This is a genomic window from Sphingobacterium sp. JB170, from assembly GCF_900163865.1.
In the GTDB taxonomy this organism is placed as follows: domain Bacteria; phylum Bacteroidota; class Bacteroidia; order Sphingobacteriales; family Sphingobacteriaceae; genus Sphingobacterium.
The window spans coordinates 57,672-115,342 of record NZ_FUKU01000026.1 but is presented as its reverse complement, the minus strand read 5'-3'; the positions used below and the strand labels follow the sequence as shown (position 1 = coordinate 115,342).

Genomic DNA, 57,671 nt, shown 5'->3' with positions numbered 1-57,671 from the left:
CGAAAATTTCTTCCTTGAATGCTATATCTTTAATGTTTTCCCAGGTGAAGATTTCGAAATTGGTCGCTAACCCTAGTTTGGTGAATTCACATAAAAAAATCCTCTTGTCACTAATTGTGATGCTATCAGGAAGTAGGGTAACGGCAGGCTTCTTTTGAACGGCGATATATTGTATCTGTTCGCTTGGGCCCAACATATCTAATATTTTAACATGGATCTTTTCGACCACTTTGGTATCCTGTCCATCTTGTAGAAAGTTTGCTATACTCATTTTATGTAAAATGTCAATAAATTAATACCTGTGTTTAGCCGCTAGTCAGGACAACCGGCAACACAAAATACAAATTCTCCTTTAATTGGATTGTTTTCAAAATGATTTTTAAGGTCCGTTAATGTTCCGCGAACATTTTCCTCGTAGAGTTTACTCAACTCACGCGATATTGAAGCGCTCCTGTCCCCTCCAAAATAGAGGATGAATTCATCTATCGTTTTTAAGATTCGGTGCGGAGATTCGTAAAAAATCATCGTACGCGTTTCCGCACTCAGGGTTCTCATTCTAGTTTGCCGTCCCTTCTTTAACGGGAGAAACCCCTCAAAACAAAATCGGTCATTTGGAAGCCCGGAGTTTACCAGTGCAGGGACGAAAGCTGTCGCGCCAGGGAGACACTGTACTTCCAAGCCCTCCTTAATAGATTCGCGGACCAGTAAAAATCCTGGATCGGAAATGGCCGGCGTTCCTGCGTCGGATATCAGCGCAATATTTTGTCCCAATTTCAAAAATTTTATTATTTCCGAAACCGCTTTGTGCTCGTTGTGTTGGTGATGGGCGAAAACTTTGTTTTCTATTCCGAAGTGTTTTAGAAGGGGGGCACTTGTGCGGGTGTCTTCCGCCAAAATCAAATCAGCTTCTTTTAAAATGCGAATAGCTCGAAAGGTCATATCTTCCAGATTTCCAATCGGCGTTGGTACAATATAAAGCATGACCAAAGGTAAGAAATTAAAAGTGTAAAGATTGGTAGAAGAGGGAAGGAGGGAACGGAATTTTAATTAATTATGTAAGCGGTCGAAGCTAATCTTCAATGCTTACATAATCATCACCATCGTAGGCTAATTCTTGTAATTCAAGCTCGGATTCCGGTTCAAAAATTTCTAGATCTTTTAACATAATACTATTATTTTAAATTTTATATAACAAATGTACCTTACTAATGTGAATTGGAAATTATGATTCCATAAATAAATTGTTAATTCACACTCGATTTATCAAAAATATTAAATTTTTATAATAAAACAAATATAATGATATGAGTTTGCTAATGGTTTGCCGATAATATTGTATTGTTCGTTAATTATGCCATTTTCAATTTCACTTCTTATCTTTGTGCATCTAAAATTGTTGTTCATATATGTTACAGATTAATTATATCCGGGAGAATAGGGATGCAGTAATCGAACGATTGGCTGTTAAGAATTTTAAAGATGCAACGTTGGTTGATCATTTGATTCAACTTGATGATTCACGTCGTAAAATTCAAAACGAATCAGATGCGCTTGCTGCAGAGGCGAACGCAGCGTCTAAGCAAATTGGAGATTTCATGCGCCAGGGGAATAAAGCGGAAGCTGACCGGGTGAAATCTGAATCGGCTGGATATAAAGATCAAGTGAAACAGCTTACCGAGAAACTTGCTGAAGTAGAACAGGAGTTGAATAGTAAAATTGTCCTTTTACCTAATCTACCGCACACCTCGGTACCAAAAGGACTCGTTCCAGAGGATAATGAAGTTGTTCTAGAGAATGGAACAGTGCCGAAACTTCAAGAAAATGCTTTATCACATTGGGATTTACTCATGAAATATGATATTGTCGATCTAGAACTTGGAGTGAAAGTTACGGGAGCTGGATTTCCGGTGTATAAAGGCAAGGGTGCACGGTTGCAACGAGCTTTGATAAATTTCTTTCTAGATCAAGCGGCCGATGAAGGGTATAATGAAGTACAGGTTCCAATCATGGTAAATGAAGCGTCCGCATTTGCGACGGGGCAATTGCCGGATAAGGATGGCCAAATGTATTATGTGGCGCAGGATGAATTGTATTTGATTCCTACTGCTGAAGTTCCAGTCACTAACTTATATCGTGATGTAATTGTCAAAGAAGAACAGTTCCCTATAAAGCATGCTGCCTACACACCTTGTTTTCGCCGCGAAGCGGGATCATATGGAGCACATGTGCGTGGTTTGAATAGACTTCATCAATTCGATAAAGTTGAAACCGTGCAGCTTGTTCATCCCGATAAATCGTATGAAGTGCTGGAGGAAATGAGCCTCTATATTCAGGGCTTATTACAGAAGTTAGAACTACCTTATCGAGTTTTACGCTTATGTGGTGGGGATATGGGCTTCACTTCCGCCTTAACCTTTGATATGGAGGTGTATAGCGCAGCACAGGAGCGTTGGTTAGAGGTGTCATCCGTGTCGAATTTTGAGACCTATCAGTCGAATCGATTAAAAGTAAGATTCAAAAATTCGAATGGAAAGATGCAGTTAGCTCACACGTTGAACGGTTCTGCGCTAGCATTACCGAGAATCGTAGCTTCGATATTAGAAAATAATCAAACCGATAAAGGTGTACGCATTCCTAACGTATTGGTTCCCTATACGGGATTTGAATGGATCGATTAGTATGAGGATATGATAGTTAATTAAAAAAGGTGAAAAATCAATTTTCACCTTTTTTAATTAACGCTCGTCTCGACGCGGTTCCATCCGAACCAAATACTGATCTGCATCGTCTTCGTCTAATATTTGTACTACCCAATTCTCCTCTCGGGCAATTTTTATAAGTTCTAGCTGGTCGATGTATAACCAATTAAAGGAATCCCCAAATTCGCCTTTATATTCGTATTGGAAGTTAATTTCGCCCAGATAATGATCCGGTTTGGTAATTCTATATTCCTCATATAAATACGATATGTCCGAGCTGTCGAACAAAAGTTGTCCTACTGGTGTGAGTAGTGTTTTTGCGTGAGCAAGTAATATCCGGAACCCTGCAATAGAACCGGCTAATCCGATGCCATTCATTAAAAAAAGGAGTGTATCATACTTTTTATTCGTGAGCTTGAAAAAGTCCGCACAAGTAACGTTTTTCACACCGCGTGCTTTCATGATACTACATGCTTTTTGGCTATGCTCAATGGCGTCTACTTCGAATCCCCTATTTTGTAGAAACAGTGCGTGACAGCCAACACCCGCACCCACATCGAGCACGTGTCCATCGCACAATGCGAGTGCTATATGCTCCATTTCTGGGAATTCCTCCGGTTCGCGAAAAAAAACCTCGATAGGCATCTCTTCAATATCGCCATAGCTACTATGAAGCAATAACGGCTCGTGGAGTCGTTGTGATCCGTGATAATCGTATAGCGCGTCCCCATATACATCCTTTGCCATTAATCGTTGATATTTAAAACTGACTTCGCGAGGTTGATTTCGTCCTTATTACCGGTGTGCTTGTTCGGCTCATCGGATAGTTTAATGACATCTGTCCATGGTCCACCCTCGGGTTGCGCCTCCACCATCTTTACCACTATATTCATCCGTTCTAGCCCCACGTCATTGGTGAAGTCCGTTCCAATTCCAAATGAGTGTCCGATTTTCCCTTCGCAGAAACGTACAATTGTTTCTACTTTGTCGTAATCAAGCCCGTCGGAGAAAATAATCGATTTGGACCGTGGATCGATACCTTGGCTTTTATAATGATCGATCGTTAACTGCGCAAATTCAATGGGGTCGCCACTATCGTGGCGAACACCGTCAAATAGCTTAGTAAGCTTTTTATCGAACTGTTTGAAAAACACTTCGGTGGTGTACGTGTCCGAGAGCGCAATACCTAAGTCACCACGGTACACCTCGGACCAGTGTTCCAGGCTTAACAAGTTGGCCATCTTATAGCCGTATTTCGCCGCATGGAACATAAACCACTCGTGCGCGTGGGTACCGATCGGAGTGGTATCATATTTCATTGCCAAATGGACATTTGAAGTACCGATAAATGTTTTAGTGGGATGTTGTTTTAATGTTTTGATGACCAGATCATGCACTTGATAGGAATGACGTCTGCGCGTGCCAAAATCTGCAATCGTGATGTTGAGTTTGTCGTATTTATCCATTTTTGACTCGGCGATCACACAAACTTCGTCGTTGGCAACCCGCTGCGCTCCGGTCATTTCGTAATATGTTTCGCAAATTAACGACATGATGGGGACCTCCCATAGAATCGTTCGATACCAATATCCCTGCACCTCAACGGTTAAATTGTGCCCTACCTGTTGGATATTTACTTCCGCGGGGTCGTATCGATAGCCTTGTAAGAAGTCAAAATAAATAGGATCGATGTACGGACACGTATCTTTAAAATATTTTTTTTCTCCTTGGGTCAACTTGAGCTGCGCCATGTCGGAAATCGCTTCTTTTAGCTTATTGTCGAATCCCTCAGGAAATTGATGTTCGCCACGATTGATAAATTGATATTTCGCCAGCGCTTTAGGAAATAGTTTACTTACTGCATATTGCATCGTAAATTTATAGAAATCGTTGTCTAAAATCGAAACTAATTGAGTCATCTGATCTGCTTTGATTGTCTTATAAAGATTGAAGATAGTAAATTGTGAAGGTATTTTACGAAGTTGCTGGCGTATTATTGTTGACTGGCTGGAAGCAGTGAACAAAAAATAGCAACCTTCGAGGGTTGCTATTTAAATGTAAATGTTTTTGTATACCGTTTATCGGCGTGCTCGCGATCCGCTCGATGATCGCGTGGTGCTAGCTTTTGCTCTTGAACTAGACGAACTGCGGCTTACACCGGAGGGGGAGTTACTACGCTGGCTTGCCTTCTGAACCCGAGGGGCAGAGCTACGAGACCGGCTTGGCGCGCTTCTTTGGGTCTTATTCACTTTGGGCGCCGCTTTTTGCACGCTTCCGCGACTAGCTCCCGAACGTTGTTTTGCCGCAGGCGCGCGTCTTTGTGTTTTATTTGCCCTAGGTGCAGCTTTTTGTACACTTCCCCGGTTAGAGTTTGAGCGTTGTTGAACCGAAGGTGTACTACGCTGCGTCCTATTGGAGGTTGCAGGTTGGCGACTTTTCCGTGACACGCTGCTTGTTGATCCTCTTGTTGTTGTCGCTTTCGCGCGCGGCGTATTCTTTTTGTTTACCGTTGTAGGTCTTGCATTTTGTCGCGCTGTTGCGGATCTTGATCTACTACTCGATTTGTTTGCTGCTGATCCGCTGTTTGCCGTGGCATCACGACTAACGCGCGAGCTGTTACGGCTATTTCTGGCAGCTGCGCTGGAAGATCTACCGTTTGTCGTACTCCTAACTCTAGATCCTTTTGCGTTGCTATTTCCGCGCGGTTTATAGATCGATACCGAGCGGTTGTCAGCTCTGGAACGACCCGGTCGATCTGAACTGCGTAGACTTCGGACAGTGACATCTCTACCAAGATGGCGTGATACGTCACGTCTGGACGGGCCTCCGTAGTACCGGTTGTTATTTACAACATACGTGTTGTTTATAATCGTCGTTCTATTGTATACGTTTCTATGTCCGCGGTCCCAGTAACGGTTATGGTAACGATCATAAATTCGACGTGATGGTAGGAATATCCAAAGGTTTAAAGGCAGGCCAACGGAAACTGTCACATTTGGCTGCGAGGGTGCCCATCCGTAATATCCGCCGCCAGAGCGCCAATCAACCCAAGCCGGGCCCCATTCATAGCCCGGGATCCATCCCCAACCGTGATGTGGAGTGCGAACCCAGCGTCCATAGTGAAATGGTGCCCATCCCCAATCGTAATTGGATACCCAAGTGTTGCCGTATTCGGTCATCGCCCAATATCCATTTGATCCATAGGGTTGAAAATTATCGTCGACATTCGGATACCACATGTCGCCATAATTTGCGTCCGTTTCCCAGTATCCATAAGGAGAAAGTTCATTATAGAAAAGATCTAATGAAACTGAAACGTTTCCTTGTGCGGTTACTTCTTTATGTGTGAATATACTTAAAATAGTCGCGACAAAGGCGAGCATGAGTATGGGAGTGTTCTTTCGTTTCATAGCAGTAGTTTTTAGTGAAAATTTATACTGTTTGTTAGGTATGACACCTGAATTTAATCGAAGGTTTAATTTGAGGCATAACTCAAGGGCAGAGTTTTTTGATATCGTTTGTCATTATTCGGAAAATGATCTACCTAAGGGAAAATAAAAGTTTGTACATTTGCGTGATATTATCTTTTGTACAGAAACGCTACACAAAGTATTAATTTCATACTTGAATGGGTCGTAAAATAGAAAATCTACTTATCGAATTTGCTCGGATTCATCGATTTATGATGAGTTTTTTGCGAGAAGCGGTGTCGCCACCGTATGAATTTAAAGAAATTATTCGTCAATGTTATGAGATCGGATGGAAGTCATTTCCCCTTATTAGCTTGACTGGTTTTATCGTCGGATTCGTGTTTACAAAACAATCCCGTCCCTCGCTCGAGGAATTCGGGGCAACTTCGTGGTTGCCAGCGTTGATCTCTATTGCTATTGTTCGGGCGTTAGCGCCCCTAGTTACGGCGCTCATTGCCTCCGGTAAGGTGGGATCACAAATAGGTGCGGAGCTCAGTTCGATGAATGTTACCGAGCAGATTGACGCAATGGAAGTCTCGGGGACTAACCCGACGAAGTTTCTCATCTCTACGCGTATAATTGCTACTACAATTTCGATCCCAATCCTGTGTTTTTATGTAGCAGGAATTGGACTGTTGGGGGGGTATTTGAGTATCACCTCGAAAGATGATCTAAGTTTTCTTGCTTTTTTTACACAGGTATTCGAGTCAATAAATATAAAGGATATTTATGCTATGGTGATTCGTGCTGTCGTCTTTGGATTCACGATTGGTTTCGCCAGTACTTATGTGGGTTATTATTCCTCAAAGGGAACAGAAGGTGTTGGAAAGGCTGCCAACAGTGCAGTAGTTTCCTCGATGTTTTTGGTCTTTATCGAAGAACTCCTTATTGTTCAACTTTTATCGTTAATAAATTAGTATGGAGAAAAGTAACGTAAATATAGATCGTACCGATGTTGTTATCAATGTTGATGCGGTCAGCAAATCATTCGGTGATCTGCACGTGCTTCGCGACGTTGATTTAAAGCTTTATAATGGCGAAAACTTGGTTGTTTTGGGTCGTTCGGGAACTGGTAAATCGGTGCTGATTAAGTTGATATCAGGACTCCTTACACCAGATGATGGGAATATTAATGTGCTTGGGGAGATCGTCAATATGCTAGATGAACGTGGATTGCGTCAGTTGCGGCAACGGATTGGGTTTTCTTTTCAAAATAGTGCGCTTTACGACAGTATGACGGTGCGCGAAAACTTGGAGTTTCCACTGGTTAGAAATAAGCGAAATTTAACGAGAAAGGAAATCAATAGTGAAGTGGAGGAAGTGTTAGATGGTGTGGGCCTGCTTCAAACACTAAACCAAATGCCTTCCGAGTTGTCTGGCGGACAGCGTAAACGTATCGGTATAGCGCGAACTTTAATTTTGCGTCCTGATATTATGTTATACGATGAGCCTACTGCGGGTCTAGATCCGATCACGTGTTTAGATGTTAATACGTTGATTAATGAGGTTCAAGAACGGTATCACACGTCGTCTATAATAATCACCCACGATCTATCCTGTGCGAAGATGGTTGGTGATCGAATGGTCATGTTGCTCGATGGTAAGTTTGAACGGCAGGGGACATTTAAAGAGATTTTTGACACCGACGATGAGCGGGTCAAACCATTTTATGATTATAATTTTATTGTTTAAGAATATATGAGTTCAAACGAAAGGAAGCGCACGCTTACGGTTGGTTTATTTGTGTTAGTCGGTTTGATTATCCTAGTAGCCGGTATTCTTGTTTTGGGTACCCAACAGAATAGATTCAGTAAAACTTTAACGGTTACAACATACTTTCAAGACGTGAAAGGATTAAAGGTCGGGAATAATGTTTGGTTTTCCGGGGTAAAGGTTGGTATCGTTAAAGAAATTACTTTCCAAAGTATCGACGATGTTAAAATCGTCATGCAGATCGAGCAGAAGAACAGTGAATTTATACGGGAGGATGTCGTCAGTAAATTGGGCTCGGATGGCCTTATTGGTAACGCCATTGTCAGCCTCGTTGGGGGTACAGACCACGCCGCGCCGATAAAGGATGGCGATGTGATTAAATCGGTTAGCGGAACCGATACAGACGCCATGTTTGCCACTTTGCAAACTAACAATGAAAACCTTGTAGAAATTACAAAGAATTTTGCCTTGCTTTCCCAAAATATGGTGGAAGGGAAAGGGGTTGTAGGTTCGTTGATGACAGATTCTACATTAACGATATCACTGAAAAGTTCAGTAAACTCGCTAAATAAAGTGATGTCAGATGCAAATAAGGCATCATCCAACTTAGCGGTTTTGATGGAAAAGTTAAACAGTAATCAAGGACTTATTCATGATCTTTCCACCGATACTACCGTTTTTGCAAGCTTACGTGAATCTGCAGCACAGCTTCAGGGAGTCACACAAACGGCGTCGGCATTAATGACCAATTTAGAGGCCACATCTTCGCGCTTAAACGATAAAAATAATGCTATTGGTGTGTTAACGAATGATCCGGAGGCAGCTGACGAGATAAGACAGATTTTGAAAAATTTGAACAGTAGCACCGTTAAGCTTGATGATAACATGAAAGCCCTACAAAGTAATTTTTTATTTAGAGGCTATTTCAGAAAACAGGCAAAAGAGCAAGCAGAAGCAGCAAGCGATTCCACCGCGCAATAAGGTAGTACATCATTAATTGAGCTAGATAAATACATTTATAAGTATGCGTATTACAGAAAAGGATGTTATCTACGAAGATAATCACTACATCGCTATTAATAAACGTGCGGGGGATATCGTGCAAGTAGATATTACTGGAGATAAATCCTTGGAGGAACTCGTGAAAGAGTTTCTTGCGGCGAAATACGCTAAACCTAATGGCGCTTTTTTGGGCGTTATACACCGTTTAGATCGGCCCGTGAGCGGCATGATAATTTTTGCAAAGACGAGTAAGGGCCTTGATCGCATGAATCGGTTATTTCACGATCGTAAAGTTTCAAAGACCTATTTAGCTCTCGTGCGAAATAGGCCGGAGGAAATGTCCGGAACGCTGAAAAACTGGCTGCTACGTGACCGCAAAAAGATGGTTACAAAAGCATATGACAGGGAAATAAAAGGTGGTAGTTTCGCGCAGCTTGATTACCAAGTAATAGGCGAACTCGACGGGTTTTATCTGCTCCGAGTGAATCCGCTTACCGGACGGACGCACCAAATTCGCTGCCAGCTTGCATACATGGGATGTCCCATCGTCGGTGATAACAAATATGGGTATCCGCGGGGTAGTCTGCGGCGATCGATTTGTCTGCATTCTCGTTCTCTTTCCTTTATCCACCCGATTAAAGAAGAACAGACGATGCTTATTGCAGACCTTCCGCAAGATGGCTTTTGGGAAAAGTTTAATGCGCTGCTCTAATTAAAATCTTCACTTTTTAATGTCCAGGCGTGAGTAATCCGCGCGTGATTCAAACAGTTTCATAAAAAAAAATTGTACTTTTGAACTATGAGTTCCAAACAGATTAAAATAGTGGCCATTCTGCTATCTATGTCTATCATTTTGTTGGTTTCGACAAACGCATCCGCACAGTGTGCAATGTGTTCACTGAACGCAGAGAATAGTACCATGAATGGAAATACGCAAGGAAACGGGCTTAATGATGGTATTTTGTTTCTTTTAGCGATTCCATATTTGATTGCTGTGGGAATCGGTATACTTTGGTATACAAAATACCGTAAAAGCAATTCGAATAAGATTTCACCGTTTGAAAAGTAATTTGAGAGATGACTGTATCTAAATTTTCTGCGATGTTGCATTCCAAATGCCCAAGGTGCCGTGAAGGTAATATGTTTGAGGGACCGGTATATGGCTTTAAGAAACAAAAGATGAATGTGCATTGTCCGCATTGTTCATTGCGTTTCGAAATCGAGCCAGGCTATTTTTATGCGGCTATGTACATCAGTTACGCCTTCTCAGTCGCTCAAGTGGTGACCGTGGGTTTGATCACGGCCTTTCTAACGGGAAGTGAATCTCCTTGGCTTTATATTGCAGTGCTCTTTACAGTTATTTTGGCGTTTGCTCCTTTTAATTTGCGGTACTCAAGGCTCGTGTTGCTTCATTATATGACTCCTAAAATAACTTTTAACCCAAACTTGGCAAAATCAAAGTAAACGTAATGTTACTGGCGGTTACTTTATTGGAAAGGCAGGTACTCCATTTTACTCTCGAAAATAAAGGCTTTTCCGTGATGGTGCCTACCAATATAGTCTTGAACCGCTTGGGTGATGTCTTGTTGGACCTTGGTGATTTTGAGTTCGTCCTCGCCCATTACCTGTATACAATACGTCGTTCCTTCGTGGGGGTTGTCAAGCATTTTTAAAAAATGAGCGTCGTGCGGTGTTGCATAGAGGAGTTGTCTTACCCAGACAAGCATTTCATCGTGGCTATCGTCGTCTACAATTATTGAGATGTTATATAAAATCATGCCCAAAATTACGAAATTTTAGAATGATTAGAACCACAACTTATATTTGGTTTTTCCTGTAAAAATAAGGTTGCAACTATGGTTTATTCTTAAAAAATGACAATATTTGAACTACAATCAGATTCAAGGTATGATTAAACATTTTCATTGGGCGTTCATAATTTTAATATGCTGTATATTAGCTTCTTGTCAATCTAAACAGGAAGTTAACGATCTTATCCCTATTGAAGATTTTTTTAGCAAACCCGAAAGAAGTAATTTCCGTATTTCACCAGATGGGTCGAAGATTGCTTATCTAGGCATTGACGCCCATTGTAGAAATATTTTTGTGCTCGACCTTAAAGATGATCAACAGTCAAAGCAGTTGACCTACCAGTCGGATATGAATGTGCAATACTTTTATTGGGTATCCGATTCCACCATTGTTTTCTCCAACAGACACTCGCCCAATGACAGTCTTCGTATTCATGCTATATCGGTTAAAAGTGAGAAATCAATTCCGCTCCTGCCGACGATGAAAGGCCGACTGCGGTGGGTAAAGCCCCAACGTTCGTTTGACGATTATTTGTTGGCAGCAATGAACGACCGTGATTCCAGCGTGTTCGATCTATACAAAATAGCATTGGACGGCTCTGGCAGAGAGTTGATTAGTAGAAATCCCGGGAATATTGCCAATTGGTATTCTTCCGCCGATGGGAAGGTTCGTCTTGCAATTACGAGCGATAGTGTGCAAGAAAACCTTTTGTACCGAGGGCAGGAGAATCAACCATTCAAAACGGTAGCTACTACGGATTATTTAACTTTGATCCGTCCGTTAGGTTTCGTAAAGAATTCCTTAACGAACGTTGTGGCACTCTCCAATCAAAATCGCGATAAATTCGCTTTAGTGGAGTTTAATATAGCGACGGGGAATGAGGATTCGCTGCTTTATGTAAATAGTGAAGTTGATCTTGACCCAGACGGATATTCAGATCGAACGCAACAACCTCTATTTGCGCAATATACCAAGGATAAGACACATAAACACTTTTTTAATAAAGATGTTGAACGCGATTTTCTAGCGCTTTCTAAAAGCTTCCAGGGGCAGACAATTGATATCATCGATTCCGATACAAGTTTAAATCATTGGCTGGTCAATGTGTATACGGATGTCCATGCCGGGGGGATCTATTATTATGATGTCGAAAGGGACAGTGCGAAGCTTCTTGTTGAAGCAAACCCTATGTTAGCCAGTTCAAGACTATCTTCGAAAGAATCGATCGCTTTTCAAAGCCGGGACGGATTGACATTAAATGGCTATTTGACTTATCCCGCTGGAAAGGTGAAAAAGAACTTACCGGTGGTTGTTTTGGTACATGACGGACCCTACCGGCGAGAACGAAGTGACTTTGATGCTGAAGTGCAATTTTTAGCTAACCGTGGTTACTTAGTCTTTCAGCTTAACTACCGCGGTTCCTCGGGGTACGGGAAGCAGTTTTGGACAGCCGGGTTTAAGGAATGGGGTGGCAAGATTCAGGCGGATATCATTGACGGAGTGACTTGGTTAATTCACCAGGGAGTGGTCGATAAAGACCGGGTTGCAATTATGGGCAGTGGTTTCGGAGGGTATTCGGCTTTACATGCTGCTACTTATAACTCATCATTTTATAAATGTGCCATCTCGATGTCAGGATATACAAATTTGTTTACTTATTTTAAAGGAATCCCGCCACATCTTAAGAAATATGTGTCGTTATTTTATAATATAATTGGTGATCCGGATAAAGAGTATGAGATGTTTAAGGCAATGTCACCTGTTTTCCACGCCGATAAAGTTAAAATTCCTATTTTATTTGCCCAAGGAGGGGAGGATCAGTTTAGTTCGTTGACGGATGCCAATCAATTCGTGCAGAAAGTCATGAAGAACAATGTCCCGATTAAATATATTTATAAAGAAGAAGAGGGGCGTCAATTTAGGAGTGACGAGAATGTGATCAACTATTACCAAGAGGTCGAATTGTTCTTAAAGAAGTATCTTTAAACATTCATGGCAGATAATCAACTGAAATATCGCAAAAACTTTGGATTGCTTATCGCTTTTGTGGTACTGGTGACGATCCTGTTTATCGTAGCGATGCTTGCTGCACGTTCGATGATCATAAACCTCATCGAGACAGAATTCAACATTAAAAAGATTGAGGTTTTTGATAAGTCTGTTCAACCATTTAATGAGTTTTTTAACGGTAAGATACCGGAGATTTCCTATTATCAAGGCTATCTTGATTCGGTAAAGGCTGCCGAATATGTTGAGGGAGTGGTGCGAAAGTATCCATTTGTGAAGGAGGTCTATTTTTACGATATAAACATCACCAACTCGGATTCAATCGAAGCGGGGATTCGGTATAACCAGCTCCTTATTTTCCCCAAGAACGTAATTTCTTTTCATCTAAATAAAGACAATAAATTTATTGTTCAGCGTAATCAAAGCGAAGAAGCGCGTGTATTCGTGGACGATTTTAACAGCATGGTGTTGAAATTCGTTGGATTTTTAGAACGTGTCACCGACTCCACTAGGATGTCTGACGACGATATCTACAAGGTCTTTTATACCCTGAATGCCGGGAAGGTCACCTATATGAATATCCCACGGCTAGCCGATCTTATGACATATAAGAAGATGATGTCCTCATCGGATGTTCCAATTGCCGAATATGATCAAGACATGTTCATGTTTTTCTTGGATCCCAGTAAACTGCAGATTCAAAATGTGGTGCCCAATCTCTACGAAAAAATTGAAATATTACCCGTGGTATCTGGAAATATAACGGACCAAAATTATTTTTTCCACACTGAACTTGCATTACCGGGATCATTATCGGACTATAAGTTGCAATATACGAGCTCTGAGAAATTTATTAATACCGAGATCAACAGACGGTTTTTCCCCGTAAGCTTAGGAATTTCGTTGATTTATTTGATCTTAATTCTCATCGCCTATTTGATATACCGGAATGTTACTATCAACGGAAGGCTTTTTCAATTGCAATACGATTTTATTAATAATTTAACGCACGAGTTTAAAACACCGGTGAGCGTAATTAAAATTGCCGGAAACAATATTCAGCACTCGGATAACCTTTCTCGTGGGGAACAACAAATGTATGGCAAGATTCTTGACCAAGAAGCAGACAAGTTGAACAGTTTGATGAACAAACTGCTGTCGTTTGCACAAATCGAAAATAAGTCTATAAAACCGTTAAAAGAGGAGATTGATGTGGAAGAGTTTTGCGCACCTATATTTGAGGCGGTAAAATTGAAATACCCTGATTTAAACTTTTCGTACCAAATCGGAGTCCAAAACAATATGGTGGTCGATCCCACATTGCTGTTAAGTGTATTTCAAAATATGATCGATAACGCGTACAAATACTCGGAGCCACAGCACAAATATCTAAATATAGACGTACAACAAAACAAGAAGAATTTTGTTATTAAATTTAAAGATCAAGGCATTGGCATTAATAAGAAAGAATTTAATAGTATTTTTAAAAAGTTTTATAGGGTTAAGAATCAATTTAATCAACAGGGGAGTATAGGGCTGGGTTTAGCCTTCTGCAAAGAGATTGTTGATTTTATGGGAGGAGATATAAAAGTAGAGAGTGTCCTAAATGAAGGAACAACATTTACATTGTTGCTCCCTATTGGTCCAAAAAAGAATTAGATTTTATTATGAATAAAGATATCACTATTGCGGTCGTTGAGGACGATGAAAATTTACGTTTTCTTGTAACACATCGTTTACTAACCGAAGGATATAAGGTTATCCAAGCTGCGAACGGCACAGAAGCCGAATCGATGATTTTGGAACAAAAGCCTGCAGTCGTTCTTTTGGATTGGATGTTACCAGGCAAAGAGGGGATCGAGGTATGCGAAACGGTTCGTAAAGCGGGTTTCGAAAACATCATTATTATGATGACTGCAAAATCACAGGACGTGGATAAGATTGACGCTTATAGTTATGGTGTTACCGATTATATCACAAAACCATTCAATATGGATGTGTTGGTTGCTATGATTGAGAACAAAGTCCGCTACTTTTTACCAAAGAGTAACGATGTATATACGTTTGGTCAAACAGAACATCACCCGAATATACACTCGCTAATTCGCGACGGCCGTAAGATTGAACTCACAATTCTGGAAAATAGAATCTTATTATATTTCTTACAAAATGTAGGAAAGGAGATTACCCGTGAAGAACTTATGGAGGTCGTTTGGGGCTATAGTTCGAATGTCAATACACGTACGCTTGATATGCATGTTGTGCGGTTGCGTAAGAAAATTGAAACAAATCCAGACAAACCGCACTATTTACAGACCGTTCGTGGCCTAGGGTATAAATTTATCGACTCCGATATAAAGGAAACGAACTAGAAATTTGCATTTGTGGAAGTTGATAGCTATCTTAGCAATCAACGTGCAAGACCATGTTGTCCAAAAGAGGGGCAGTGTGGTCTTGTCTTTTTTTTGAATTTTTTGTAAGAATAAAATAAGTAAATAATATGGCAGAAGTAACCTATTACACACAAGAAGGTCTAGAAAAACTGAAGCAAGAGCTGCAGATGTTGAAGACAGAAGGTAGGGCGAATATCGCTAAGGCGATCGCTGAGGCAAGAGACAAAGGTGATTTGTCGGAAAATGCAGAATATGACGCGGCGAAAGAAGCACAAGGTCTACATGAGGCAAAGATTTCTAAGTTAGAGGGCGTGCTCGCAAGCGCGCGGTTAATTGATGAATCGTTGTTAGATTCCTCTAAAGTTCTCGCTCTATCCTATGTTAAGATAAAGAACAAGAAAAATAATGCCGTGATGACCTATCAGCTCGTCTCTGAAACGGAGGCCGATTTGAAATCGGGAAAAATATCGGTTAAATCACCTATCGCTCAAGGGTTATTAGGTAAATCGGTAGGCGATGTTGCTCAAATTGAAGCGCCGGCAGGCATGATAGAATTTGAGATCGTTGAGATTACACGTTAAAGCGTAGTCAGGTTATGTGCGGTGTTGCCATAACCGCACAAAGCTACTCGAATACTTTAAGCGGTTGCAATAATTATTTTGCAGCCGCTTTCTTTTTTACATCAAAACTAGGTTATCCCTATGTACTATATGCGATCTAAGGGATAATTTTTGTATTATTGCATTGTCAGAAGTTGAGATTACTTGCTGCTAAACGGCGTCGGCAATCAGGCGATATGCGCTGCTTTATTTTGCGCGTATAAATATTACAACTTTGCATGATAGTCAACACTTCCGACGGTTATTATATGTGGTTCTAAATATTAAATAGAGATATGTCAACAATTTTTTCAAAAATAGTGTCTAATGAAATTCCAGCACATAAAGTTGCGGAGAGTATCGATTATTTAGCATTTTTAGATGTTAATCCATTGGCAAAAGGTCACGTTTTGGTGATCCCTAAAAAGGAAACGGATTATATTTTTGACATTAATGATGACGAATATATGGGCATGTGGGTGTTTGCGAAGATTGTCGCCCAAGGTATAAAAAAGGTATTTCCTTGCCCTAAAGTCGGTGTGGCAGTAGTTGGTTTGGAGGTAGCACACGCACATATTCATTTGATTCCTATCAATAAAGTAGACGATATGAATTTTGCGAGAGAGAAACTCCTGTTGGCTGCTGATGAACTGGATTCAATCGCAGAGAAGATTCGGCTCGCGATTTCGGAGGTTACGAATACAACGGACGACTAGTATTCGTATTCGAACTGCAATACCACTCGTAATAGATGCCTAAAATCGGGGAGAAGTTACGCTGTAGCTATAAAAGAGAGAACTTCGACGTGGTTTTTGTAAATTATACGATAAGTTGGTTATTTTTGGGTAGTGAAACTCGTAGAGCGTAATTGATTAACAAAAAAGTATGCAAGATTTTTGGCTGTCGATTCAGCAATTAATGGATCCCGAGTATCTGTTAAGTAGTGGAGGTTTTTATATCGTTGTATTAATAGTCTTCGCGGAAACCGGACTGTTTTTTGGATTTTTCCTACCTGGTGACTATCTTTTGTTTCTAGCGGGTTTATTCTGTGCGCTGGGTAAAATAGATGTAGACATCGTTACCATGTATTTTGGCATCCTTAGCGCCGGGATACTAGGAAATTTTGCCGGTTACTGGTTTGGGTATCGAACGGGGCCAGTACTATTTAAGCGAAAGGATTCGCTTCTATTTAAGCGGAAATATGTGATAATGGCCGAAGAGTTTTATCAAAAATATGGCGGAACAGCACTTGTTATTGGTCGGTTTGTTCCTATTATTCGTACATTTGCACCAATATTTGCGGGCGTTGTGAAATTAAATTTCAAAAAGTTCGTCATCTATAATATCCTGGGAGCAATCCTTTGGGTTAGTTTACTGACCCTTTCTGGTTATTTTCTAGGTATGGAGTTTCCAATGATTATAAACTATGTAGAGTATATCATTGTTATACTCATCGCAGTAGCATTTTTACCAATCGCCATTGCGCTTTTAAAGCGATGGTTGAAAAATAGAAAGAAAGCAAAACAAACAAACAGTAATATTAATTAATGAGTAAACAACATCCTTGGCATCAGATAGCTCCTGGTAGCGATGTGCCAAATTCGGTTAATGCGATTATCGAAATCACGAATGGTTCTAAAGGAAAATATGAACTAGATAAAGAAACAGGGCTTTTGTTACTAGACCGCGTCTTGAGCTCGTCTGTCGTTTATCCGGCAAATTATGGTTTTATACCACAAACTTATTGTGATGACAAAGACCCTCTCGATATTTTAGTTATTTGTTCGGTGGATATTCTTCCGTTGACATTAGTTGAAACCAAAGTAATTGGAGTCATGAATATGATTGATGGCGGTGAACAGGATGATAAAATTATTGCTGTAGCCCTGAATGACCCAATTTATAATTATATTAACGATATTGAGCAGCTAGCTCCTCATGTGATGAAGGAAATTGTTCAATTTTTCGAAAGTTATAAAGCGCTCGAGAAAAAACACGTCATAGTAGACGGTATTCACGGGCCTGCTCGTGCCAAAGAGATACTTTTGGAAAGTATCGACTTGTACGATAAGGAAATCAGAAATAATTAAGCTATACGATGGCTCTAGATGTTTTTTGGACTATTTTTTTGGTTTTGGCTAATGGTTTTTTTGTCGCTGCCGAATTTGCGATAGTAAAAGTTCGTGCTTCGCAAATTGAGCTTTATGCAAAATCGGGAGACAAAGTCGCAAAAATAGCAAAGAATATAACAGAGCATCTTGATGGGTATTTGGCTGCAACACAGCTAGGAATTACACTAGCTTCTCTTGCCTTAGGTTGGGTAGGAGAAGCGGTAATGACCCAAATTGTTCATCAATTTTTTGGTTTATTCAACCTAGAATTAACTGGTACTATAGCAACAAATCTTGGCCACGTACTAGCGTTCAGCATCATCACCTTCTTGCATATCGTTTTTGGCGAACTCGCGCCAAAATCTATCGCAATTCAACGGCCGGTTGCAACCACGATGCGTCTTGCAACAGCACTTCAATTTTTTTACTACATCTTTAAACCGATTATCTGGCTGTTAAACGGCTTCGCTAATTTACTATTGAAGCTACTCGGTTTTGATGTAGCTGGCGGTGAATCAAATCATTCTTCCGAGGAGTTACAGTATTTGCTGGAAAAAGGGAAAGAGAGTGGTGCGCTTAATAATGCGGAGCATGAGTTGATCAAAAATGTCTTCGATTTTAACGAACGTATTGTTAAAAACATCATGGTTCCGCGTACACGAATCGTATCGATTGATATGACTGACTCGGCGGCTAAATTTATTAATACAGTTACCGAGGAAGGGTATTCACGTATTCCCATTTATGACGACAATATCGATCAAATTGTCGGAATCGTACATACCAAAGATATTCTTCCCATTATGGTTAAGGGTAGAGAGGTCGTGTTAAAGGAAATAATGCGGAAACCATATTTTATACCGGAGTCAAAGAAAATAAATGATTTGATGACTGAATTCCAACAAAAGCGCATTCAAATTGCAATTGTGTTGGATGAGTTTGGGGGTACGGCAGGGATGGTGACTTTGGAAGATATTGTGGAAGAGCTTGTCGGAGAGATTCAAGATGAGTATGATGAAGAAACGCCCGTGGTTGAACGTATATCGGAAGTGGAGTATATGGTGGATGCAGGTGCCAGTGTTCATGATGTTAACGGTTATTTGCCGTTAGAGCTTCCTGAAAGCTCAGATTACGACACCGTAGCGGGACTGGTTAGCCATTATTACGAAAAGATTCCTGATGTTGGTGAAGTTCGCAAGATGGGAGGATATGTTTTTACCATTATCAAAAAGACTCAGCAAAATATTGAGTTTGTGAAATTGGAACTGGTAGAGACCGCATTTGATGAACAAGACGAAGACTAGCTTATGCACCTATTTTTTACACCTACAGTTGAAGCCCATCACAGTCAGTTTATACTTAATGAAGAAGAGAGTAAGCATGCTATTCGTGTATTGCGCTTAACGACCGGAGACACCCTCTGTCTTGTGGATGGTAGGGGGGGCTGGTATACAGCAGAAATTTTAGACCCCCATCCCAAGAGGACGACCTTGCATATTTCAAGTGTGCAGCAAAATTATCAGAAGTCTCCGTATTTTTTACATATCGCAGTGGCCCCCACCAAGAGTATAGATCGTCTGGAGTGGTTTATAGAAAAAGCCTGTGAAATTGGGATTCAGGAAATTACACCGATAATTTGTGAGCACTCCGAGCGTAAAGAGGTCAAAGTTGATCGGATGATCAAAGTAGCTGTGGCTGCTATGAAACAGTCTTTAAAAGCTTACATACCGCAGATCAATCCGCCAGTTTCTTTTAGTCAGTTTTTAAAAATTGAACGGCCGTTGGATATTACCCCTTACATCGCACATTGTATAGAGGAAGAAAAGTTCTATTTGAACGATAGCGCAAAACCAGGGGGTAAATATTTGATCATGATTGGTCCTGAAGGAGACTTTTCCAAACGCGAAATACAGCAATGTGTTGAGGCGGGGTACACGCCAATAACTTTGGGGAATAGCCGTCTTCGTACCGAGACAGCGGCCATAACCAGCTGTCTGGAGATTTCGTTGATAAATCGTTAAAATCCGCTTTTATTCGACTATTTTAGCAACACGGCGTCAACTATCTGGATTTCGGCGTTGCCCTTCAATGGTTCGGGGTTGAATACCATTTTACCTTTGACTTTGATTGGCTCCTCGGTAAACTTTATAGCATCATTTTTCATAAAGATCTCCACCATCGGAGGGATACCGTTGGATCCACAGAACATACACTGCATAACAGGTAGTACCGATAACATAAACGTCGTGTGTGTGCGTCCACTGTTCAACGGAACTAAATACCCCGGCAACTCTACTACTTTGTTTTCTAAAGCTTTTAGAACAGCGGGATAGCTTGGCGTATATACTTTTTTATTCCCCTCGTTTGTTACTTTATACATCATCTTATCGATAGCATCCCATGTGCTGTTCATCATTGGGGTGTGATCAGGAACATTCATTTCTGGGAACTGCGTTACCTGAGCTTGGAGGTAACCCAATGAAATGAAGCTTATAAATAAAAGAGCTATATATTTTTTCATCTTGTAATTGTGCATTTTTTTTAATAAAGTGTTATTTATCGCCCAGTATTGTCGAAATAGACGTTTTGTAGGCTTTAATCGCCGGGATTAAGGCTGCTAGCATTCCGATTAGACAAGCTACCAAAATTAACAATAATTCCGCATTATTAATCATGAGAACGTCAACGATATCGATACTCTCACTTGTTTGCTGGTTAATGAAAAACAATGCGATATGCCCTAAAACCAACCCTAAAATACTACCAATTAAAGTAATAACTAACCCTTCGACTAATACAAGGGAGAATAGTTTAGTTTTGGAAGCGCCGATTGATCGCATGACCGCTAAATCATATTTACGTTCTTTAAGCGCGTTGTATAAGCTAATAAATACGCTTAGTCCAGCAATGACCATAATCACGTAGGCTAATATTGCTAGGGAATCAAGACCTACACCTAAAAGCGAGAAAAGCCTGCTACTTTCGATCGCCGGAGAGGCGGCTTGCATTTCTGTTGATTGATTAACCAATCGGGGTATGATTCCTATTGCAGCGGGCGAGGCATATTTTATCAGCAAAGCCGTTACTTCTTCCCCGCGATCTTCTATCATGTCGGCGCCAATGCTTTTTACCATTAGCGAAGGCTTTTCGCTTACAAATACTTCTTGTTCTTGCGTACGGGGCGCTATTTCATTTTCGTCTTTCTGCTCTTCATGAGCATGGTCATGCTCATTTTCATGTGCGTGTTCATTTTCATGTGCGTGTTCAGTTTCGTGATCATGTGCGTGGTTGTGATCAAGATCCTCCTTATTTTTATGCGCGATTCCGTGCACATCCCAAACACTTTCTAAATCACAAAGGATAAGATTGTCAACAATTGATTCCGATGCTTCTAGTATACCGACGATGTGGAAAGGATGTTCGTCATGGACATGACCTTCTGCGGATAATCCGTGCGCCGTATGAAATGTATCACCGATCTTCAATCCTTGTTTGCGCGCAACAGCACTACCAATCACGGCTTCAAACGGTTTGGCCCATACCCCTCCCTTCTCAAAGGTGAGCTCGTAGAGGTCTAAATAGCTAGGCTCCGTACCAATCAGTCGGTGACCTTTATAGTTGTCGCCTAAGGAGATTGGAACGGCAAGTTCAACAAAGGGGTTTTCGCCGAGCATACGCGCATCGCTTAAAGCAATGTTTCCCGTAGGGTTGTCGATATGGTAGAGTGAGCTTAGAATTAGTTGTAGCGGACTTCCTTTAGCACCGACAACCAAATCAATATTCTTACTGTTATTTGAAAGTTGTTTTTCAAAGCTATCTCCAGTGATATAAATTACACAAAGGATCGCTACTCCTAAAGCAGTAAGAAGTATGCTTAAGAACGTAGAGCCTATTTGTTGACTGATATTTTTCCAAACGAGTTGTATCGTGTTCATAGTTAATTACAGTTGATAGGTGTTTTCGAAATGATCCTTGATACGTTTATCGTGAGTTGCGATGAGCAGTGTAGAACCGTAATTATTTGCTAAATCGAAGAGCAATTGCATGACTAGTTCTGTGTTTTTATCGTCGAGTGCTGCTGTCGGCTCATCAGCGAGCAATAGACTGGGACGATTAATAATGGCGCGTGCGATTGCAACACGTTGTTTTTGGCCGCGGCTGAGTTGATTAGGTAAAGATCCCGCTTTGTCACTTATCTGCAACTCTGCTAACAGGTTATAAATGGATATTTCATCAACCGAATTATTAGATAAACTTTGCGCCAGTTTAATATTCTCTTGAACTGTTAAGTTACGTAGTAAATGTGCTTCTTGAAAAATGAAACCCATGTTATTAGCGCGGTAGGCATCGAGCTTGCCACCACGCAATGCACTTAAATTTTGCTCCATCAACTTAACCGTTCCGGAAGTAGGAATTAACAGTCCACTAAGTAAATGTAATAATGTCGTTTTTCCGCTGCCAGATTCTCCAAGAAGTAGAGCATGTTGCCCTTGGATCATCCTGATATCTGGAAACTTGAGTAGAAGGCCCCGTGGGTAGTGGTAACTTAGTTCTGAAGACGAGAGTATGTTATCTGTCATGGTGTGTTTTTTTCTCTTGCAAAGTACCAACAATAATACAAAAGACCGAATATTCAATGCGAACGATTGGTCGATTAACGAAAAAAATACAATTTGATGTTTAGTTTTATTTTAGAAAGGTAATCCATATATGTGTTGTTTGTTGTTTATTATCAATGAGTTAATCGAGCGCTTAACATTTAGATAACAATAATGTGTTTTTATGATAATGTAATTTTAACATTCAAGTAATATCATACACGAATCTTTGTAGCTGTAAAAACTAAGATTTAATACACATGAAAAAGATTCTATTTTCCGTATTTACTATCGCCGCGTTAGGCTTTGTAACAAGTTGTTCTGATGATGACGATCCAATAGTAGGACCAGATGTACCTCAGGGGGAGGATATTGTTAAAACTGGTATCATTGAAGAAAACGAGACATGGACTGCAAACAACATTTACATCCTTGACGGCCGTGTTGTTGTAGACGAAGGTGTTACTCTAACTATTGAGCCAGGAACTATTATCAAAGCAGAAGATGGACAAGCTTCCAATGCGTCAGCTTTGATTGTTGATCGTGGTGCTAAATTAATGGCCAACGGTACTGCCGAGAAGCCTATTATCTTTACTTCTGTTAATGACGAAATTCAAGTAGGGGAAACAGAAAGCGTAGGTTTAGAGGTTGCTGACGCTGGTCAATGGGGAGGTGTAATCGTTCTAGGAAATGCGCCTATTTCTGTTGCCGCAGCGGGCGGTGTTGGTTATATTGAGGGTCTTCCTGCAGGCTTATCATATGGTGAATATGGTGGTACAAATGAAACTGATAATTCTGGTTCATTTAAATACCTTTCAATTCGTTTTAGCGGTGTGGTTCTTGAGCAAGATGCTGAGATTCAAGGCTTGACGTTAGGTGGTGTAGGAAGCGGTACAACTGTTGAAGATATTGAGATATTCTCAAACAAAGACGACGGTATTGAGTTCTTTGGTGGTACTGTAAATGTTAAAAATGTTTTGATCTACGGTCAAGAAGATGATGGTCTTGATGTTGATCAAGCGTACAAAGGTACAATTGATAATGCGATTGTCATCCAGATCGAAAGTAACGTAGGAAGCGCATTGGAAATCGACGGACCTGAAGGTAATTTGGCAGGCGCTTTCACTATGAAAAACATTACGATCAATATGAACAATCAAGGTAAATTTATTGGTGATTTCCGTGATGGAGCAACTGGTAACCTTGAAAATGTATATATCTACAACGTAAACGCGACGGGATCAAGTGTAAACTTAAACGACGTTAAATCGGTAGGTACGTTTAATGCGGATAACATTAAATTCTCTAATATCGAGGTAATATTGCCAGAGGGTAAGTCGGTTGCTGATTTGTTTACCCACAAAGGAGAGGTAGCACCAGTGATTGCGAAATTTACAGATAACGTTTCAGCTGTAGAAGCAGGAAGTGAAACCGTTGGTGCAGATGTTTCTGTATTCGACTGGACTCTTGCAAAAAGCAAAGATTTATTATAAGAAACATAAATGCTAATACTCTAAGCATTTAAATTACAATCCATCTTCCGCTATAGAAACTCTCTTAACGGAAGATGGATTCTGTCTAAGAACAAAAAAATACCATAACACATAACATATTAATGAACAAGCAATATTCTATACTACTACTTATATTCGTAGTGGCTCCCATGTTTCTATTCGCACAGAATAGTCGAATTACAGGGTTGATTAAAGATGAAGGGACTAATGCTCCTTTGGCTGGGGTAAGCATTGCAGTTGTTGGCGGAAGTGCGGCAACGAGTTCAGATTTTGAAGGTGACTATTCTCTTGAGGTGGCTCCCGGTAGTTATACTTTACTTTTCAGCTCTGTTGGTTATCTGGCCAAACAAATAACTGATGTTAAAGTTGAAAGTGGAAAAGCGGTAACGGTTGAAGTTGTATTAACACCAGCAGCTGATGAAATTGAGGAGGTTGTTGTCTCTGTGTCCGCAAGAAAAAATACGGAACAATCTATTTTGAATATGCAGAAAAGTTCCGGAGTGGTAATGGATGGACTATCATCGCAAGCCATTAAACGTTCCGGTGCTAGTACCATCGCTTCGGCAGTAAGTGTCGTTCCTGGGGTGTCGGTACAGGAAGGGAAATATTTGTACGTTCGAGGCTTAGGTGATCGGTATACCAAATCAATTTTAAACGGTGTGGATATTCCAGGGCTAGACCCAGATAAGAATACGGTTCAAATGGATATATTCCCTACCGGAGTACTGGAAAATATCGTCGTAATTAAAACAGCGTCGGCTGATTTACCTGCAGATTTTACTGGAGGTGTGGTTGATATTGTTACCAAAGATATTCCGTCACAAAAGCAAATCGGACTGTCTCTTTCATTAGGGTACAATCCTGATATGCATTTTAAAGATAACTATGTAGGTTACGATGGAAGTGGAACCGATTTTCTTGGATTTGATAACGGAAATCGTAAACTTCCAATTACTTCAAGTTACGATATCCCAACACCAACCAATAGTGCTAATAGAGAGACGTTAGAATCCATAACGCGCTCATTTAATCCACTGATGGGCGCATCTCGTAAATCGAGTTTACCTGATCTTTCGCTAGGGTTTGATTTTAGCAATCAGTACAACGTTTGGGGAAATAAATTGGGGGTAATCGGTTTAGTGAACTACAAGAAAACAACCACTTTCTATGAAGGCTATAAAAATGGTATCTACCAAAAGCCAAATCAAAGCGACCCAAGTTCGGAGTTACGCCCCGACCGTACCTCTACTGGTGATCTAGGTATCGAAAATGTGTTGCTTTCCGGAATGCTCGGATTAAACTACAAAACAGACCGCTCTAAGTATACTCTAAACCTGTTACATATACAAAATGGAGAGTCAAGAGCGGCAATTTTTGATCAAACGACTGTAATTTCTAATTCTAACGAAACTTACCGTCATATGATGGATTACAGCCAACGTTCGATTTCAAATATATTGTTAAGCGGAAAGCATAGTAATGAGAGTGCTGATTTTATTACTGAGTGGAAAATTTCGCCGTCGTTGGCACGCGTCAGAGATAAAGATGTACGTCAGACAACATTTTTGCGTGATGGCTCTGACAACTATGTTATCAGTACTGATGCTGGTCTGCCTATGCGTATATGGAGAGATCTTGATGAAGTAAACGTAGTTTCGAAAGTCGATTTTACCAAAAAAATGCAATGGTTTGAGAGAGACGCATCGTTCAAATTTGGCGGGTTGTATAGTTATAAACAACGTGATTATGCAATCAACAACTATACAGTCAATTATCGAGCTAACGATCTTTCAAAGCCAAACGGTGATCCGAATGCGATCTTGAACGAGGAAAATATATATGATGCCGGATCCAACTCAGGATTCTACATGCAAGGCCAATTTGAAGCAGCCAATACTTTTGATGCCGCTCAGCATCTAGGTGCAGCATATGCCTCAGCAGAATTTAAACCGTTCGACAATTTTAGAACGGTCATTGGTGTTCGAGGGGAGCAGTATACTTCATTTTTTACTGGACAGAATATAGACAGGTTGACTTATGATAATCAAAAAACGATTAATAAATTTGATTTATTTCCGTCGTTAAACTTGATCTATACGCCAAAAGAAAATCATAATATACGTGGATCATATTCACGTACCACTGCTAGACCTTCTTTTAAGGAATTGTCAGTGGTTCAGATCTATGATCCTTTGACGGACACTAGATTCCTAGGTAATATAAATCTTAAACCTACTTATATCAACAATGCGGATCTTCGTTACGAAATTTTTGCTGAGCAGGCGCAAATGATAGCCGTCAGTGGATTTTATAAAAATTTCCAAGATCCAATTGAATTACAAGCATACTCTGATGAAGCTCCCGATAATATCACTCCGAGAAATGCTCCTTCTGCGAACGTTTATGGTCTCGAACTTGAAGCGCGTAAAAACTTTGGGTTTATCGCTGAAGGATTGCGAAACCTAAGCCTTAATGCGAATGTTACGGTAGTGAAGTCTGAAATTGAAATGGGTGAAAATGAATATAATTCTAGGTTATCCTTTGCCCGCGAAGGGGAGGAGGTCTCACGAAAAAGGGAGCTTCAAGGACAATCTCCATATCTTATAAACGCTGGATTTAACTACAATAATCCGGAAAATGGATTAGAAGCAGGTGCGTTCTATAACGTTCAAGGCAAGACTTTAGAAATTATCGGGTTCTCTAAGAATTCTGACGTATATGCGAAGCCATTTAATAGTTTAAATTTAAACCTTTCGAAAAAAATTGGTGCGAACCTACGAGGTGGAACTATCAGTTTGAAAGTGGATAATTTGCTAGATAGTAAACGATTGAGTGTTTATGAAGCGTTTGGTGCAGCAGATCAGATTTATCAACAACGTAACCCGCGCCGTACATTTAGCATTGGCTACAGTTATAATTTCTAATATTTAAGAGTAACTAAAAATATAAAATCCCCAAGTTTGGGGATTTTTTTATACCTTAAATATTTCGGCTAATGCGGCGTATAATGATATACGATCTCAAAATCTTCGGCTTGATGTTTCTTTGCGAGTTGGCCGATACCAAGGTTTTCATTTTGAGGAGTTGCTTCACATATCGAGTAATAATTGCCTTGATAAAGTATGCTTTTGCCTACTGGCTTTTTGAATTGGACCGCAATAGTTACATGGGTTGGATAGCGTAAAGCAATCATTGGAAGATTGTATATTTCTTTAACTAAGTAAAAGAATAAAGCAGCCCTATCGTCACAATCACTAGCTTGGTTTAGTAGTGTTTGTTCTGGGGGCATCCGTTTTTCTTGGCCATATAATGCACGGTCATCTTCGTAGAGGAAGGCATAACGTGTAAAACGCATAATGTAGTCTATACCTTTCTCAGTGGAAAGCTTTTTCGTGTATTTAGCCAATACAGGAATCAACGATTCATACGTTTGCTTACTCAAGGGGATATTAAAGTAAGTTTCGAAATCGACTATCGGGTAATTTTTGAAAATATCATTCACTTCTTCGTTTACCTTGACATTAAAGTGATACCCTTTACCGTTATACTTAAACTCAATTTCTTTTTCAATATATTTTTGTGGGGCGAAATCCGGTAGTCGTGTAACTTTGTAACTAAAACCATTAGTTGCGCCGGGAACCTCAATGTCTACAAGTGTATATTGTTTTTTTCTATCGAAAAGTTCGCCGTAGTCGTGGTAGTTTAAACAAATATAGGTGCCTTTATTAAGCTCGAAGTAGGGGAGATCAGATATGTCATCGTCGCTTTTGACGTAAAATATAAGTTGATCGTCTTTATAAGCTAACCGGGCGTCAAAACCTGATTTGGTCATTAAAAACCATTTATATAATGTGTACCGGGCGTAATTATCAAACTTAGCACTCATTTGCTGGGCAGTCTGTCTAACTAGTTGGTAATAAAGCCAATCATTCATTTGGTGCGTAGCTCGATAATCTAGTAAAGATTGGATAACCGATCGATAGTTTCCATTGTCCATTTGCGTGTAGAATCGGCGAATCGAAGTTGAAGAAAGGCTGTCTGAAAACGGAATGTCTATGCTACTATCTTGATCAAATTGGAATGCGCCGTTGTAGAAATCAATATTCGTCTGTTGCCCGTATGTATGCCCAGGGGTCAACATGACGCTTGATGAAGCGATGATGAAGTAAGAAAGAAATGCGCATAGCGATCTCATTTGTTAACATTTTAATAATCTGTATTTAATATAAATATAACATAAAATTATTGTTTTATACTATTAATTTTTGCACCCGATTTTTCTATCAAATTGATGTTAAGTCTAGCTAGGGTTGAAAGGACATGATATTATTGCGCAAATATGAGTCGAGGGGAGGATGCTGGAAGCAGAATGAAAATGAATTTTACATTATTATTTATGCTGACATCACCATTGAAATAAAAAACTATTTTTATCTCGAGAGAGATACCTTGTTAGTTTAGCGTAATTTGTGGATTGTTCGTCTCTCTTAAAAGTGAGGATAGTGCTTCATCTAAGGATTTAGAGGTACCAATAACAAACATCTTGACAATGGGAACAGCTGTAAGTATATCAATGTTTGACGGGATAATTATCAAATCAGAGATTTTAGCGAGCCTAACCGTAGCAATGACAATGATTCCGGAATCATTGTCATTTGCCATTTTAGCGGGATTGTCACCACTGACAGGTCTTTATGCTGCTTTTTTAATGGCATAGTCACATCGATACTCGGAGGTAGACCGGGGCCGGTGCGACTGTCGTGGTACTTATTGCGCTAGCCGCGGGGCACGGCGTTCAATATCTTTTTGCGGCTGTTGTACTTGCAGGTATCCTTCAATTGTTTGTTGGCTTTTTTAAGCTGGGTAAATTCGTTCGGTTGATTCCTCAGCCGGTGATGTATGGTTTTTTGAACGGGCTATCGATTATAATTTTCATGGCGCAAGTTGAGCAGTTTAAAATACCGGATAGTGCCGACGGATGGTTACAAGGTACTGCTTTATATACGATGGTGGGTCTTACGCTGCTAACCGTATTAATTGTTCTGATCTTACAAAATAACTAAGGCAATTCCAGCATCGCTGGTGGCTATTCTAGTTGTATTTGGAATTGTTGCGATCCTTGGTGTTCAAATCAAAAAAGTTGTTGATATTGCTGTCATTAGTGACTCATTTCCTTCGTTTCATGTTTCCAACATCCCCTTTACCCTGCAGACTTTGCAGATTATTTTTCCGTATGCATTAGTGATGGCTGGGGTAGGGTTGATCGAGTCTTTATTGACATTAAATATGGTCGATGAGATTACAAATTCCAAGTGGAGTTCGAATCGAGAGGCTTTGGCTCAGGGAACAGCAAATATGGTAAATGGATTTTTTGGAGGGATGGGTGGATGCGCCATGGTGGCACAATCATTAGTAAACTTAAATGCAGGAGCACGCTCGCGTTTCTCCGCGTTCATTGCGGCGGTTGCTATACTCGCGGTAATTTTAATTGGCGCGTCTTTCATTGAACAGGTTCCGATGGCTGCATTGGTGGGCGTAATGATGATGGTCGCAATAGGTACGTTTCAATGGGTTAGTATTCGAGTGATAAACAAGTTTCCTAAATCAGATATATTTGTTGGGATGCTTGTGGTCGTTATCACCGTTGTTTTACACAATTTGGCCTTAGCTGTCTTGGTGGGGGGCGTTATATCAGCACCTGTCTTTGCTTGGGATAACGCGAAGCGGATTCGTGCGCGTAAGTATACCGATGATGATGGTGTGAAGTATTACGAAATATACGGCCCACTATTCTTTGGTTCAGGAGCAGTTTTGATGGAAAATTTGACATTAGCGAAGATCCGACGGAAGTTGTAATAGATTTTAAAGATAGTCGTATTGTCGACCATAGATGCATTGCATAAGTTGACAGAGAAATACGCCACTTTAGGCAAAAAAGTCGAACTGATGCATCTAAGTGAAGACTGTCGTTTGTTGCTTCATAATGCGAAAGGCGCTATCGTTGTCAATATCGTCGAAGATCCCACCTATCGTGTGATGCCTAGAGGATAGAATGTTGGTGGGTTGAAAAGCAACTTTGATTTTCTAATTATCATACTATTTTTATTTTTTTATTTTTTAAAGTGTTATCTTCGTGCAATGGATAATTTTATTGTTTCGGCTCGAAAATATCGCCCAGTAACCTTCGATTCTGTCGTTGGTCAACAGCATATCACAAGTACACTCAAGAACGCGATCCACAATAATCAACTGGCGCAAGCTTTTTTATTTTGTGGTCCGCGAGGTGTGGGTAAAACAACTTGTGCCCGGATTTTGGCCAAAACAATAAATTGCGAACGCGTTAGTGAGAACGTCGAAGCTTGTGGAGAATGTGATAGCTGTAAATCTTTTCAACATGGAAATTCTTTTAGCATTCATGAACTTGACGCGGCTTCAAACAACTCGGTCGATGATATTCGTAGTTTAATCGAGCAGGTTCGTATTCCGCCCCAAGTAGGGAAATATAAAATCTACATCATCGATGAGGTTCACATGCTCTCACAGGCTGCATTTAATGCATTTTTAAAGACGTTGGAAGAACCGCCTTCCTATGCGATATTTATACTTGCCACCACCGAGAAGCATAAGATTTTGCCGACAATACTTTCGAGGTGTCAAATTTTTGACTTTAACCGCATCAAGGTGGATGATATGGCAAACCACCTAGCCGGAATTGCAGCTAAAGAGAACATATCTTTTGAACCAGATGGTTTGCATATTATCGCTCAAAAGGCAGATGGAGGGCTTCGGGATGCGTTATCCATGTTCGATCAGATCGTAAGTTTTTCGAATAAGAATATCACTTATCAGTCTGTCATTGATAACTTGAACATACTTGATTACGATTATTATTTTCAATTGTTAGATCATGTGTCGACAGAAAATGCTGCTCAGGCTTTACTCGTTGTCGATAATGTAATTAACAATGGGTTTGATTGCGGCCATTTTATTAGCGGTCTAGCATCCCATATTCGTAATCTTTTGGTCTCCAAAGACCCCTCGACCCTTAAATTATTAGAGGTTAGTGATAATATAAAGCGTAAATATTTAGAGCAGTCGAAAGCCATCAGCGCAAGCTTGCTTTTATCCGCGTTGAACATTGCCAACCAGTGTGAGATCAATTACAAAACGAGTAAAAATCAACGATTACAAGTTGAGCTAGCGCTGTTAAAGATGTGTCATATTGCATCCGCCATTCTACTTAGTAATCAAGGAAATCCAACTACTTCAGCTTCGACTGAAGTAAAAAAAAAACTCTCTGACCAACCTGTAGTTAAATCACGGACGTCGGCCGCTCCAGTAATATCTGACACCGAGCCTAAAAATAGCAACATTTCTGTACCGATACCGGAGGTAAAGCCTGTTGGTAGTCGAGTTATTGAAGAGAAGAACGCTGTTTCGGTAGCGGAAGTTCCGCCGCAAGCAAAAAAAGGCTGGGGTAAGGTTACTTCTTCAGTTCAAGTACCAAATTTGAACCATATATTTGATGAAAAACCTGTTGAAGAGAGTGAAGAGCCTGATCTTCTGGAGGGTACGGAATTTCAAGAGGTTACCTTAGAAACATTATTGGTTAAATGGAATGAATATGCAGAATCTTTAAAGAATACACATCGTATTACTTTATATACGATTATGACTTCCAATGTCCCGCGGCTAAACGGAACGTTAATCGAGGTTGACGTAGAGAACGGCGTGCAAATGGATGAGCTAAAGCTCGGGAAAATTGATATTCTTAACTTTTTGCGCGTGCAGTTGCGTAATTTTTCGTTGAATGTGCATGGCATTCAGGTAGAAGTAACAAGAGTTCGTAAGCCTTATACTTCACAGGAAAAATACCAAGCAATGCTTGCTAAAAACCCTGAATTAGAAACGTTACGAAAAGCATTTAATTTAGGATTGAGTTAACGAATATTCTTTTCGTATCTTTGCACACTATAATTTTGAAGTCTCGTATCACACTGTGTTACAGCTTTAAAGTTTTTACTTTTTAGTTTATAAAATGCAAAATTCCCAACGTAAAGAAAGAGGAGAAAAACGTGAATCGAACCAGATGGTTTTTGGTATCCGTGCCGTTATTGAAGCGATCGATAGTGGTAAAGAAATTGAATCTTTATTTGTTCAGCGTGGACTAAGTGGTAGTTTACTTCTTGAGCTTAAATCACTCATGAAAGAGCACGGTATTGGTTTTCAGCAAGTTCCAGTTGAAAAATTGAACAGAATCACGCGTAAGAACCATCAGGGTGTTATCGCGGTTATTTCGCCTATCGTTTACGAGCGCATTGAAGATTTATTACCTCTCATTTATGAAAAGGGTGAAACTCCCCTGCTGTTGATCTTGGACGGTGTTACCGATGTTCGTAATATGGGCGCGATAGCTCGTACTGCAGAGTGTGCCGGCGTGCATGCTATTATCGTTCCGAGGAAAGGGTCAGCGGAAATTAACCCGGATGCTATAAAAACTTCGGCGGGAGCGCTATATAAGATACCTGTATGCCGTGAGGATTCACTTGGGAAGGTCGGTCGGTTTTTGATTGAATCGGGTGTACAGCTAGTTGTAGGGACAGAGAAGACACAAGACTCTATCTATGATGTAGATTATACGGTTCCAACATGTGTTATAATGGGTGCCGAAGATGTCGGGGTGTCGGATGATCTTATTCGTATTTCTGATAAGCTTGCAAAAATACCGATGTTCGGAGAAATCGGTTCGTTAAACGTATCGGTCTCTGCAGGTATTATGATCTATGAAGCTGTACGTCAGCGAAACAAATAATCTTCAAATTTCTTGAAAAAGCAAATCCATCGACAGGTTCGGCTGTGTCGATATGTATTTTATAAGGAAACACTCGTAGATCCGCGCGAGCATTTTTGGTCCTTTATAGGTGCCTTTTTTGGAATATTATGTATTGCACTTCTGCAGTCAATTAACCTACCTGCTATTGAGAATGTTTTTTTGATAGGTTCTTTTGGGGCGTCTTCGGTATTGGTATACGGGGCAATTGATAGTCCACTGGCGCAGCCTAGAAACTTAATAGGTGGACATGTCGTTTCCGCTTTTGTAGGAGTAACTATTGGGCAGTTCTTTCCAGATCTAATTTGGTTGAAAGCACCAGCTGCAGTTGCATTGTGTATCGTCGCGATGCAGGTAACCCGTACCCTACATCCTCCGGGTGGTGCGACCGCGTTGATTGCTGTGGCCGGAGGTACCAAGATCTTTGAGCTCGGTTATTGGTATGTACTAAGTCCGGTACTGACCGGAACAACGATCTTGTTTCTCGTAGCGCTAATATTCAATAACATTACCAATAAAAGGCATTATCCATCTAAATTGTCCCGGTTGAGGCGTTCACGTCGTAGTAGGATGATGAAAACGGTAGCATGATCTGGTGTTGGGGCCGCCTTCGAAGCGCTCGCGCTACTGGCTGAATTGCATGCGTTTGAGTATCTCCACCTGTACTTTCTGGTAATCACGCTCTTGAGAAAGTGATTTTATCTTTTCGTAACGGCTGGAAATGACCTTGAGAAAGTCTTCTTTTGAGAGGTTTTCCTGCGCAGTTTCCATATTTTAAAGATACGAATTTGCCTGCATTTTAGCATTTAAAAATTGTTTTTCAGGGCAGATAAAATCGTTTTTTTGTGCACTTTTCATCACCGGTATACCTTCCTCTATCAGCACTAGATCGCTCCAATAGAGTTCTCCTTTTTTCTCTTTGCAATGGGTAAAGGTGCCGCGCTCTAAACGTATATAGCACAATACAAACCCACCGTGTTCTCAACGCAAGAGATTGATGTGCGTGCGGTTTCCGTTCAGGAGTACAAATACCTCACCGCTGGTAGGTTGGTTGCCCTATGATTGTAATCACCAGTCCACAAAGCCCATCAAAGGATTTTTGCATATCGCAAAAGCGATCGTATAGATTCGCAACTGGGCGACAAAGTTTATTCCAAAGTATATCACCTTTTTGAAACTAAGTGATTAGTTTTACTCAAGGTTAATCCTTTTATCCAAAATACCCTCAGGTTCTTTATGGATGAATAATCAGTATAATACTGTTAATATCCATTAAAGTAAGTCCATACGATCTACTGTTCCGCTAGTGTAAATTACCCTCCAAATGTGGTTATTTGAGGGTTATGCGATATTTTACAAAAGCAACCCAATCATATTGTTTTGCAAAATTGGGACAATTGTCGCCGAATTTACAAGTAAAATTCAATTCTTATGTTACTTGGGTCATTGAGCCAAATCTTTTCCTTTTTACTTGATTTGTCAATATGAATGCCACTGTTTTGGATGTTATTTACAACCAAAACTTTTTCGACCTCTATCAACTCCTCTAAATTTTTAAGTCCGAATGCAATATGTTCAAGTCCGATGTTTGAAGGGTTAAATTTCGTGCCTATGTGATTTTGTTCTTCTTTCTGTGTAAAAATCAACATAGTTTGCCCCACTTGATACATTGCAGTATTTGCATTTGAGTAAAGGGATTGGCCAAATATTTTAGTGTAGAATTTTTCAGTTTTACTTAAATCCAAAATCGTAAAAACAAAGTGATGAATTGTTATGCTATTTTTTAATTTAGTAGGTATCATTATACTTTATTTAAGGGGTTAACTTGGTTATGTTCTACATTGAACTTCTTACTGTCGCCAGCAAATCGTGCGGATATCCCAATGATATGGCACTTAATTTATCTAATGTTGCAAGGTGTTTCTCGGTTAACCGTATCGTAGTTGCCTTTAAGCTCTCTTCAAAATGCGAAAGTTTACGTGCACCAACCAAAGGGAATGTATTTTTTGATAAAACCCAAGCAAAAGCAACTTGACCAGGTGTTGCATCTACTTCTTTTGAAATTAAAATCAGTTCATCAAGTATTTTCTTTGTTTTTCCATCTTCTTTATAATCAGAATTCTCTCCTATGGTAATACGTCCCGATTCTCCATTTCTATATTTACCAGTTAGCAAACCTCCTGACATTGGCGAATACATCATAATTCCCAATCCAAATTCCTGCGCCATAGGGATTAACTCACGGTCGGCTGTTCGTTGCAAAAGGTTATATTCGATCTGAAGTGCCGTTAATTTTGTCGAGCTTCCAATAGCTGCGGCTTTCCAAGCAGGGAAATTGGTTAAGCCTGTGTAGAAAATTTTCCCTTCTTTTACTAAATCTTCTAAACCTATTATAATTTCATCTAATGGTGTTACTCCATCATCAAAATGAGGCATGTAAATATCGATGTAATCCGTTTTCAATCGCTTCAGACTTGCCTCTACAGCTTGCTTCATAGATTTACGATGATTCCCATAATTACTTATTGCAGGCTTTATTTCACTACTTTTGGTATATTTTGTACAAACGATAAAATTGTTTCGCTGACCTTTTAAAAAATCGCCTACTATTTCTTCTGCTTCGCCAAATTGATACAGATCAGAAATATCGATAAAATTCCCTCCCGCTTGTTTATATGCAGAGAGTATTTGTTTTGATTCCTCAGGACTTGCTCCATATCCTTTACGCGTTCCAAAATTTGCAGCTCCCAAAATAATTTCACTGGAGTACAAACCTGTTTTTGAGCCAAATAATTTATATTTCATACGAACTTTTTATTTTTTCAAAAGTAAAGGTAATGCGCATTTAAGTCAAGTACGGATAAATTTCTCCGTATCATTATTGTTATATTTGTTAGGAAAATGATTTGTTATGTATGAAAGAAAAACACCTGTAACTGTAGAATGCGGGCTCCACTTATTTATGGAGGTTATGAACGGAAAGTGGAAAATTAGCTTGGTTTGGAGTATTTATAGTGGAATTTTTCGACCGAGCGAACTCCAAAGAAAAATACCAAATGCATCAAGAAGAGTATTAGAGACCCAGTTAAATCAACTCGTAAACCACGGAATTCTTACAAAGAAGGTTTATGACGTAAAACCTCCTAAAGTCGAATATGGTTTGACTAAATTAGGCGAGTCTTTAATTCCTATTATAAAATCCACGGCAAAATGGGGCGAAGAACATAGAGAAGAGTTAGAAAAAGCAATTTCCTAAAAAACAATTAATTTTTTAAAACCATCGGCATCGCTACCAAGCAATAAATAGCTTGAAAAACCAATATCCGCCGAGTCTTTACTGACTTTTTCATCACCAATTTCACTATGGGCAATCAGTTTTATCGTTGGATATTGTGTTGTTAATCCTTGAAATTGTGCCAGAATGTGTTACGAGGAATAAGATTTTGCCCATAAAATGAGAATAAACGAACATCGCCAATTTGGAATAGAGCGTATTTTGTCTGTATGCAAGATTCGAAGATTCTAGTTGGTTTATTTATAAATCGAGTTTGTGTTATGTTGTCAAGATTTTGTGCTATTGGCTCCCATGGGTATTGCCACTGTCATATTCGTGGCCGGTATCAATTTGATTAGAATTGGATTTGCTGAAGTATTATATGAAGAAATTAAATACCGATGCTCATGAAATTCATGTTATAGCAAAAGCCAGGTTTTCAACAAAAACCTGGCTTCATTATTTACAAAAAATGATGTTAATATCTAGATTTAGAATATTGCCTTTTTCCCGAAAAATCGCGGAAACCACCGGAATCTTTTCTGTCTCGAGATCCTGAGCCACTACGGCGTTCTCGTCTATCACCACCTCTGTTGTTTCTGTCGCCTCCACGGCTACGACCTCCACGCCCTTCTGAGCGGCCATCGCCTGAAACTTCAATCCGCACTTGACGGCCATTGAAGTCTACATCTTTGAAGTTGTTGAAGATGTTTTCTACTTCTGCATCTTCGACTTCGAAGAATGTGAAGACACCTTTCAAATCAATTTTACCAATGGATTTGCCTGAAATTTTAGCAGTATTACATATGAATCCGAGCATTTCACCTCTGGAGAACTCATCAACAGAACCTAAATTCATAAATAAACGAGTATATCCTTTTGAAGATGATCTATCTCTGCGTTCACCGCGCTCCTCATTTCTGCCTTCGCGCGCTTCCATATTTAAGTCAGGTGCGTTCCGATAGTATTCTAAGAAACGGTTGAATTCTAACGATGCAAAACGAGTAATGATTTCCTCTTTGGAAAGATGTTCCATATTTTCCATGATCGCTGGAAGAAATGGAGAAATCTGTTCTTGGTTAACCTCGACTTTGTTTACTTTATCGATCATGGCTAAAAGTTGTTTCTCACAAACTTCTGGACCTTGAGGGACTTGTTTTCGTTCGAATGATTTACCAATAATCTTTTCGATATGGCGAATCTTACTTTGTTCCTTTACGTTTACTAAGGATAAAGAAATACCTGTTTTGCCAGCACGTGCTGTACGTCCTGAACGGTGGGTGTAGTTCTCAACTTCATCGGGTAGCGAAAAGTTAATAACGTGTGTCACATCGTTCACGTCAATACCGCGTGCAGCAACATCTGTCGCGATTAACAGTTGTAAGTTGCGCTCTCGGTAACGTTTCATCACTTTATCACGTTGTTGTTGCGATAAATCTCCGTGGAGCGAGTCTGCGTTATAACCATCTTTAACTAATGCTTCCGCAATTTCTTGCGTTTCGATTTTTGTACGGCAGAAAACGATACCAAAAATTTCTGGATAGAAGTCTACAATTCGTTTGAACGCCGCGTATTTATCTTTAGCCCTAATTAAATAGTATTGGTGTTCAATGTTCGCATTACCTGCATTTTTTGTTCCTACGGTAAGTTCAACAGGGTTCGTCATGTATTTTTGTGCAATACGACGAACTTCTCTCGGCATTGTGGCGGAAAACAACCAGGTTTTCTTTGTGTCCGGTGTTTCGGAAAGAATATTATTGATATCCTCTTGGAAACCCATGTTCAACATTTCATCAGCTTCGTCCAATACAACGTATTGTACTTTTGTGAAATCGATAGCTTTTCTGTTAATAATGTCTAACATACGTCCTGGGGTAGCGACTACAATTTGTACTCCTCTACGGATTTGACGTAATTGATCGGAAATGTTTGCTCCCCCATACACTGCTACAACGTTAACGTTGTCGAGGTATTTAGTGAATTTTTCTACATCTTTTGAGATCTGTAGACATAATTCGCGAGTGGGGCATAAAATTAACGCTTGTGGGTGTTTTTGAGTAAAGTCAATTAACTCTAATAATGGAAGACCAAATGCCGCGGTCTTTCCTGTGCCGGTTTGGGCTAATCCGACAAAATCGTCGTTACCAGTCAATAAAACAGGAATGGCTTTTTCCTGAATAGGAGAAGGGGTTTCGAAACCCATCTCAGTGATGGCATTAACAACTTCATGACGGATTCCCAGTTCTAAAAATGGGTTCATGAAATAAATTATACAATAGGCATTATTACCTAAGGCGGTGCAAATATATGGATAATTTATTTCTTACGCAAATTATTATAGCTTTGTAATTCAGTGGATTAATCGAATTGTTTGTTTTGTGTAGCAGATATTTGACAGTTTTTCCGCGGAGAGCAGTATTAAATCATAAAAAAGCTGCCAGGACGACTGGCAGCTTTATACGCTTTTGTCTATAGCATTTTTAAAATAATGTAAACTCTACGCGGCGGTTTTGTTGACGTCCTGCGGCAGTTGTGTTAGGTGCGATCGGTTGTGTTGGCCCATATCCTGTCGCTTCGATACGCGATGCATTGGCGCCTTTAGATACGAGATAGGATTTGATAGCTTCTGCCCGCTCTTTGGATAATCGCATATTAGTCTGCATGGATCCGGTATTGTCGGTGTGTCCGGCCAATTTAAGACTGAAGTTTTTCTCAATTAGTAAAGTAGCTACCCGGTTTAACGATGGGAAAGAAGGTGTACGTATGGTCGATTTTCCTAAGTCGAATTCAAGATTGTTGATGGCCTCGGCAACCACTTTTTTATCATCCTCCGTAACGATAATTTTTTCAATTACTTTAGTTTCATTTTTCGCCTCTGGAAGCGGACAACCTGCGCCATCAACCTTAATTCCGGCCGGTGTGTTAGGGCATTTATCAAACTTATTAGCGACACCATCGTTATCATCGTCTTTCAGTTGGCCGTTCAACTCTTCCATCTGTGATACAAGCGCCTGGTTTGCTGCAACGAGCTTGTCACGTTCTGCTAAGAGGTGTTCGTACTTCCCAGTATAATCGTTCACGAGTGTCGCTACCGGGTTAGAGTTGCTTAACGCCGGTTTTGACCTGTTACCTAAGGAAAACTCGATTCCTGCATGTGCGTAGGAGAAAAGGTCGTTTCTGTAAGTCCCTGCTGGACGGCCGTCTAAATTTTGATTCGTCCAATTTAATTGATAGCCTAAATCAAGACTTATACCTTTGGCGACTGCAAATTTAAAACCGAAATCGACGGGAACATATAATTTTGTTTGACTCTCAGCGGTCGCTTTTGTGTCGCCAACCGTTGTCGTTGTTTCAAAATTCATCGCACCTAACCCGACCGCTGCATAGGGTTTGACAATGCTATTGAAGAATCTCCAGTTTATATTGGCCATCGTCCATTCGCCGGACAAAGCGGCGGACCAGGGAAGCTTCGATTCGAAGGTATTGATTTCTCCTGCTTCAGCATTCTCGTTAGTTCCTCCAACTTTACCACCTAAATATTGAACTTTTACCCCAAAGGAAGGTGATATTTGTCTTTTTACGTAGAGGCTATATCCTGCGTTGTGTTCTAATTTGGCAAAACCATCTTGATTGAACCCAAAGATGTTAGATTGATTTAGCACGCCAGCGTTAACGCCTACCGACCATGTTCGGTACTCTGTTACTAGCCCCAAAGGTGTTGTGTTCTCTACGGTCCCCGTGTTTTGCCCCAGGGCAGCCGTGCAAATCAAGGTTGAAAATCCAATAATGGATGTCTTTTTTAAGTTAGTTTTTCTCATAAAATGGAAATTGTTCTGATCGATTATTTATTGTTAAACGCTGTAAATGTATTGCCAGTCTTTTTTGGCAATACATTTACAGCGTTTAGGTTCGAATAGTTGTATCTCGGTGGCAGCAGGAATGAAGATGCGCTGCTGTTTGCCGGTACTATCTTGGGTTATTTCGCAGCGTGTACACGAGCGAAGAACGTCGGCACGGTGATGTTATACGCCATTTTTCGGACTATATTTTCGTCGATAAGTTTTCGGAAGATACTTTTTCTACTTTTTGTGACGAGGATGATGTCAATCTGTTCGTCGATAATGACCTGATTAATTGCATGAGAGACGTTTTCGACGGCCTTATTGTACAGTGCCTGTGATTTTACGTGGAAGGAAATATCAGTGATACCTGCTTGTTCAACAATGTAATCAATCCAGTGCTTAAACTTATCACCGATCACCTTAATATCCAGGTCCTCTGTGTTAACATGGACCAACATAAGTTCGAAATTCCCACCAATCAGCTCCTGAGCCTGCAGGAGTACTTCAATTTCGGACTCCTTAAAGTTTGTAAGCAACCCGACCCGTCTCTTTTTGAATTCAACAGCCTCCTTAGGGATTCCTAAAACGGGTGTTTTAGTGTTTAAAATGACATCATACGTATTACTACCGAGGAAAACGGCTTCTATACCAGAAGATCCTTTTGTCCCCATCACAACGGCGTCGTAAGCGAATGTTGCTGTTTCTTTACTTATCTCCTCAAAAAGATTACCGTTGCGATATAGTGTGTTTATCTTAACTGTAGGGTGTTTGTGTTGTATGAGATTGATCATTTTAGCCATCTCTCGTTCTGAGATTTCAATTTGTGGGTCAATGATGTCGTCGTCCAAATTTCGGTTTACGTATAGATTTGAGTGGTTCGTGTAAACATGAATCAAATCTAACTCTTGTCCAGAACTATTGCTCGTGATTATTTGACATGCATACTCTACTGCTCCGTAGGAGTATTCCGAAAAGTCAACCGGTAGTAATATTTTCTTCATATCGCTGTATTTTATATAGTTTTTCCAAAGAACGCTGGCTTTTGCAGATCGAGCGTCATTGCCTTCGATACTGATGTGGTGAAAAGCCTTTCAAAAAATGTTTTTCTACTTTTAGTTATTAAAATCAAATCGATCGCATTGTCCGCGATTATTTTACTAATGACCTCTGGGATATCGTCGAGATTTTTGTCTTCTCTAACAATCGGAGCGGTCAAGATATTTACATTGCGCACGGCATTAAAAGGTTCAATGTTTGTCAACCACAATGCTAATTTCTCTTCAAGCGAGTTTACGCTCTCCTGTTCTTTATGTGCGTGGATAAGCGTAAGATCGATGTCGCCTTTTATACAGTGTAGGAACTCTTGAAGGGTGATGAGTTCTTCTTGTTTCAAATTTGTAAGCAGTCCTACTCTATTAATAGCAGTATGCACGGGTTTGTTTGGAACAGCAATGACTGGTATTGGCGATTTTGCCGTAATAATCGCCGTATTGCTTCCCCAAAATATGTTTTTCGCTCCAGTTGCCCCCGTGGTTCCCATAACGATGGCGGCATAATTATCTTTTTTAGCTTCCTGTGCGAGCGCCTCCACAAGTAAGCCGCGTTCATTGTGGTAAGTAATATTAACAGTCGGGAATTCCGCTTGAAGTCGCTGCGTCCAGTCCTTGATTGTAATATCTGCTTTTAGCAGGTTGGAGTCTTCATTTAAAACCGCCATCTCTGATTCGTCAAATCCTGATGATGTCGCTGTGTAATAGTGGACCAGGTGTAGGCTATAACCCTGTGTTTTACAAATTGTCGCAGCATATTTAGCGGCTAAAAAGGCGTTTTCTGAAAAGTCAGTCGGTACCAAAAGTTTCTTCATACAAATTCGAGCAGGAATCGCACGATCAGACCAAATATATTTCGAGCGTGCGTGGAATGCGCCTGCGTATCGCAATTTCCTGTTTTATTTTTTTATTATTCGATCGCTATTGTTCGTTTGTTCGTTGTGGACTTGTAATTTTTAGAAACAATCCTCTTTTTTATAAGCGGGACATTTGTAAAATATTAATCGTCGTTTTCGCCCGCGTCGCCTCATAAAGATAGGCTTTTTTAATCCAATATTTAATATAAGTTAAATTTAATAATGCATTTTTGGGCGCGTTACCTATCCTATTTAAAACCTAAGAATAAAACTATTAATGGGTGCGCCATTAAGTATTTTACATGTGGAATCAGCGGATCTTGTTAATTGTCAGGGTGGTATCGAAATGTTGCTTTGTCACCGCGTGCGCCTGCCGGTGCTCACATTTACTAAATGCGTCCTTCTGCCGCGCTGATCGCCACTCGCGATCAGCGCACTAATGCGGCAAAGGAATTAAAATACTTACTTTCGATTTGCGATGGTGTGCGCGTTTTGACGCAGCAATAAAGTTGTGTAGCTTATCCTGCTAGGTCTTTGTAAGACAACGCAATTTTGAGTAAGTTTGCAATCTAAAATACAGCATAGAATTCAATGACTAGTAAAGAAATACGCCAAGCTTTTTTAAGTTTTTTTGAGAGTAAATCTCATCAGATAGTTCCTTCGGCACCGGTGGTCGTAAAAAATGACCCTACGCTCATGTTTACCAATGCCGGAATGAATCAGTTTAAAGAATTGTTTCTAGGGGAAGTACAGGCTCAATATTCACGGGTAACCGATACTCAGCGCTGTCTCCGTGTTTCGGGAAAGCACAATGATCTGGAAGAAGTGGGGATTGATACGTATCACCACACTTTGTTCGAAATGCTTGGTAACTGGTCGTTTGGTGACTATTTCAAGAAAGAGGCTATTAGCTGGGCTTGGGAATTGTTTACCCAAGTATACAAACTCGATACGGATCGTTTGTACGTTACAATTTTCGAAGGCGATCAGAGCGAAGAGCTTACAAAAGACGTCGAAGCGTATGACTTGTGGAAATCACTCATCGCCGAAGAGCGGATTTTACTGGGAAATAAGAAAGATAATTTCTGGGAAATGGGAGAGACGGGCCCCTGCGGCCCGTGCACGGAGATACACTACGATATGCGTCCTGATCAAGAGCGGCAGGCCATTCCTGGACAAGAATTGGTGAATGGGGATCATCCGCAAGTGATCGAAGTGTGGAACCTGGTTTTCATGCAGTATAATAGGTTGAAAAACGGAACCCTTGAATCCTTGCCTGCTAAGCACGTGGATACGGGGTTGGGATTTGAGCGATTGGTACGTGCCATTCAAGGTAAAACCTCCAATTACGATACCGATGTGTTTCAACCAATCATTCAATTTATAGCTTCCAAGTCACAAATTGAATATGGAGCGGATGAAAAAACCGATATCGCCATGCGCGTTTTATCTGATCATATTCGTGCGGTCAGTTTTGCTATAGCGGATGGGCAGCTACCTTCTAATAATAAAGCTGGCTATGTGATACGTCGAATTTTGCGACGTGCAGTGCGTTACGGATATACATTTTTAGGTTTTAAAACGCCATTTATAAATGAATTAGTGCCTTTACTCGCCGAACAGTTTACTGGCGTGTTTGATGAACTGCATCAACAGCAAAGTTTTGTCCAAAAGGTGGTGCTCGAGGAAGAGGTTTCTTTTCTTCGTACCCTAACGATCGGGATTCAACGGTTTGAAACTTTTGCGGCAAGCCACGACAAGGTGGACGGTGATTTTGCTTTTGAATTGTTCGACACGTATGGCTTTCCAATTGATTTAACCGAGCTGCTGTCGCGTGAAAAGGGACTGCAGGTCGATATGGATGGTTTCCGACGTGCCTTACAACAACAAAAGGAACGTTCACGGGCCGCGACGGCAATTGATACGAGTGACTGGGTGATTGTTTCCCAAGGGGACCAAACGGATTTTGTTGGCTACGATAAACTGGAAGCAATGACGCAGATCTTGCGGTATCGTAAGATTTCTAGTAAGGGAAACGATCAGTATCAGCTTGTGCTCGCGGTCACGCCATTTTATGCAGAAGGAGGTGGACAGATCGGTGATTCGGGTAGCTTAGTTTCATTCACCGGAGAGGAAATTTATGTTACCGACACAAAGAAAGAAAATGGCCTTATTGTCCATTTCGTAAACGAGCTTCCAGCCGTTTTGCAAGGTGATTTTAAGGCCGTTGTAGATAAGGCGAAACGAATCGATATCGAGAGCAACCACTCGGCGACACATTTACTTCACGCGGCTCTAAAAGAGGTTTTAGGCGAACACGTCAATCAAAAGGGATCGCTGGTTAACGCCTCGGTTTTACGCTTTGACGTGTCACATTTTGCAAAAATAACAGCCGATGAAATTGCTAGAATCGAGGATATTGTAAATCACAAAATTCGTGAAAATATCGTGCTGAACGAGCAGCGCAGCATTCCTTACCGCCAGGCAATAGATTCTGGTGTTACCGCGCTATTCGGTGAAAAATATGGTGAGTTTGTGCGTATTATTACCCTTGGTGAGACATTCTCGAAGGAACTATGCGGCGGTACACATGTTTCATCCACGGGGCAAATTGGGTATTTTAAAATCATATCTGAGTCAGCCGTTGCGGCAGGTGTTCGCCGCATTGAAGCAATTACAGGCACCCACGCGTTTGCGGTGATAAAAGAACAATTTGATTTGGTTGCATCGATGCGCGAGTTGCTGAATAACCCGAAAGATTTTATAGCGGCAATTTCGAAATTTATCAGCGAAAATGCGGAGCTTAAGAAGGAAGTTGAAAATAATATTAAAGAGCGTACATTATCCATGCGCGCGGATTTAGAAGCAAAAATAGAGATTGTTAACGGTGTGAATTTCTTGGCAGCAACAGTAGACCTACCGAACGCAGATTCGGTGAAAATGCTGGCCTATGCGATAAAAGGGGAGATTGATAACTTATTTTTGGTCCTGGGGGCCGATTTTGATGGTAAGCCTAGTCTTATCGTTGCAATTACCGATAGTCTCGCTAAAGAGCGTGGATGGAATGCCGGAGCGATCGTTAAAAATCTAGCTAAAGATATCCAGGGCGGGGGCGGAGGACAACCATTTTTCGCGACTGCTGGTGGAAAAAACAGCAAAGGCCTTCCGCAAGCAATAGCACGTGCGAAAGAATTTTTGACATAAAGAGAAAAAGGAATGTTTAAAAACATTGGTTTATTTGTATTGGCAGGCGTGTTATTTTTTAGCGCGTGTAGTAATAAGGACGTTATCGAAGTTTCCGGACACATCGATAACCCCGGGAACATAAAAGTGTTATCTTTTTATGAAGGAGACCGAAAATTGGATTCCGTATATTTAGCGGACGCAAACAAATTCATGTTTGAACGTGAGGCTACCCAGCCCAGACTTCTATCCATCGTTATCGGTAATAACAAGTACCCCGTTATTTTGACTCCTGGAGAACCACTGCGGTTCGTCGCTGATCTGCAGCAACCTGAGGACTACAGCGTCGAAGGTTCTCCGCTAACCCTCGCACTGAAAGAGTTCGCGCCCTACAAGAGGCGCAAAGATTTTGTTCAAGATTCGCTGCAAGGGGCATTTGCAAAGGCTACGGTAGACAAAACCGCGGAAGAAATTGAATCATTACGCTTTGATTATCTATCCGAGTTTAAAGAAAAGCTTTCTATGTACACGCAACAGGTAGTCGAATTCGCCGGCAAGCAAGATAATCTAGCTGGATTTTATGCGATCAGCACGCTGGATCCGGAAATTGCAGAACAGGAGATTATCACCTATGCGCACCAAATTGACGATAAATTCTTAGATAACCGGTATGTTACACAATTTAAACAAGAGGCACAGAAATTAGAACGTCTCGCGGTGGGGCAGCCTGCCCCGCAAATCACTTCTTTTACCCCCGATAATAAACAGGTGAAGCTATCTGATTTCCATGGAAAATACACCTTGGTGGATTTCTGGGCTTCCTGGTGCGTTCCCTGCCGGCAGGAGAATCCCAACATTGTAAAGCAATATCATGCTTTTAAAGACCAAGGTTTTACTGTGCTCGGCGTCTCCCTTGATAATAATCCAGGAAGTTGGATGCGGGCAATTACCGACGACAAGCTCGAGTGGACTCAGGTATCCGATCTACAGGCATGGAGCTCTGAGCTGATCATTGATTATAAGATTAAAGCAATTCCGACCTCTTACTTGCTAGATCCTGACGGAAAAATCCTCGCTAAAAATCTTCGTGGAAAGGAGCTTGAAGCATTTCTTGCAAAAACTTTTAATTAAAATATTGTTAAGGTGTTAACAATATGATAACATTGTTTTAACTTTATCTTACCATTTAGTACATAATTTAGCAAAAAAACGACAATGAGCTTAAATCAGAAAATACTAGTGGTAGACGACGAACACGATATAGTTGAATTGATTTCCTACAATTTGACGAAAGAAGGTTATCAAGTTTATCAAGCACATAATGGCAGAGAAGGTATAGAAATTGCCAAACAAGTTAATCCCGATCTAATTATTTTGGATGTTATGATGCCTGAAATGGATGGTATAGAAGCCTGTCGGTTGATGCGGTCGATGCCGGAGTTTAAACAAACTTTCATGGTGTTTTTAACTGCACGGAGTGAAGAGTATTCCGAAATTGCAGGGTTTAATGTCGGAGCGGACGATTACATCGCTAAACCTATTAAACCGCGCGCGTTGATGAGCCGGATTAACGCTATTTTGCGTCGTAATAGTGCGGAATCTGAGGTACCTACGGGAGATAAGCTTGAGGTCCTAGATCTTGTAATCGACCGTGATTCTTTCTTGGTCTATCGTGATCAATCACGGATAACACTCGCTAAGAAGGAGTTTGAGTTGTTATATTTGCTAGCATCAAAACCCAATAAGGTATTTACAAGGGAACAGATATTGAAAGCGATTTGGGAAGACTCAGTCGTGGTAACTAACCGAACTATTGACGTGCACATTCGTAAACTCCGTGAAAAGATCGGTGACAATTACGTGGCAACCGTAAAAGGCGTAGGTTATAAATTTGAAATAAACTAGCGCGAGCTTAAACTAGATTCAGAGCGAGCTCAATGAGCTTGCTTTTTTGTTTTTGTGCCAAGTGGTGGGGTTTTCGAGTTGAGTACGAGCGTGTTTGTCGCGTACGCGATAGATGAAAATTTCGTCATTATTACCGGCAAGTTTATCTTGTTGCACTGATGCAATGTTTTTGTATTGTGTTTTTTTGCTAACTTTACCGATGATGGTGAGAGTTTTATGTTCCATATTGGCAATTTATCTGCAAGCGGTGTTTCTCGTGCCCTGCGCGGATAGCTATGGGACCGAAACTTCTTCGCTAGCTGATCATGCAAATGAATCAACACATGCAGGTGAACATGATCACTCCCAAACAGCCGATATGTGCAGTCCCTTTTGCCAGTGTAATTGCTGCGGGACGGTATTAGGGGGGGGGGTTCATTGGGAAGGGATTAGCTTTTCAGAACTCCAAACAATAGAACTAACCAGCCGCGTACCACATTACGTATCTCCATTCGTTCCTCGCTACGTGGGGGAAATTTGGCAACCGCCTAAGATTAATGTTTAATTTTTAATGTATAGGGGACGTGTTTTCGACATTGTCCCGAAGTTAAGGGACAATATGTTCTTTTTGACTTTAAAATCATGGTGATTTATCATTATTAATATTCATTAATTCTATTTAAGGTGTTAAATAATATTATAAAATTCTCTATAAAGAATAAATTCGTAGTAGGGCTAATGACGCTCTTACTGGTTGTCTGGGGGGTATGGAGTGGTACGAAAATACCAATAGATGCCCAGCCTGATATAACAAATAATCAAGTACAAATTATTACACTCACTCCTACACTCGCTGGGCAAGAAGTCGAGCAATTGGTCACTTTTCCTGTCGAACAATGTCTGGTAAACTTACCAAATGTCGAGGAAATAAGAAGTATTTCTCGGTTTGGTCTCTCTGTTGTCACCATTGTATTTGATGATGATGTGGATATCTATTTCGCGCGTCAATTAGTGAACGAAAAACTAAAAGAGGCTCAAGATGAAATTCCCGAAGGAATCGGAACACCAGAATTAGCGCCTGTCAGTACCGGGCTGGGGGAAGTGTATCAATATATTCTCCATCCAAAAAAGGGAAGCGAAAACAAGTATTCGGCCATGGATCTGCGGACCATGCAGGACTGGATAGTCGCACGTCAATTATACGGCACTCCGGGTATTGCGGAAGTTAATAGTTTTGGCGGACTGCTCAAACAGTACGAGGTATCGGTCGATCCAAATAAGTTAAAGGCGCTGAGCGTGACTATTACAGATATTTTTACCGCGCTCGAATCTAATAATCAAAATACTGGTGGAGCTTATATCGATAAAAAACCTAACGCCTATTTTATTCGTGGTGTAGGATTGGTTACCTCACTAGAAGATGTCGCGAATATTGTCGTGAGAAATACCGGCGGTATACCCATTTTAGTTAAGGATGTCGCGCGCGTTCAGTTTGGCCATGCTACACGGTATGGAGCGATGACATATAACGGTAAGGTTGATGCTGTTGGCGGGATTGTGATGATGCTTAAAGGCGAAAATAGTGCAGCCGTTGTTGGGAATATTAAAGAGAAAATTCCGATTATCCAACAGTCCCTGCCACGTGACATCGTAATAGAACCATTTTTGGACCGGACCGATTTAGTAGAGCGGGCGATCAGTACGGTTGAGAAAAATCTTATCGAAGGTGCATTAATCGTGATTTTTGTGCTCATCCTGTTTCTGGGAAATATTAGAGCCGGATTGATTGTAGCTTCGGCAATTCCGTTAGCTATGCTTTTTGCACTCGGAATGATGAAGTTTTTTGGTGTGAGTGCCAATTTAATGAGCTTAGGCGCTATAGATTTTGGACTGATCGTTGACGGATCACTGATCGTCGTGGAGGCGACCTTACATCACCTGGGCCTACGACAGTCGACATTAAAGCTCACGCAAAAGGAAATGGACCAAGAAGTTTATCTGTCCGCTAGTGCGATTCGTACAAGCGCTGCTTTTGGCGAAATTATTATTCTTATCGTTTACATTCCAATATTAACCTTAGTGGGTATTGAGGGGAAAATGTTTACGCCGATGGCACAGACAGTTAGTTTTGCCATCTTGGGCGCATTAATTCTTTCTTTTACCTATATCCCGATGATGAGCGCCCTATGTTTATCAAAACGACCGATCACCAAGAAGAATTTCTCCGATAAAATAATGGGACGTCTGCAAGGGGGCTATCAGAATTTGCTGCAGACGGCTATGCGCTTTAAATTTGTCATATTAGCTTTTTCACTTGGGATTTTTGGGCTAACTATTTTCCTTTTTTCAAGGATGGGGGGTGAATTTCTACCGCGATTAGGAGAAGGTGATTTCGCATTCCATTGTATCCTTCCCCAAGGGACCTCGTTGAGTCAAAGTCTGGAGACTTCGATGCAGGCATCACGTATTGTTAAAGAATTTGAAGAAGTTAAAATGGTAGTTGGTAAAACTGGAGCAGCTGAAGTGCCAACAGACCCGATGCCTCCCGAAGCGACAGACATGATGATCATTCTTAAGCCGCAAGAGGAGTGGAATACGCATAAAAGCTATGATGAATTATCGCAAGAAATGATGGATAGCTTAGAAAGTATCCCCGGGGTTTTCTTCGAAGCCAATCAGCCGATACAAATGCGCTTTAATGAACTTATGACTGGAGTCAGGCAAGATGTTGCAGTGAAAATATTTGGCGAAGACATGGACTCTTTATTGGTGTATGCGAACAAGGTCAGTGATGTCTTGCAATCGGTGGATGGTATATCCGAACCACAAGTCGAACGGGTTGCCGGTTTGCCACAAATAAATATTGAATACGACCGTACTAGAATTGCTAACTACGGATTAAGCATAAAGATGGTCAACGATATTGTAAGTACGGCATTTGCTGGAAAAGTCGCGGGTGTCGTGTATGAAAATGAACGGAAATTTGATTTGGTCGTTCGGCTTGACCAAATGCACCGAACCTCAATTGAGGATGTGGCTAATCTATTTATCCCTATTTCGAACGGCGATCAGATTCCTCTCGAACAGATAGCTAATGTGGATTACAAGCTGGGACCTGCGCAGATTAGTAGGGAAGGGGGTAGGCGTAGAATATATATTGGCTTTAACGTTTTGGGCAGGGATGTGGCGAGTGTGGTAAGTGAAATCCAGGTAAAGATGGATGAACAAGTTCGTCTGCCCACAGGTTACTATCTTACCTACGGAGGACAATTTGAAAATCTCCAAAAGGCAACGGATCGACTGTTGATTGCCGTACCAATCGCTTTGCTCTTGATCTTCACCCTACTTTATTTTACATTTCATTCGATGAAAGAGGCAGTTTTAGTGTTTACTGCTATACCCATGAGTGCTATAGGGGGCGTATTTGCACTCCTAATCCGTGATATGCCGTTTAGTATTTCTGCGGGAGTTGGGTTTATTGCGTTATTTGGTGTTGCGGTATTAAATGGGATTGTTCTAATTGGGACCTTTAATCGATTGGAGAAAGAAGGATGGACTGAACTCTTACCGCGAATTATTGAAGGTACGAAAGTGAGGCTACGACCTGTCCTGATGACCGCGTCGGTGGCAAGTTTGGGTTTCCTACCAATGGCTTTGAGTACGAGTGCTGGTGCAGAAGTACAAAAGCCGTTAGCAACCGTTGTTATTGGCGGGCTACTTTCGGCAACCGCATTAACCTTGTTTGTCCTTCCACTTCTGTATTTTGTAGTTTTCAGAAGCAATAAGCAATCTGGTCATAAATTTAGGTCCGTCGTTTCGATTGCATTATTTCTTACTTGTTTTGGTGCTACTCAAACAGCGCGCGCGCAAACGATTAACGTGGATCAGGCTGTTGAGATCGCTTTGCGCAATAATATTGATATCCGGTCACAAAACTTAGATATAATAGCACTTGAAAGCCAACGTAATACGGCTTATGAACTACCGAAAACGGAAGTGAACTTTCAATACGGTAATAGCGATGGGTTCGAATTTAATGACGGTATTCAAATTTCTCAGAACATCCCATTCCCCAGGATTTTTGGCGCGCGAAAGTCATTCGTCGCTGAAAAGGTCAAAGGGCAGCGATGGCAAAAAAGATTTACGGAAAACGAGCTAAAGATGCAAGTCAGAAATTATTTTCATCAGCTCGAATATTTGCAAAACAATGCATTGGTACTTCGTGATTTATCGGGTATTTATGCGGACTTTATTCGCGTTGCTGAGCTGCGCTATCAGACAGGGGATATCGGTAAATTGGATGTCACCACGGCCACTACGAAAAAAGGAGAAATAGACCTGCTTTTACAAACGAATGAAACATTGAAACGAAACACCTACCAAAGTCTGAAAATGATAATGCAGGCGCCTGAGAACTTTGATATTCAGTTTCAGCCAGAATATCATCCCCTCCTTTTGAGTTCATTTGTTGATAGCGCGGCTGTGGAAAAGCATCCACGTATTCAAATGTTGTATCAAGAGGCGAAAATAGCTGAACAAGTTAAAAAAGTTGAACGCGCCAAAGCATTACCGGATTTTTCATTAGGATACAACAATGTTTCCTTAATAGGAATGCATAGAAAAAACGGAGTCGAGAAATTTTATGGACGAGGTCAGCGATTTAGTTATTTTGATGTTGGCATTTCCATACCCTTAATATTTGGAGCCACTAATGCAAAATTACATTCGCTCGATTATCAGAAGAAATCACTCGAGTTGCAGGCCGAATCGCAGGCAGCGCAGCTAAAATCTCAGCTAGTCAATGCGATGAACTTATATGCGCAGTATATAGCCGAGTATAATTATTATAAAAAGGAGGCACTTCCGAATGCTACTGAAATAATTGAAGCAGCCAAATTAGGCTATAAGACTGGCGAAATTTCATATGTAGACTACCTATACGCATTGCAAACAACGACCGATATCAAGCTTAATTATTTAAAGAGCATTCAGCAAATAAATGAAACAGTCACGCTAATTAACTCGCTCATTAGTAAATAGAAAATCCATGAAACATCATAAATATATAGTGTTATTTTACAGTTTAGTATTATCCATCGCGATTTCGTTATGGGCTTGTACAAGTAACCAAAAGGAAGAACAGGCGCATAGTCACGACACACATGCCGGACATTCGAGCGGCGAGAAAGGAGCAGCGAATACCGTTTTACTTACCGCTGCCCAGGTTAAAAATGTTGGCATCGAGCTCGGGACTATTGAACAAAAGGAGCTTTCTACGCCTTTGAAAGCGAATGGATTTTTGATTGTTCCAAATAATAATAAAGCGACTGCGACAACGCTCTTTGGAGGGACGATTAAAACGCTTAATGCGCAGATCGGAGATTATGTGAAAAAAGGGCAAATCATTGCCAAAATATCAAACCCACAGTTTCTCGTGCTTCAGGAGGAATACATCAGTGTCAATAGCCGAATAGAATTTGCGGAATTGGAACTAAAAAGGCAAACAGAACTCTACGAGGGAAATGTGGGTGCCAAGAAAAATTTGCAAAGTGCACAAACAGATTGGAGTACATTAAGCACACGCAAAGCTTCCTTAGCTCAACAAATTCAAATGATGGGAATCCAGCCATCCACACTCTCGAATACGAACCTACAGACTTCCATATCCATTAAAAGTCCCATTAACGGGACGGTGAGCAATGTTTTTGCCAAGATTGGAAGCTACGTTGGTGTATCTTCACCAATCATTGAGCTGGTCGAAAACAGTGCGCTGCATTTAGATTTACATGTTTTTGAGAAAGACCTCCAGCTAATTAAAGTAGGACAGAAAATTGATTTTATTGTAACCAATAGCCCGAACAAAAGTTACACTGCGGAAGTTTATAAGATAGGTTCTTCTTTTGATAGCGATAGTAAGACCATCGCGGTACATAGCAACGTGATAGGAGATAAGACAGGGCTGATCGATGGGATGAATATAACCGGAACAGTAAATATTAGCGGCGAATTAAGCCCGGCGGTTCCATCTGATGCTATCGTGCACGCGGATGGAAAATATTACATCTTTTTGTTAAAAGAGGAGTCCGCTGCGGCGCAAAACCACCAAGGCGGCGCGAACGAACATAAACATCAGGATGGTGTGCCGTTTGAAAGAGTCGAAGTTGCTATTGGAACGACTTTATTAGGTTACACGGCTATCGCGCCCGTTGAAGGAATTAAAGAAGGTTCTCAAATTGTCGTATCCGGTGCATTTTTTGTGAACGCTAAATTGAGTAACACCGGTCAAGGGCATTCACATTGATGCGTTGTATGTTTCTTGGAAAGGATTCAAATAGATCTTATATTCAACATTCGTAGAAGGAAATAGTTAATGGAAACTATAATCAACCTGGTTCGGTTGTTGGCTATTTACAGTATCAGGCATTGTTGCGTTTCTTGCATATAGTACTTAAATTAGGGGAGAAAGTAGAGAACGGGAAAGGGTGCTAGAATTTCTATTAACAGGACGCTGCGGGGAGTAAATACTGGTTGGTTTGGCCATCACAATAGTATAATAATGTTGGCTTGACTATATTTGTTGTTGTAATGAAGGAGTAAACAGTACAATAAGACGCGAGAATATAAATGCAACTTATGCGTCATTGGAACGGACGCGCGTGGAATGGCGGTATCCCATCACGGCCGGATAAAAAATGATTCGCCGACTAAAAAAGAAACAATGATCCACACAGATAAAAATCAGCAGCATTCCGTCACCTACGGACAGACGACGACATGTTGCGCGAGTGACGACAAGAATAATGCCCAGGGTGACCGGAATAATGTGGGGCCGGCGGAGCATGAGCGCGGCGCAGATGCAATTAATATGTTGCAATTGTTTGGTCCGAGTATTATTTCATTCTTATTCTTGTTCGTTGGGATCAGTTTCGACCATTTTTTTAACGTAGTATTTTTTACGGGATGGGTACGGATTTGTTGGTATTTGCTAGCCTATGCTATTGTTGGTTTCCCTGTTTTGAGAGAAGCGTTTGAAAGTATACGTAAAGGAGACGTATTTTCTGAATTCTTATTAATGGGGATTGCCACGGCTGGTGCGTTCGCTATTGGTGAGTATCCTGAAGGTGTGGCCGTTATGTTATTTTATTCTGTAGGGGAGGTTTTTCAACAGCTAGCCGTCAGTAGAGCAAAGAAGAATATCAAGTCTTTGCTTGATCAAAGGCCCGAAGAAGTGACGGTAATACGCGACCGCAGCGCCGAAATAGTAAAAGCGGAAAGGGTGGTTATTAACGAAGTCGTAGAATTGAAGCCAGGAGAAAAGCTTGCCCTGGATGGCGAACTTTTGTCCGACAGGGCTTCGTTTAACACTTCTGCACTTACCGGGGAGAGTAAACCGGATACGAAGATCAAAGGAGAACCAGTGTTGGCGGGAATGATAAATTTAAATACCGTGGCGCAGGTGAAAGTTACAACGGTGTTTAAGGATAGCAAGTTGAGTAAAATATTAGAACTGGTGCAAAATGCTACATCACAAAAAGCGCCAACGGAGCTTTTTATCCGCAAATTTGCAAAGATTTATACACCTATCGTTGTCTTTTTAGCCATTGCGATATGTTTGTTACCCATTTTTTTTGTTTCTGATTATGTGTTTCAAGAATGGTTATATCGTGCATTGGTATTTTTAGTTATCTCCTGTCCTTGTGCGCTCGTGATTAGCATTCCTTTGGGTTATTTTGGCGGTGTGGGTGCAGCTAGTAGACACGGGATACTGGTTAAGGGAAGTAATTTTTTAGATGCCTTGGCGAAAGTGCAGCATATTGTAATGGACAAGACTGGGACGATGACCGAGGGTGTCTTTAAGGTCAAGGAGAATGTTTTTCGCGAGGAATCGAACCGAGATGAGCTGTTGCAACTTGTTAATCGTTTAGAAAGTTATAGTAGTCATCCGATAGCCACGGCGATACACGAGTTTGTGGGCGTGGTAAATCAGGAGATACTTTTGCAAAACGTCGAAGAGATCCCTGGTCAAGGGTTACGCGCTGAAGCCGAAGGCAAGTTGCTGTTAGTAGGGAATTTCAAATTAATGGATGCCTACTCGATATCGTACGATACTAATCCCGAAAATATCGTCGACACGGTTATCGCAATCGCTTATGATAATATTTATCATGGATACCTTACGATTTCAGATCGCATAAAAGATGATGCTCAAATTACGATCGAGAAGTTGAACGCACTGAATATAAAAGTTACCATGCTGAGTGGAGACAAAAGTGCAGTGGTTAAATTTGTCGCCGATAAGTTGGGAATTAAGAATGCCTTTGGTGACTTGTTGCCTGAAGGAAAAGTAGACAAGATTAAGGAAATAAAACACAATAAGGGATTGGTTGCTTTCGTCGGAGACGGAGTAAATGATGCTCCTGTAGTAGCCCTCAGTGATATCGGTATTGCAATGGGTGGTTTAGGTAGTGATGCGACCATTGAAACGGCAGATGTCGTTATCCAGGACGACAAACCCAGTAAAATCCCTATGGCTATCAAAATTGGGAAACAAACCAAAAGGATTGTTTTGCAAAACATTACCCTTGCATTTGTGGTAAAAGGTGTCGTGTTAATTTTAGGAGCAGGCGGTCTAGCGACAATGTGGGAAGCCGTGTTTGCCGATGTAGGTGTTGCCTTGTTAGCGATCCTTAACGCGATCCGCATCCAGCGCATGAATTTTTAAACCCTATTCTTCGTATTTGATCGCCATAAATTGATCTCATTTCTTTCAGTCCGTTGATTAATCCGATGCTTAAGAATGGCAATAGCTCCTGAACAGTGGATTTCGAAAATCTAACACGAGACTTATTGAACAAATTAACGATCAGTATTAAACACTTCGACGGAAAAAATGTTCCCCCTTATTGTCCCAATAAAGGGGAACTACATTACTAAACAAAAAAAACAAATATCCTATTCGGCGTATTGAAGGTTTTTCAACGATGCCCCAATTCTAATATAATATTCTCGAGTATACTTGTACCAATTGTAGCTGATATCATGTTGATAATGTGGTTTATTGGGTATTCTAAGGTAGTGAAATAATTCTTAAAATCAGTAGCTTCCATTTAAAAAAGCACATTTATCACCATAGTGATTTCTTCGTACGGAACGTCCATAGTAAGCTATTATCGTGGTATCGATATGCGAAATGGTTTTGCGGATTCAAATGAATCGATCGAATGGCACTTTGAATTCCTTCGCAATTAACTATATAAAAGTCATTTTTGCCACGACAAACCAAACCACTGAACTTGATCAATCAGGATTGCAACAACATAATTGGGTGTTTAAGATCTTCGTTTTCAAAAGCTCCACGCTCCATTCCTGATCTGTGTTTGTAATTCCAATTTTGTATGAAATACTTTGCTATATGCTAACGCATTCTAGGACCTGGCATTTACAAAACTCGGATTATGGCATAATCCAGTTGAAAATTCAGGGATATTATCTTTTGAAAGTGTTACATCTATCGCCGCACACCATCCAGAAATCCTCAATATTATTGATAATCGAAGCACTATGCGTTTGCAGAATATTTCAATGCCAAACTGAAAGCTTTAGAAGTGTATTCCAGAGAGTCAGAGATACTACTTTCTTCCCGTATCGTTTTATGAAAATTGTATGCTTAAAAAATTACATCCTCCAAAAATTCGGTGTCATCCGGGATTTCCATATATAAAGCGACATCGAGATTTTGAATTTAGGTACGGATGCACTAGGTGATACCGATGCCGCAAAACTATGTCTGCAAAATCTGTACAAAGCTATCGCTTAGAATTACTAAAACACCCAAATCAAGCGCGCTTCTATGTTGTTCAAATAGGGTTTAAACGCAAAATAAGCGAGTCGCAGGCGGCTCGCTTATTTAAAAGTACCCAGCGCCGGAATCGAACCGGCACATCCGAAGATATTGGTGTTTGAGACCAACGCGTCTACCAATTCCGCCAGCTGGGCAAGCTGTATCATTGTTTTGACGTTGCAAATATAGGAGATGTTTTACTTTTACCAAAAAAAATATTCATGTTTTTAGAAAATGACTGATTCTTAGTCGTTTTATTTTAAATCTTGTTCTCCGAGGTTCTTAAGTGAACCAAATTATTTTTTTGGTTAACATTTTTTAACCTATAGACATTAAACGATTCGGTTAAAAAGGAATCTATCCTATAAACAATTCAACTATTTAGGTTGACGTTTTAGACAAAAATAGATAGATATATGAAAAAAATTATAACAATGGCTATGCTTTTCACAGGTATGAGTTTAGCTACTTTTGCTCAGGAGAATAATAATGTTGTTACTGATACTGCAGAACGTGGCAAGAAGCACCATCGCAAAGAACGAGTCATGGAAAAGAAAAATCCTGAAGAAATTGCGAAGATCAAAACTGATCGACTAGACAAAGAATTAAAATTCACCGACGAGCAGCGTGCCAAGGTTTACGCGATTCAAATGGAAGATGTCCAAAAGACCGTTGCATATCGTGACCAGATGAACGCTATTCGTGATACTCATCGTCAAGAGATGAGGTTGTCTCGCGATAAAATGAGCGAGGTATTGACCTCGGAGCAGAATCAAGCATTAAAAGACAAATTCAAAACACACAAAAAACGTAAAATGATGCACCATCGCGGCAAACGCTCACGTGTACAGCCCGCTGATAACGCAGCCCTAGAGAACGTTTCTTCAGATACGGCGGTGACGAAATAATATAAGTGGAGACGAGTTCTCCGTTCGGTTTCATGTTAGAAAGGGGAGTGTTCATATAGAGCACTCCCCTTGTTTATTTAATTTT

49 protein-coding genes, 1 tRNA gene and 1 pseudogene (2 of these 51 cut by a window edge) are annotated in these 57,671 nt (G+C 40.6%); 30 read left to right on the top strand and 21 right to left on the bottom strand.

Annotation, left to right across the window (positions count from 1 at the left end):
* Together FM107_RS06020 and rsmI are read right to left on the bottom strand one after the other, a co-directional pair.
* A protein-coding gene (locus FM107_RS06020; RefSeq protein ID WP_086947615.1) for a PH domain-containing protein crosses the window boundary here: on the bottom strand, positions 1–271 show its 5' end (the start). Its footprint begins 461 nt before the window's first position; the window shows 271 of its 732 coding nt (coding positions 1–271); it begins with the start codon at positions 269–271; its stop codon lies beyond the left edge, outside the window.
* Between the two features lie 41 nt (positions 272–312).
* A complete protein-coding gene (gene rsmI, locus FM107_RS06015; protein WP_086947614.1) occupies positions 313–981 on the bottom strand; it encodes a 16S rRNA (cytidine(1402)-2'-O)-methyltransferase in 669 nt (222 codons plus the stop codon).
* Positions 982–1,406: 425 nt separating this feature from the next.
* On the opposite strand from rsmI, the gene serS reads away from it, so the two are divergent.
* The gene (gene serS, locus FM107_RS06010) at positions 1,407–2,678 is read left to right on the top strand and encodes a serine--tRNA ligase (RefSeq protein ID WP_086947613.1); all 1,272 of its coding nucleotides are present in this window, start codon (positions 1,407–1,409) and stop codon (positions 2,676–2,678) included.
* A gap of 57 nt (positions 2,679–2,735) precedes the next feature.
* Here the strand turns inward: serS and FM107_RS06005 are convergent, their stop codons facing one another.
* From FM107_RS06005 to FM107_RS05995, 3 genes are all read right to left on the bottom strand, one after another.
* Positions 2,736–3,446: a bifunctional 2-polyprenyl-6-hydroxyphenol methylase/3-demethylubiquinol 3-O-methyltransferase UbiG gene (locus FM107_RS06005; RefSeq protein WP_086947612.1), complete on the bottom strand. Its 711-nt coding sequence runs from the start codon at positions 3,444–3,446 to the stop codon at positions 2,736–2,738.
* A complete protein-coding gene (pncB, locus tag FM107_RS06000) occupies positions 3,446–4,618 on the bottom strand; it encodes a nicotinate phosphoribosyltransferase (protein ID WP_086947611.1) in 1,173 nt (390 codons plus the stop codon). The genes FM107_RS06005 and pncB overlap by 1 nt, the downstream gene beginning before the upstream one ends.
* A 159-nt stretch (positions 4,619–4,777) precedes the next feature.
* Positions 4,778–6,109 carry a DUF6600 domain-containing protein gene (locus tag FM107_RS05995; protein ID WP_086947610.1) on the bottom strand — a complete coding sequence of 444 codons (1,332 nt, stop codon included), beginning with the start codon at positions 6,107–6,109 and terminating at the stop codon, positions 4,778–4,780.
* Between the two features lie 218 nt (positions 6,110–6,327).
* Between FM107_RS05995 and FM107_RS05990 the strand changes: the two genes are divergently transcribed.
* From FM107_RS05990 to FM107_RS05965, 5 genes are all read left to right on the top strand, one after another.
* The gene (locus tag FM107_RS05990; protein WP_086947609.1) at positions 6,328–7,086 is read left to right on the top strand and encodes an ABC transporter permease; all 759 of its coding nucleotides are present in this window, start codon (positions 6,328–6,330) and stop codon (positions 7,084–7,086) included.
* A gap of 1 nt (position 7,087) precedes the next feature.
* Entirely contained in the window at positions 7,088–7,861 is a 774-nt protein-coding gene (locus tag FM107_RS05985; RefSeq protein WP_086947608.1) for an ABC transporter ATP-binding protein, read from the top strand.
* A gap of 6 nt (positions 7,862–7,867) precedes the next feature.
* The gene (locus tag FM107_RS05980; RefSeq protein ID WP_086947607.1) at positions 7,868–8,863 is read left to right on the top strand and encodes an MlaD family protein; all 996 of its coding nucleotides are present in this window, start codon (positions 7,868–7,870) and stop codon (positions 8,861–8,863) included.
* Positions 8,864–8,906: 43 nt separating this feature from the next.
* The gene (locus FM107_RS05975; protein ID WP_086947606.1) at positions 8,907–9,596 is read left to right on the top strand and encodes an RluA family pseudouridine synthase; all 690 of its coding nucleotides are present in this window, start codon (positions 8,907–8,909) and stop codon (positions 9,594–9,596) included.
* A 365-nt stretch (positions 9,597–9,961) separates the two neighbouring features.
* Positions 9,962–10,348, top strand: a complete 387-nt coding sequence (locus FM107_RS05965; protein WP_086947605.1) for a DUF983 domain-containing protein — start codon at positions 9,962–9,964, stop codon at positions 10,346–10,348.
* A gap of 23 nt (positions 10,349–10,371) precedes the next feature.
* On the opposite strand, the gene FM107_RS05960 is transcribed toward FM107_RS05965, so the two are convergent.
* On the bottom strand, positions 10,372–10,662 hold the full coding sequence (locus FM107_RS05960; protein WP_086947604.1) for a DUF4286 family protein: 291 nt from the start codon (positions 10,660–10,662) through the stop codon (positions 10,372–10,374).
* A 106-nt stretch (positions 10,663–10,768) separates the two neighbouring features.
* On the opposite strand from FM107_RS05960, the gene FM107_RS05955 reads away from it, so the two are divergent.
* The 9 genes from FM107_RS05955 to FM107_RS05915 all read left to right on the top strand — a co-directional run bounded on the left by FM107_RS05955 (position 10,769) and on the right by FM107_RS05915 (position 19,827).
* The gene (locus FM107_RS05955) at positions 10,769–12,682 is read left to right on the top strand and encodes a S9 family peptidase (RefSeq protein ID WP_256959375.1); all 1,914 of its coding nucleotides are present in this window, start codon (positions 10,769–10,771) and stop codon (positions 12,680–12,682) included.
* Between the two features lie 6 nt (positions 12,683–12,688).
* Positions 12,689–14,362 carry a sensor histidine kinase KdpD gene (locus FM107_RS05950; protein WP_086947602.1) on the top strand — a complete coding sequence of 558 codons (1,674 nt, stop codon included), beginning with the start codon at positions 12,689–12,691 and terminating at the stop codon, positions 14,360–14,362.
* An 8-nt stretch (positions 14,363–14,370) separates the two neighbouring features.
* Positions 14,371–15,075: a response regulator transcription factor gene (locus tag FM107_RS05945; RefSeq protein ID WP_086947601.1), complete on the top strand. Its 705-nt coding sequence runs from the start codon at positions 14,371–14,373 to the stop codon at positions 15,073–15,075.
* 128 nt (positions 15,076–15,203) lie between these two features.
* Positions 15,204–15,677 carry a transcription elongation factor GreA gene (gene greA / locus FM107_RS05940; protein ID WP_086947600.1) on the top strand — a complete coding sequence of 158 codons (474 nt, stop codon included), beginning with the start codon at positions 15,204–15,206 and terminating at the stop codon, positions 15,675–15,677.
* A gap of 314 nt (positions 15,678–15,991) precedes the next feature.
* Positions 15,992–16,411 carry an HIT family protein gene (locus FM107_RS05935; RefSeq protein WP_086947599.1) on the top strand — a complete coding sequence of 140 codons (420 nt, stop codon included), beginning with the start codon at positions 15,992–15,994 and terminating at the stop codon, positions 16,409–16,411.
* 169 nt (positions 16,412–16,580) lie between these two features.
* Positions 16,581–17,243: a DedA family protein gene (locus FM107_RS05930; protein WP_086947598.1), complete on the top strand. Its 663-nt coding sequence runs from the start codon at positions 16,581–16,583 to the stop codon at positions 17,241–17,243.
* Entirely contained in the window at positions 17,243–17,785 is a 543-nt protein-coding gene (locus FM107_RS05925; RefSeq protein ID WP_086947597.1) for an inorganic diphosphatase, read from the top strand. The genes FM107_RS05930 and FM107_RS05925 overlap by 1 nt, the downstream gene beginning before the upstream one ends.
* Positions 17,786–17,793: 8 nt before the next feature.
* Positions 17,794–19,110: a hemolysin family protein gene (locus FM107_RS05920; RefSeq protein WP_086947596.1), complete on the top strand. Its 1,317-nt coding sequence runs from the start codon at positions 17,794–17,796 to the stop codon at positions 19,108–19,110.
* Between the two features lie 3 nt (positions 19,111–19,113).
* Positions 19,114–19,827, top strand: coding sequence for a 16S rRNA (uracil(1498)-N(3))-methyltransferase (locus tag FM107_RS05915; RefSeq protein ID WP_086947595.1), 714 nt, complete (start codon positions 19,114–19,116; stop codon positions 19,825–19,827).
* A 17-nt stretch (positions 19,828–19,844) separates the two neighbouring features.
* On the opposite strand, the gene FM107_RS05910 is transcribed toward FM107_RS05915, so the two are convergent.
* Genes FM107_RS05910 through FM107_RS05900 form a run of 3 tightly spaced genes read right to left on the bottom strand, consistent with a single transcriptional unit; the run spans position 19,845 to position 22,386 of the window.
* Positions 19,845–20,327, bottom strand: a complete 483-nt coding sequence (locus tag FM107_RS05910) for a hypothetical protein (protein WP_086947594.1) — start codon at positions 20,325–20,327, stop codon at positions 19,845–19,847.
* Between the two features lie 31 nt (positions 20,328–20,358).
* Positions 20,359–21,741, bottom strand: coding sequence for an FtsX-like permease family protein (locus FM107_RS05905; RefSeq protein WP_086947593.1), 1,383 nt, complete (start codon positions 21,739–21,741; stop codon positions 20,359–20,361).
* Positions 21,742–21,747: 6 nt separating this feature from the next.
* Positions 21,748–22,386: an ABC transporter ATP-binding protein gene (locus tag FM107_RS05900; RefSeq protein WP_086947592.1), complete on the bottom strand. Its 639-nt coding sequence runs from the start codon at positions 22,384–22,386 to the stop codon at positions 21,748–21,750.
* A 278-nt stretch (positions 22,387–22,664) separates the two neighbouring features.
* On the opposite strand from FM107_RS05900, the gene FM107_RS05895 reads away from it, so the two are divergent.
* Positions 22,665–23,897, top strand: a complete 1,233-nt coding sequence (locus FM107_RS05895; RefSeq protein ID WP_086947591.1) for a hypothetical protein — start codon at positions 22,665–22,667, stop codon at positions 23,895–23,897.
* Positions 23,898–24,019: 122 nt separating this feature from the next.
* Positions 24,020–26,842: a TonB-dependent receptor gene (locus FM107_RS05890; RefSeq protein WP_086947590.1), complete on the top strand. Its 2,823-nt coding sequence runs from the start codon at positions 24,020–24,022 to the stop codon at positions 26,840–26,842.
* 68 nt (positions 26,843–26,910) lie between these two features.
* Here the strand turns inward: FM107_RS05890 and FM107_RS05885 are convergent, their stop codons facing one another.
* Positions 26,911–28,113 carry a hypothetical protein gene (locus tag FM107_RS05885; protein WP_256959374.1) on the bottom strand — a complete coding sequence of 401 codons (1,203 nt, stop codon included), beginning with the start codon at positions 28,111–28,113 and terminating at the stop codon, positions 26,911–26,913.
* A gap of 257 nt (positions 28,114–28,370) precedes the next feature.
* Positions 28,371–28,580 (bottom strand): hypothetical protein, encoded by a 210-nt coding sequence (locus tag FM107_RS19935; RefSeq protein ID WP_256959418.1) that lies wholly within the window; start codon positions 28,578–28,580, stop codon positions 28,371–28,373.
* On the opposite strand from FM107_RS19935, the pseudogene FM107_RS05880 reads away from it, so the two are divergent.
* From FM107_RS05880 to FM107_RS05865, 4 genes and pseudogenes are all read left to right on the top strand, one after another.
* Positions 28,492–29,969, top strand: a pseudogene (locus FM107_RS05880) (SulP family inorganic anion transporter). The gene FM107_RS19935 and the pseudogene FM107_RS05880 overlap by 89 nt on opposite strands.
* Positions 29,970–30,056: 87 nt before the next feature.
* Entirely contained in the window at positions 30,057–31,862 is a 1,806-nt protein-coding gene (locus tag FM107_RS05875) for a DNA polymerase III subunit gamma/tau (RefSeq protein WP_086947588.1), read from the top strand.
* A 94-nt stretch (positions 31,863–31,956) separates the two neighbouring features.
* A complete protein-coding gene (gene rlmB, locus FM107_RS05870) occupies positions 31,957–32,730 on the top strand; it encodes a 23S rRNA (guanosine(2251)-2'-O)-methyltransferase RlmB (protein ID WP_086947587.1) in 774 nt (257 codons plus the stop codon).
* A 12-nt stretch (positions 32,731–32,742) separates the two neighbouring features.
* Positions 32,743–33,339 (top strand): HPP family protein, encoded by a 597-nt coding sequence (locus tag FM107_RS05865; RefSeq protein ID WP_086947586.1) that lies wholly within the window; start codon positions 32,743–32,745, stop codon positions 33,337–33,339.
* A gap of 33 nt (positions 33,340–33,372) precedes the next feature.
* Here FM107_RS05865 and FM107_RS19485 read toward each other — a convergent pair whose 3' ends face one another.
* The 3 genes from FM107_RS19485 to FM107_RS05850 form a co-directional block, all read right to left on the bottom strand.
* Complete coding sequence (locus FM107_RS19485) at positions 33,373–33,519, bottom strand: hypothetical protein (RefSeq protein ID WP_179204413.1); 147 nt, start codon at positions 33,517–33,519, stop codon at positions 33,373–33,375.
* Positions 33,520–34,157: 638 nt separating this feature from the next.
* Complete coding sequence (locus tag FM107_RS05855) at positions 34,158–34,550, bottom strand: VOC family protein (RefSeq protein ID WP_086947584.1); 393 nt, start codon at positions 34,548–34,550, stop codon at positions 34,158–34,160.
* 34 nt (positions 34,551–34,584) lie between these two features.
* Positions 34,585–35,553, bottom strand: a complete 969-nt coding sequence (locus tag FM107_RS05850; protein ID WP_086947583.1) for an aldo/keto reductase — start codon at positions 35,551–35,553, stop codon at positions 34,585–34,587.
* A gap of 106 nt (positions 35,554–35,659) precedes the next feature.
* Here FM107_RS05850 and FM107_RS05845 point away from each other — a divergent pair, with 106 nt between their 5' ends.
* Entirely contained in the window at positions 35,660–36,004 is a 345-nt protein-coding gene (locus FM107_RS05845; RefSeq protein WP_086947582.1) for a helix-turn-helix domain-containing protein, read from the top strand.
* A 496-nt stretch (positions 36,005–36,500) separates the two neighbouring features.
* On the opposite strand, the gene FM107_RS05840 is transcribed toward FM107_RS05845, so the two are convergent.
* The 4 genes from FM107_RS05840 to FM107_RS05825 all read right to left on the bottom strand — a co-directional run bounded on the left by FM107_RS05840 (position 36,501) and on the right by FM107_RS05825 (position 41,728).
* On the bottom strand, positions 36,501–38,282 hold the full coding sequence (locus tag FM107_RS05840) for a DEAD/DEAH box helicase (protein ID WP_086947581.1): 1,782 nt from the start codon (positions 38,280–38,282) through the stop codon (positions 36,501–36,503).
* A 220-nt stretch (positions 38,283–38,502) separates the two neighbouring features.
* Positions 38,503–39,840 (bottom strand): OmpA family protein, encoded by a 1,338-nt coding sequence (locus FM107_RS05835; RefSeq protein ID WP_086947580.1) that lies wholly within the window; start codon positions 39,838–39,840, stop codon positions 38,503–38,505.
* A gap of 158 nt (positions 39,841–39,998) precedes the next feature.
* Positions 39,999–40,865, bottom strand: coding sequence for a universal stress protein (locus tag FM107_RS05830; protein ID WP_086947579.1), 867 nt, complete (start codon positions 40,863–40,865; stop codon positions 39,999–40,001).
* Between the two features lie 11 nt (positions 40,866–40,876).
* Complete coding sequence (locus tag FM107_RS05825; protein WP_086947578.1) at positions 40,877–41,728, bottom strand: universal stress protein; 852 nt, start codon at positions 41,726–41,728, stop codon at positions 40,877–40,879.
* A gap of 633 nt (positions 41,729–42,361) precedes the next feature.
* On the opposite strand from FM107_RS05825, the gene alaS reads away from it, so the two are divergent.
* The 3 genes from alaS to FM107_RS05810 all read left to right on the top strand — a co-directional run bounded on the left by alaS (position 42,362) and on the right by FM107_RS05810 (position 46,858).
* On the top strand, positions 42,362–44,974 hold the full coding sequence (alaS, locus tag FM107_RS05820; RefSeq protein WP_086947577.1) for an alanine--tRNA ligase: 2,613 nt from the start codon (positions 42,362–42,364) through the stop codon (positions 44,972–44,974).
* A 12-nt stretch (positions 44,975–44,986) separates the two neighbouring features.
* Positions 44,987–46,084, top strand: a complete 1,098-nt coding sequence (locus FM107_RS05815) for a TlpA disulfide reductase family protein (protein ID WP_086947576.1) — start codon at positions 44,987–44,989, stop codon at positions 46,082–46,084.
* A gap of 84 nt (positions 46,085–46,168) precedes the next feature.
* Positions 46,169–46,858, top strand: coding sequence for a response regulator transcription factor (locus tag FM107_RS05810; protein ID WP_086947575.1), 690 nt, complete (start codon positions 46,169–46,171; stop codon positions 46,856–46,858).
* Between the two features lie 18 nt (positions 46,859–46,876).
* On the opposite strand, the gene FM107_RS05805 is transcribed toward FM107_RS05810, so the two are convergent.
* Entirely contained in the window at positions 46,877–47,083 is a 207-nt protein-coding gene (locus tag FM107_RS05805) for a hypothetical protein (protein WP_086947574.1), read from the bottom strand.
* Between FM107_RS05805 and FM107_RS20190 the strand changes: the two genes are divergently transcribed.
* The 4 genes from FM107_RS20190 (at position 47,022) to FM107_RS05790 (ending at position 55,559) form a co-directional block, all read left to right on the top strand.
* Positions 47,022–47,402 carry a DUF6660 family protein gene (locus FM107_RS20190; protein WP_373407991.1) on the top strand — a complete coding sequence of 127 codons (381 nt, stop codon included), beginning with the start codon at positions 47,022–47,024 and terminating at the stop codon, positions 47,400–47,402. The two genes, FM107_RS05805 and FM107_RS20190, sit on opposite strands and share 62 nt — an antisense overlap.
* Positions 47,403–47,521: 119 nt before the next feature.
* Positions 47,522–51,877 (top strand): CusA/CzcA family heavy metal efflux RND transporter, encoded by a 4,356-nt coding sequence (locus FM107_RS05800; protein WP_086947573.1) that lies wholly within the window; start codon positions 47,522–47,524, stop codon positions 51,875–51,877.
* A gap of 7 nt (positions 51,878–51,884) precedes the next feature.
* The gene (locus FM107_RS05795; RefSeq protein WP_086947572.1) at positions 51,885–53,138 is read left to right on the top strand and encodes an efflux RND transporter periplasmic adaptor subunit; all 1,254 of its coding nucleotides are present in this window, start codon (positions 51,885–51,887) and stop codon (positions 53,136–53,138) included.
* A 417-nt stretch (positions 53,139–53,555) separates the two neighbouring features.
* Positions 53,556–55,559 carry a heavy metal translocating P-type ATPase gene (locus FM107_RS05790; protein ID WP_086947953.1) on the top strand — a complete coding sequence of 668 codons (2,004 nt, stop codon included), beginning with the start codon at positions 53,556–53,558 and terminating at the stop codon, positions 55,557–55,559.
* Positions 55,560–56,751: 1,192 nt separating this feature from the next.
* On the opposite strand, the gene FM107_RS05785 is transcribed toward FM107_RS05790, so the two are convergent.
* Positions 56,752–56,833 (bottom strand) — tRNA-Leu (locus FM107_RS05785).
* Positions 56,834–57,094: 261 nt separating this feature from the next.
* Here FM107_RS05785 and FM107_RS05780 point away from each other — a divergent pair.
* Positions 57,095–57,586 (top strand): hypothetical protein, encoded by a 492-nt coding sequence (locus FM107_RS05780; protein WP_086947571.1) that lies wholly within the window; start codon positions 57,095–57,097, stop codon positions 57,584–57,586.
* Positions 57,587–57,659: 73 nt separating this feature from the next.
* On the opposite strand, the gene FM107_RS05775 is transcribed toward FM107_RS05780, so the two are convergent.
* Positions 57,660–57,671, bottom strand: partial view of an NUDIX hydrolase gene (locus FM107_RS05775; RefSeq protein WP_256959368.1) — the final stretch only. It continues 576 nt past the right edge of the window; the window shows 12 of its 588 coding nt (coding positions 577–588); its start codon lies beyond the right edge, outside the window; it ends in the stop codon at positions 57,660–57,662.

What these genes read in the sequence shown, in the direction of transcription:
- FM107_RS05965 (WP_086947605.1), top strand. Translation starts at nt 9,962, where the DNA reads ATGACTGTATCTAAATTTTCTGCGATGTTGCATTCCAAATGCCCAAGG.
- pncB (WP_086947611.1), bottom strand. Translation starts at nt 4,618, where the DNA reads ATGACTCAATTAGTTTCGATTTTAGACAACGATTTCTATAAATTTACG.
- FM107_RS05900 (WP_086947592.1), bottom strand. Translation starts at nt 22,386, where the DNA reads ATGACAGATAACATACTCTCGTCTTCAGAACTAAGTTACCACTACCCA.
- FM107_RS19935 (WP_256959418.1), bottom strand. Translation starts at nt 28,580, where the DNA reads ATGGCAAATGACAATGATTCCGGAATCATTGTCATTGCTACGGTTAGG.
- FM107_RS05930 (WP_086947598.1), top strand. Translation starts at nt 16,581, where the DNA reads ATGCAAGATTTTTGGCTGTCGATTCAGCAATTAATGGATCCCGAGTAT.
- alaS (WP_086947577.1), top strand. Translation starts at nt 42,362, where the DNA reads ATGACTAGTAAAGAAATACGCCAAGCTTTTTTAAGTTTTTTTGAGAGT.
- FM107_RS05815 (WP_086947576.1), top strand. Translation starts at nt 44,987, where the DNA reads ATGTTTAAAAACATTGGTTTATTTGTATTGGCAGGCGTGTTATTTTTT.
- FM107_RS05875 (WP_086947588.1), top strand. Translation starts at nt 30,057, where the DNA reads ATGGATAATTTTATTGTTTCGGCTCGAAAATATCGCCCAGTAACCTTC.
- FM107_RS05835 (WP_086947580.1), bottom strand. Translation starts at nt 39,840, where the DNA reads ATGAGAAAAACTAACTTAAAAAAGACATCCATTATTGGATTTTCAACC.
- FM107_RS05845 (WP_086947582.1), top strand. Translation starts at nt 35,660, where the DNA reads ATGTATGAAAGAAAAACACCTGTAACTGTAGAATGCGGGCTCCACTTA.
- FM107_RS05805 (WP_086947574.1), bottom strand. Translation starts at nt 47,083, where the DNA reads ATGGAACATAAAACTCTCACCATCATCGGTAAAGTTAGCAAAAAAACA.
- rlmB (WP_086947587.1), top strand. Translation starts at nt 31,957, where the DNA reads ATGCAAAATTCCCAACGTAAAGAAAGAGGAGAAAAACGTGAATCGAAC.
- FM107_RS05975 (WP_086947606.1), top strand. Translation starts at nt 8,907, where the DNA reads ATGCGTATTACAGAAAAGGATGTTATCTACGAAGATAATCACTACATC.
- FM107_RS05830 (WP_086947579.1), bottom strand. Translation starts at nt 40,865, where the DNA reads ATGAAGAAAATATTACTACCGGTTGACTTTTCGGAATACTCCTACGGA.
- serS (WP_086947613.1), top strand. Translation starts at nt 1,407, where the DNA reads ATGTTACAGATTAATTATATCCGGGAGAATAGGGATGCAGTAATCGAA.
- rsmI (WP_086947614.1), bottom strand. Translation starts at nt 981, where the DNA reads ATGCTTTATATTGTACCAACGCCGATTGGAAATCTGGAAGATATGACC.
- FM107_RS20190 (WP_373407991.1), top strand. Translation starts at nt 47,022, where the DNA reads ATGTTTTTGTATTGTGTTTTTTTGCTAACTTTACCGATGATGGTGAGA.
- FM107_RS05840 (WP_086947581.1), bottom strand. Translation starts at nt 38,282, where the DNA reads ATGAACCCATTTTTAGAACTGGGAATCCGTCATGAAGTTGTTAATGCC.
- FM107_RS05810 (WP_086947575.1), top strand. Translation starts at nt 46,169, where the DNA reads ATGAGCTTAAATCAGAAAATACTAGTGGTAGACGACGAACACGATATA.
- greA (WP_086947600.1), top strand. Translation starts at nt 15,204, where the DNA reads ATGGCAGAAGTAACCTATTACACACAAGAAGGTCTAGAAAAACTGAAG.
- FM107_RS05795 (WP_086947572.1), top strand. Translation starts at nt 51,885, where the DNA reads ATGAAACATCATAAATATATAGTGTTATTTTACAGTTTAGTATTATCC.
- FM107_RS05920 (WP_086947596.1), top strand. Translation starts at nt 17,794, where the DNA reads ATGGCTCTAGATGTTTTTTGGACTATTTTTTTGGTTTTGGCTAATGGT.
- FM107_RS05915 (WP_086947595.1), top strand. Translation starts at nt 19,114, where the DNA reads ATGCACCTATTTTTTACACCTACAGTTGAAGCCCATCACAGTCAGTTT.
- FM107_RS05960 (WP_086947604.1), bottom strand. Translation starts at nt 10,662, where the DNA reads ATGATTTTATATAACATCTCAATAATTGTAGACGACGATAGCCACGAT.
- FM107_RS05910 (WP_086947594.1), bottom strand. Translation starts at nt 20,327, where the DNA reads ATGAAAAAATATATAGCTCTTTTATTTATAAGCTTCATTTCATTGGGT.
- FM107_RS05855 (WP_086947584.1), bottom strand. Translation starts at nt 34,550, where the DNA reads ATGATACCTACTAAATTAAAAAATAGCATAACAATTCATCACTTTGTT.
- FM107_RS06005 (WP_086947612.1), bottom strand. Translation starts at nt 3,446, where the DNA reads ATGGCAAAGGATGTATATGGGGACGCGCTATACGATTATCACGGATCA.
- FM107_RS05885 (WP_256959374.1), bottom strand. Translation starts at nt 28,113, where the DNA reads ATGAGATCGCTATGCGCATTTCTTTCTTACTTCATCATCGCTTCATCA.
- FM107_RS05995 (WP_086947610.1), bottom strand. Translation starts at nt 6,109, where the DNA reads ATGAAACGAAAGAACACTCCCATACTCATGCTCGCCTTTGTCGCGACT.
- FM107_RS05895 (WP_086947591.1), top strand. Translation starts at nt 22,665, where the DNA reads ATGAAAAAGATTCTATTTTCCGTATTTACTATCGCCGCGTTAGGCTTT.
- FM107_RS05825 (WP_086947578.1), bottom strand. Translation starts at nt 41,728, where the DNA reads ATGAAGAAACTTTTGGTACCGACTGACTTTTCAGAAAACGCCTTTTTA.
- FM107_RS05935 (WP_086947599.1), top strand. Translation starts at nt 15,992, where the DNA reads ATGTCAACAATTTTTTCAAAAATAGTGTCTAATGAAATTCCAGCACAT.
- FM107_RS05850 (WP_086947583.1), bottom strand. Translation starts at nt 35,553, where the DNA reads ATGAAATATAAATTATTTGGCTCAAAAACAGGTTTGTACTCCAGTGAA.
- FM107_RS05945 (WP_086947601.1), top strand. Translation starts at nt 14,371, where the DNA reads ATGAATAAAGATATCACTATTGCGGTCGTTGAGGACGATGAAAATTTA.
- FM107_RS19485 (WP_179204413.1), bottom strand. Translation starts at nt 33,519, where the DNA reads ATGGAAACTGCGCAGGAAAACCTCTCAAAAGAAGACTTTCTCAAGGTC.
- FM107_RS05950 (WP_086947602.1), top strand. Translation starts at nt 12,689, where the DNA reads ATGGCAGATAATCAACTGAAATATCGCAAAAACTTTGGATTGCTTATC.
- FM107_RS05990 (WP_086947609.1), top strand. Translation starts at nt 6,328, where the DNA reads ATGGGTCGTAAAATAGAAAATCTACTTATCGAATTTGCTCGGATTCAT.
- FM107_RS05780 (WP_086947571.1), top strand. Translation starts at nt 57,095, where the DNA reads ATGAAAAAAATTATAACAATGGCTATGCTTTTCACAGGTATGAGTTTA.
- FM107_RS05980 (WP_086947607.1), top strand. Translation starts at nt 7,868, where the DNA reads ATGAGTTCAAACGAAAGGAAGCGCACGCTTACGGTTGGTTTATTTGTG.
- FM107_RS05790 (WP_086947953.1), top strand. Translation starts at nt 53,556, where the DNA reads ATGATCCACACAGATAAAAATCAGCAGCATTCCGTCACCTACGGACAG.
- FM107_RS05985 (WP_086947608.1), top strand. Translation starts at nt 7,088, where the DNA reads ATGGAGAAAAGTAACGTAAATATAGATCGTACCGATGTTGTTATCAAT.
- FM107_RS05890 (WP_086947590.1), top strand. Translation starts at nt 24,020, where the DNA reads ATGAACAAGCAATATTCTATACTACTACTTATATTCGTAGTGGCTCCC.
- FM107_RS05925 (WP_086947597.1), top strand. Translation starts at nt 17,243, where the DNA reads ATGAGTAAACAACATCCTTGGCATCAGATAGCTCCTGGTAGCGATGTG.
- FM107_RS05905 (WP_086947593.1), bottom strand. Translation starts at nt 21,741, where the DNA reads ATGAACACGATACAACTCGTTTGGAAAAATATCAGTCAACAAATAGGC.